This is a genomic window from Kouleothrix sp., assembly GCF_046328425.1.
GTDB lineage: Bacteria > Chloroflexota > Chloroflexia > Chloroflexales > Roseiflexaceae > Kouleothrix.
Genome location: NZ_JAXLWP010000034.1, coordinates 1 through 55,906, shown reverse-complemented (window position 1 = coordinate 55,906; position 55,906 = coordinate 1). Strand labels below are relative to the sequence as shown.

46 protein-coding genes and 1 pseudogene are annotated in these 55,906 nt (G+C 67.7%); 30 read left to right on the top strand and 17 right to left on the bottom strand.

The features are described from left to right. Window positions 1-184: 184 nt before the first annotated feature. Together odhB and U0177_RS25090 are read right to left on the bottom strand one after the other, a co-directional pair. The gene (odhB, locus tag U0177_RS25095; RefSeq protein WP_409573412.1) at window positions 185-1,420 is read right to left on the bottom strand and encodes a 2-oxoglutarate dehydrogenase complex dihydrolipoyllysine-residue succinyltransferase; all 1,236 of its coding nucleotides are present in this window, start codon (window positions 1,418-1,420) and stop codon (window positions 185-187) included. Window positions 1,421-1,485: 65 nt separating this feature from the next. Further along, on the bottom strand, window positions 1,486-4,320 hold the full coding sequence (locus U0177_RS25090; protein ID WP_409573411.1) for a 2-oxoglutarate dehydrogenase E1 component: 2,835 nt from the start codon (window positions 4,318-4,320) through the stop codon (window positions 1,486-1,488). 201 nt (window positions 4,321-4,521) lie between these two features. Between U0177_RS25090 and U0177_RS25085 the strand changes: the two genes are divergently transcribed. After that, the gene (locus U0177_RS25085; RefSeq protein WP_409573410.1) at window positions 4,522-5,199 is read left to right on the top strand and encodes an Hpt domain-containing protein; all 678 of its coding nucleotides are present in this window, start codon (window positions 4,522-4,524) and stop codon (window positions 5,197-5,199) included. Window position 5,200: 1 nt separating this feature from the next. Here U0177_RS25085 and U0177_RS25080 read toward each other — a convergent pair whose 3' ends face one another. Then, entirely contained in the window at window positions 5,201-6,133 is a 933-nt protein-coding gene (locus U0177_RS25080) for a LysR family transcriptional regulator (RefSeq protein WP_409573409.1), read from the bottom strand. A 179-nt stretch (window positions 6,134-6,312) separates the two neighbouring features. Further along, window positions 6,313-7,428: a calcium/proton exchanger gene (gene cax, locus U0177_RS25075; RefSeq protein WP_409573408.1), complete on the bottom strand. Its 1,116-nt coding sequence runs from the start codon at window positions 7,426-7,428 to the stop codon at window positions 6,313-6,315. A gap of 336 nt (window positions 7,429-7,764) precedes the next feature. Between cax and U0177_RS25070 the strand changes: the two genes are divergently transcribed. The 4 genes from U0177_RS25070 to U0177_RS25055 all read left to right on the top strand — a co-directional run bounded on the left by U0177_RS25070 (window position 7,765) and on the right by U0177_RS25055 (window position 10,977). Then, entirely contained in the window at window positions 7,765-8,193 is a 429-nt protein-coding gene (locus U0177_RS25070) for a CoA-binding protein (RefSeq protein WP_409573407.1), read from the top strand. Between the two features lie 279 nt (window positions 8,194-8,472). Continuing rightward, entirely contained in the window at window positions 8,473-8,730 is a 258-nt protein-coding gene (locus U0177_RS25065) for a hypothetical protein (RefSeq protein WP_409573406.1), read from the top strand. A gap of 125 nt (window positions 8,731-8,855) precedes the next feature. Continuing rightward, window positions 8,856-9,557 carry a response regulator transcription factor gene (locus tag U0177_RS25060; RefSeq protein WP_409573405.1) on the top strand — a complete coding sequence of 234 codons (702 nt, stop codon included), beginning with the start codon at window positions 8,856-8,858 and terminating at the stop codon, window positions 9,555-9,557. A 10-nt stretch (window positions 9,558-9,567) separates the two neighbouring features. Continuing rightward, entirely contained in the window at window positions 9,568-10,977 is a 1,410-nt protein-coding gene (locus U0177_RS25055; RefSeq protein WP_409573404.1) for an ATP-binding protein, read from the top strand. A 65-nt stretch (window positions 10,978-11,042) separates the two neighbouring features. On the opposite strand, the gene U0177_RS25050 is transcribed toward U0177_RS25055, so the two are convergent. Next, window positions 11,043-13,661, bottom strand: coding sequence for an SUMF1/EgtB/PvdO family nonheme iron enzyme (locus U0177_RS25050; protein WP_409573403.1), 2,619 nt, complete (start codon window positions 13,659-13,661; stop codon window positions 11,043-11,045). Further along, on the bottom strand, window positions 13,654-14,049 hold the full coding sequence (locus U0177_RS25045) for a response regulator (protein ID WP_409573402.1): 396 nt from the start codon (window positions 14,047-14,049) through the stop codon (window positions 13,654-13,656). Before U0177_RS25045 ends, U0177_RS25050 begins: the two co-directional genes overlap by 8 nt. A gap of 419 nt (window positions 14,050-14,468) precedes the next feature. Here U0177_RS25045 and U0177_RS25040 point away from each other — a divergent pair, with 419 nt between their 5' ends. The 4 genes from U0177_RS25040 to U0177_RS25025 all read left to right on the top strand — a co-directional run bounded on the left by U0177_RS25040 (window position 14,469) and on the right by U0177_RS25025 (window position 18,762). After that, on the top strand, window positions 14,469-14,951 hold the full coding sequence (locus U0177_RS25040; RefSeq protein ID WP_409573401.1) for a histidinol-phosphatase: 483 nt from the start codon (window positions 14,469-14,471) through the stop codon (window positions 14,949-14,951). A 96-nt stretch (window positions 14,952-15,047) separates the two neighbouring features. Next, window positions 15,048-16,385, top strand: coding sequence for a DEAD/DEAH box helicase (locus U0177_RS25035; RefSeq protein WP_409573400.1), 1,338 nt, complete (start codon window positions 15,048-15,050; stop codon window positions 16,383-16,385). 48 nt (window positions 16,386-16,433) lie between these two features. Next, window positions 16,434-18,077 carry a DUF790 family protein gene (locus tag U0177_RS25030; protein WP_409573399.1) on the top strand — a complete coding sequence of 548 codons (1,644 nt, stop codon included), beginning with the start codon at window positions 16,434-16,436 and terminating at the stop codon, window positions 18,075-18,077. A 97-nt stretch (window positions 18,078-18,174) separates the two neighbouring features. After that, entirely contained in the window at window positions 18,175-18,762 is a 588-nt protein-coding gene (locus tag U0177_RS25025) for a hypothetical protein (protein ID WP_409573398.1), read from the top strand. Between the two features lie 213 nt (window positions 18,763-18,975). Here U0177_RS25025 and U0177_RS25020 read toward each other — a convergent pair whose 3' ends face one another. Continuing rightward, on the bottom strand, window positions 18,976-19,401 hold the full coding sequence (locus U0177_RS25020; protein WP_409573397.1) for a universal stress protein: 426 nt from the start codon (window positions 19,399-19,401) through the stop codon (window positions 18,976-18,978). Between the two features lie 275 nt (window positions 19,402-19,676). Between U0177_RS25020 and U0177_RS25015 the strand changes: the two genes are divergently transcribed. Then, complete coding sequence (locus U0177_RS25015; protein ID WP_409573396.1) at window positions 19,677-20,093, top strand: universal stress protein; 417 nt, start codon at window positions 19,677-19,679, stop codon at window positions 20,091-20,093. A 229-nt stretch (window positions 20,094-20,322) separates the two neighbouring features. On the opposite strand, the gene U0177_RS25010 is transcribed toward U0177_RS25015, so the two are convergent. Then, window positions 20,323-21,462 (bottom strand): NAD(P)/FAD-dependent oxidoreductase, encoded by a 1,140-nt coding sequence (locus U0177_RS25010; protein WP_409573395.1) that lies wholly within the window; start codon window positions 21,460-21,462, stop codon window positions 20,323-20,325. A gap of 297 nt (window positions 21,463-21,759) precedes the next feature. Here U0177_RS25010 and U0177_RS25005 point away from each other — a divergent pair, with 297 nt between their 5' ends. Then, window positions 21,760-22,737 carry a universal stress protein gene (locus tag U0177_RS25005; protein WP_409573394.1) on the top strand — a complete coding sequence of 326 codons (978 nt, stop codon included), beginning with the start codon at window positions 21,760-21,762 and terminating at the stop codon, window positions 22,735-22,737. 112 nt (window positions 22,738-22,849) lie between these two features. Here U0177_RS25005 and U0177_RS25000 read toward each other — a convergent pair whose 3' ends face one another. The 3 genes from U0177_RS25000 to U0177_RS24990 all read right to left on the bottom strand — a co-directional run bounded on the left by U0177_RS25000 (window position 22,850) and on the right by U0177_RS24990 (window position 25,259). After that, on the bottom strand, window positions 22,850-24,091 hold the full coding sequence (locus tag U0177_RS25000) for a cytochrome P450 (protein ID WP_409573393.1): 1,242 nt from the start codon (window positions 24,089-24,091) through the stop codon (window positions 22,850-22,852). Between the two features lie 254 nt (window positions 24,092-24,345). Next, window positions 24,346-24,774: an SRPBCC family protein gene (locus U0177_RS24995; protein ID WP_409573392.1), complete on the bottom strand. Its 429-nt coding sequence runs from the start codon at window positions 24,772-24,774 to the stop codon at window positions 24,346-24,348. Continuing rightward, the gene (locus U0177_RS24990; protein WP_409573391.1) at window positions 24,774-25,259 is read right to left on the bottom strand and encodes a hypothetical protein; all 486 of its coding nucleotides are present in this window, start codon (window positions 25,257-25,259) and stop codon (window positions 24,774-24,776) included. Before U0177_RS24990 ends, U0177_RS24995 begins: the two co-directional genes overlap by 1 nt. A 405-nt stretch (window positions 25,260-25,664) precedes the next feature. On the opposite strand from U0177_RS24990, the gene U0177_RS24985 reads away from it, so the two are divergent. From U0177_RS24985 to U0177_RS24970, 4 genes are all read left to right on the top strand, one after another. Further along, window positions 25,665-26,393, top strand: a complete 729-nt coding sequence (locus U0177_RS24985) for an MBL fold metallo-hydrolase (RefSeq protein ID WP_409573390.1) — start codon at window positions 25,665-25,667, stop codon at window positions 26,391-26,393. Beyond that, complete coding sequence (locus U0177_RS24980) at window positions 26,383-26,979, top strand: TetR/AcrR family transcriptional regulator (protein ID WP_409573389.1); 597 nt, start codon at window positions 26,383-26,385, stop codon at window positions 26,977-26,979. Before U0177_RS24985 ends, U0177_RS24980 begins: the two co-directional genes overlap by 11 nt. A 336-nt stretch (window positions 26,980-27,315) precedes the next feature. Then, window positions 27,316-27,654, top strand: a complete 339-nt coding sequence (locus U0177_RS24975; RefSeq protein ID WP_409573388.1) for a YrdB family protein — start codon at window positions 27,316-27,318, stop codon at window positions 27,652-27,654. 134 nt (window positions 27,655-27,788) lie between these two features. After that, window positions 27,789-29,948 (top strand): SpoIIE family protein phosphatase, encoded by a 2,160-nt coding sequence (locus U0177_RS24970; RefSeq protein ID WP_409573387.1) that lies wholly within the window; start codon window positions 27,789-27,791, stop codon window positions 29,946-29,948. Between the two features lie 89 nt (window positions 29,949-30,037). Here U0177_RS24970 and U0177_RS24965 read toward each other — a convergent pair whose 3' ends face one another. Beyond that, a complete protein-coding gene (locus tag U0177_RS24965) occupies window positions 30,038-30,742 on the bottom strand; it encodes a rhomboid family intramembrane serine protease (protein ID WP_409573386.1) in 705 nt (234 codons plus the stop codon). A 232-nt stretch (window positions 30,743-30,974) separates the two neighbouring features. Here U0177_RS24965 and U0177_RS24960 point away from each other — a divergent pair, with 232 nt between their 5' ends. Continuing rightward, window positions 30,975-31,583 carry a hypothetical protein gene (locus tag U0177_RS24960; RefSeq protein ID WP_409573385.1) on the top strand — a complete coding sequence of 203 codons (609 nt, stop codon included), beginning with the start codon at window positions 30,975-30,977 and terminating at the stop codon, window positions 31,581-31,583. A gap of 90 nt (window positions 31,584-31,673) precedes the next feature. Here the strand turns inward: U0177_RS24960 and U0177_RS24955 are convergent, their stop codons facing one another. Then, window positions 31,674-34,667, bottom strand: coding sequence for a BTAD domain-containing putative transcriptional regulator (locus U0177_RS24955; protein WP_409573384.1), 2,994 nt, complete (start codon window positions 34,665-34,667; stop codon window positions 31,674-31,676). A gap of 432 nt (window positions 34,668-35,099) precedes the next feature. Here U0177_RS24955 and U0177_RS24950 point away from each other — a divergent pair, with 432 nt between their 5' ends. Then, window positions 35,100-35,264 carry a hypothetical protein gene (locus U0177_RS24950; protein ID WP_409573383.1) on the top strand — a complete coding sequence of 55 codons (165 nt, stop codon included), beginning with the start codon at window positions 35,100-35,102 and terminating at the stop codon, window positions 35,262-35,264. Between the two features lie 37 nt (window positions 35,265-35,301). Here the strand turns inward: U0177_RS24950 and U0177_RS24945 are convergent, their stop codons facing one another. From U0177_RS24945 to U0177_RS24935, 3 genes are all read right to left on the bottom strand, one after another. Continuing rightward, window positions 35,302-38,136, bottom strand: a complete 2,835-nt coding sequence (locus U0177_RS24945) for a CHAT domain-containing protein (RefSeq protein WP_409573382.1) — start codon at window positions 38,134-38,136, stop codon at window positions 35,302-35,304. 9 nt (window positions 38,137-38,145) lie between these two features. Next, on the bottom strand, window positions 38,146-38,898 hold the full coding sequence (locus tag U0177_RS24940) for a hypothetical protein (RefSeq protein WP_409573381.1): 753 nt from the start codon (window positions 38,896-38,898) through the stop codon (window positions 38,146-38,148). 360 nt (window positions 38,899-39,258) lie between these two features. Next, the gene (locus tag U0177_RS24935) at window positions 39,259-40,020 is read right to left on the bottom strand and encodes a sigma-70 family RNA polymerase sigma factor (RefSeq protein ID WP_409573380.1); all 762 of its coding nucleotides are present in this window, start codon (window positions 40,018-40,020) and stop codon (window positions 39,259-39,261) included. A gap of 222 nt (window positions 40,021-40,242) precedes the next feature. On the opposite strand from U0177_RS24935, the gene U0177_RS24930 reads away from it, so the two are divergent. The 6 genes from U0177_RS24930 (at window position 40,243) to U0177_RS24905 (ending at window position 48,456) form a co-directional block, all read left to right on the top strand. Next, window positions 40,243-41,172: a helix-turn-helix domain-containing protein gene (locus U0177_RS24930; protein ID WP_409573379.1), complete on the top strand. Its 930-nt coding sequence runs from the start codon at window positions 40,243-40,245 to the stop codon at window positions 41,170-41,172. After that, on the top strand, window positions 41,165-42,133 hold the full coding sequence (locus U0177_RS24925; RefSeq protein WP_409573378.1) for a helix-turn-helix domain-containing protein: 969 nt from the start codon (window positions 41,165-41,167) through the stop codon (window positions 42,131-42,133). The genes U0177_RS24930 and U0177_RS24925 overlap by 8 nt, the downstream gene beginning before the upstream one ends. A gap of 65 nt (window positions 42,134-42,198) precedes the next feature. Further along, window positions 42,199-42,369, top strand: coding sequence for a hypothetical protein (locus U0177_RS24920; RefSeq protein ID WP_409573377.1), 171 nt, complete (start codon window positions 42,199-42,201; stop codon window positions 42,367-42,369). Next, window positions 42,369-43,010, top strand: coding sequence for a DUF4255 domain-containing protein (locus U0177_RS24915; protein ID WP_409573376.1), 642 nt, complete (start codon window positions 42,369-42,371; stop codon window positions 43,008-43,010). Before U0177_RS24920 ends, U0177_RS24915 begins: the two co-directional genes overlap by 1 nt. Next, entirely contained in the window at window positions 43,007-44,980 is a 1,974-nt protein-coding gene (locus U0177_RS24910) for an AAA family ATPase (protein WP_409573375.1), read from the top strand. Before U0177_RS24915 ends, U0177_RS24910 begins: the two co-directional genes overlap by 4 nt. After that, entirely contained in the window at window positions 44,977-48,456 is a 3,480-nt protein-coding gene (locus U0177_RS24905; RefSeq protein ID WP_409573374.1) for a DUF4157 domain-containing protein, read from the top strand. Before U0177_RS24910 ends, U0177_RS24905 begins: the two co-directional genes overlap by 4 nt. A 436-nt stretch (window positions 48,457-48,892) precedes the next feature. Here the strand turns inward: U0177_RS24905 and U0177_RS24900 are convergent, their stop codons facing one another. Beyond that, complete coding sequence (locus tag U0177_RS24900; RefSeq protein ID WP_409573373.1) at window positions 48,893-49,420, bottom strand: REP-associated tyrosine transposase; 528 nt, start codon at window positions 49,418-49,420, stop codon at window positions 48,893-48,895. A gap of 86 nt (window positions 49,421-49,506) precedes the next feature. On the opposite strand from U0177_RS24900, the gene U0177_RS24895 reads away from it, so the two are divergent. The 7 genes and pseudogenes from U0177_RS24895 to U0177_RS24865 all read left to right on the top strand — a co-directional run bounded on the left by U0177_RS24895 (window position 49,507) and on the right by U0177_RS24865 (window position 54,863). Continuing rightward, window positions 49,507-50,451: a Pvc16 family protein gene (locus U0177_RS24895; RefSeq protein ID WP_409573372.1), complete on the top strand. Its 945-nt coding sequence runs from the start codon at window positions 49,507-49,509 to the stop codon at window positions 50,449-50,451. 1,352 nt (window positions 50,452-51,803) lie between these two features. After that, window positions 51,804-52,721: pseudogene (locus tag U0177_RS24890) on the top strand (phage tail sheath family protein); the annotation flags it as partial. Between the two features lie 238 nt (window positions 52,722-52,959). Further along, entirely contained in the window at window positions 52,960-53,400 is a 441-nt protein-coding gene (locus tag U0177_RS24885; protein WP_409573371.1) for a phage tail protein, read from the top strand. Window positions 53,401-53,469: 69 nt separating this feature from the next. After that, window positions 53,470-53,937 (top strand): phage tail protein, encoded by a 468-nt coding sequence (locus tag U0177_RS24880; protein ID WP_409573370.1) that lies wholly within the window; start codon window positions 53,470-53,472, stop codon window positions 53,935-53,937. Window positions 53,938-53,939: 2 nt separating this feature from the next. Further along, window positions 53,940-54,308 carry a phage tail assembly protein gene (locus tag U0177_RS24875; protein ID WP_409573369.1) on the top strand — a complete coding sequence of 123 codons (369 nt, stop codon included), beginning with the start codon at window positions 53,940-53,942 and terminating at the stop codon, window positions 54,306-54,308. Then, window positions 54,289-54,441: a hypothetical protein gene (locus tag U0177_RS24870; protein WP_409573368.1), complete on the top strand. Its 153-nt coding sequence runs from the start codon at window positions 54,289-54,291 to the stop codon at window positions 54,439-54,441. Before U0177_RS24875 ends, U0177_RS24870 begins: the two co-directional genes overlap by 20 nt. Window positions 54,442-54,443: 2 nt before the next feature. Next, window positions 54,444-54,863, top strand: coding sequence for a phage tail protein (locus tag U0177_RS24865; protein WP_409573367.1), 420 nt, complete (start codon window positions 54,444-54,446; stop codon window positions 54,861-54,863). Window positions 54,864-55,906 lie beyond the last annotated feature (1,043 nt).

Below are 55,906 nucleotides of genomic sequence, written 5' to 3'. Positions count from 1 at the left end.
GTGGTGGCGGTGCTGGCGCTGGTGGTGCCGCTCGCGCTGCTCAGCGCCGCCGCGCCGCTGTGGGGTGCGCTGGCGTTTCAGCTGCTGGCGCTGCCTGGCCTTGGCGCGGCAATCCTTAGCCGCGGCGGCACAGCCCTAGCCAGCATAGCGCCGGCCTGCCGGGCCGGCGCTATGCCGCATACGCCTACCCTTCGAGCAGCAGCGCCTCGGGATCTTCCACCAGCTCTTTCACGCGCACCAGGAAACGCACCGACGTGCTCCCGTCGATCAGCCGGTGGTCGTATGAGAGCGCCACGTACATCATAGGGCGAATCACCACCTGGCCGTTCAGGGCGATCGGCCGCTCTTCGATCTTGTGCATGCCCAGGATGCCGACCTGCGGCGCGTTGAGAATCGGCGTAGACATAAGCGAGCCGAACACGCCGCCATTGGTGATGGTGAACGTGCCGCCCTGCAGCTCGGCCAGCGTGAGCTTGCCGTCGCGCGCGCGCCCGGCCAGGTCGGCGATCTCACGCTCGATCTGCGCGAAGCTCTTGCGGTCGGCGTCGCGCAGCACCGGCACCACCAGCCCTTCCTCCACCCCCACCGCAATGCCGATGTCGTAGTAGCGCTTCAGCACAATTTCGCTGCCCTGCAGCTCGGCGTTGAGCATGGGAAAGGCTTTCAGGGCGCCGACGACCGCGCGGGTGAAGAACGACATAAACCCGAGCCCGATGCCGTGGCGCTCTTTGAATGTGTCTTTGCGGCGCTTGCGCAGCTCCATCACTGCGGTCATGTCGATCTCGTTGAATGTGGTGAGCATTGCCGCGTTATGCTGGGCTCGACCAGGCGGCTGCGCGATGGTCTGGCGGCGACGGGTCAGGCGCACCCGCTCCTCGCCACGGCTGTCGGCGGCTGGGGCCGGCGCGCCGGTGCGGCCGCTGGCTGTGCGGGTGGCGGCGCGGCTGGGTTGCGGCTGGAGCAGCCGGGGCGGCCTCTGGGCTTGCTGCGTCGCAATGTCCTCTTTTGTCACGCGGCCGCTCCTACCCGCTGCCGGCGATCGCCCGCAGATCAACGCCTCCTCGGCGAGGATCCGGCGCGCCACTGGCGTGGCGCGTGCGTCGCGCTCGTCGGCGGCGGCGCGGCAGGCGTTGGCTGAGCGGCAGGCGGCAGCGGCAGGCGCGCTCACGCCATTCTGCCTCGCCGCGCCCGCGCCAAGCGTGCCGATCACCCGCCGACGGCCACGTTCGCCTTCGCCCTTGATGATCTGCTCAAGCACGCCAGCCTTACCGGCGGTCACTTCCACACTAACTTTATCGGTCTCGAGATCGACCAGCGTCTCGCCGGCCGCCACCGCATCGCCGACGCGCTTGAGCCATTTGCCGACAGTGGCCTCGACAATCGACTCGCCCAGGGTCGGGACGCGCACTTCAACAGCCATACTACTCTCCAAATATACGCTCGACTGACGCACCAAGCGGGTCTTCCAACGAAATTGCTCTGCGATTATGGTAGGCTGCCAACCGCCGGCTGCAGCTGGCCCTGCAGCGCCAGCGCGATGATCCGCGCCTGCTCGAGCGTGTGCTCGACCAGCGAGCCCTCGGCAGGGGTGGCCGACTCGCCGCGCCCAACGTACAGCAGCGGCAGGTCGGGCGGCAGCAGCGCGCGCAGCCGTGGCGCGATGTAGCCCCATGCGCCCATATTGCGCGGCTCTTCTTGGAGCCACACCACTTCAAGCAGGTGCGGGTAGCCCTCCAGCAGCGAGCGCAGCTCGGCCTCGGGGAACGAGTACAGCTCCTCGACACGCGCGACGGCCACACTCGGCGAGGAGTTGGCCTCGGGCGCGCCCAGCAGGTCGATATACACCTTGCCGCTGCACAGCACCAGGCGCGTTACGTCGGCGGCGCGCTCGCGGCCGGTCGGGTCGTCGATCACGCGCTGGAAGTGGCCCTCGGCCAGGTCGTGCAGCGATGACCCGGCGCGCGGGTGGCGCAGCAGGCTTTTCGGCGACATCACGATCAGCGGCCGCGGGTCGCTGGTGAGCAGCGCGGCCTGGCGGCGCAGCAGGTGGAAATACTGGCCGGCGCTGGTGCAGTTGGCCACGCGCAGATTTTCGTCGGCGGCCAGCTGCAAGTAGCGTTCGAGGCGCGCGCTGGAGTGCTCGGGCCCCTGGCCTTCGTAGCCGTGCGGCAGCAGCAGCACCAGCGCGGGCAGCTGGCTCCACTTGGCGCGCCCGCTGACGATGAACTGGTCGATGATCACCTGCGCGCCGTTGGCGAAATCGCCAAACTGCGCCTCCCACAGCACCAGCGTGTTCGGCGCGTGCGACGAGTAGCCGTACTCAAAGCCCAGCACGGCCACCTCGGAGAGTGGGCTGTTGTGGATCGCGAACGAGGCTTTGGCCTGCGGCAGCGTCTGCAGCGGCGTGTAGGCCTGGCCGGTGCTTGTGTCGCGCAGCACGGCGTGGCGGTGGCTGAACGTGCCGCGCTCGCTGTCCTGGCCGGTGATGCGGATGGGGATGCCGTCGGCCAGGATCGAGGCGAACGCCAAGGCCTCGGCGTGGCCCCAGTCGATGCCATTCTCGAGCTCGAAGGCGCTGCGGCGGCGCTCGAGTGTGCGCTCGAGCCGGCTGTTGATCGTGAAGCCGGCGGGGCGGTTGAGCAGCGCGGCGTTCAGCATCTGCAAGCGCTCGGCGGGCACTGCGGTTTGGGTACGGCGGGCCAGGCCGGGCGGCGCGGGCTTGGGCCGGCGATCCTCGTGCGGCTTGGTCTCGGCCTCGCGGCGGGCCTGCTGCAGCTTCTCGGTCACCTCGGCGATCATGCGCTCGGCCTCGGCGGCGTCGATCAGCCCATCGGCGATCAGCCGGTCGGCCCAGATCTGGCGCACCGTCGCGTGGTTGGCGATCGTCGTGTACATCTTCGGCTGGGTGAAGGCCGGCTCGTCGCCCTCGTTGTGGCCCCAGCGGCGGTAGCCCACAAGGTCGATCACGAAATCCTTGCCGAACTGCTCGCGGTAGGCGTGGGCCATGCGCGCCACGGCGATGCATGCCTCCACGTCGTCGGCATTCACATGCACGATCGGGATCTCGAAGCCCTTGGCCAGGTCGCTGGCGTACAGTGTGCTGCGCGAGTCGCTTGGCTCGGTGGTGAAGCCGATCTGGTTGTTGGTAATGATATGGATCGTGCCGCCGGTGCGGTAGCCCTTCAGCCGCGACATATTCAGCGTCTCGGCCACCACGCCCTGGCCTGGGAACGCCGCGTCGCCGTGGATCAGAATCGCCAGCGAGGCGCGGTCGCTCTGCTCGGGCGCGCCCGGCCGGTCGCGCTGCTCCTGGGCGGCGCGCGCGCGGCCCTCGACCACCGGGTTGACGAATTCGAGGTGGCTGGGGTTGGGCGCCAGCGTGATCGGCATCGACTCGATCCCGCTTTCGCGGTAGGTGCGCTGCGCCCCCAGGTGGTATTTTACGTCGCCGGCCCAGCCGACGCTGCCCTTGCCCGAAGGCGAGGCACCATCGCTGCGGTTGGCGGCGTGGAATTCGGCCAGAATCGCGTCGTAGGGCTTGCCGAGCGTGTGCGCCAGCACATTCAGGCGCCCGCGGTGGGCCATGCCGATCACCACCTCGTGCGTGCCAAGCAGCGCGGCGTTGCGGATGATCGAGTCGAGCATGGGCACGAGCATGTCGCAGCCCTCAAGCGAGAAGCGCTTCTGGCCGACGAAGTTGGTATGCAGGAAGCGCTCGAACGTCTCCACCTCGGTGAGCCGCATCAGCAGCTCACGCCGGCGCCGGTCGCTCACAAAGCCGTAGAAGAACTGGCGGCTTTCGATCGCCTCGCGGATCCAGCTGCGCTCTTCGAAGTTCTGGATGTGGTCGGTCTCGTAGCCGATCGAGCCAGAGTAGGCCGCGCGCAGCTTCTCGACGCCCTCGAGCGCGTTGTGCGATTCGGCGGCCAGCGGGCCGCGCACAATGCTGGCCGGCAGCCCGGCCAGAAACTCCTCGTCGACGCCGTGGATGCTGAGCTGCAGCCCCAGGTCGCCGGGCGGGTCGCTGCCGAGCGGGTCGATCCGCGCGTCGAGGTGGCCTAGCTCGCGGATGTAGCGGATCAGCCGGGCAGCCGCGACGGTGCGTGTCACGTCGAGCTGGGCGGCCGCTGGCGCGGGTGCGGCGGGTGCGGCGGGTGCGGATGCGGCGGGTGCGGATGCGGGCGTGGCCTCGGGCGGCGCCCAGCGCTCGAACGCCGCGCGCGTGGCCGCGTCGACCGACAGCGGGTCGCGCTGGTAGCGCTCGTACAGCTCGAGCACATAGCCGGCATTCGGGCCGTGAAACATCGAAAGGTTGGTCATTGCACTTCCTTAGTGGCAATCTGAAGCCACACCGGCCAATTGACGGCTGTGCGGAAACGATATGGGCTGAACGCGAAGAAAAATGCTGCGCTCAAGTATAGAGGACGCACCAGTGAGCGTCAAGGGTGGCCGGCCTGCGATTCGCGCAACCGTTTGGCCGCGCCAGCGATATACCTATGAGTCCTATCGAGAGGCCTTGCTATGCCGATATCGCTGAAGCTGTTGCTGATCTCGGCTGACCCGGCGCTGCTGGATGGCCTGCGAGCGGCCGTAGCCCTGCTTGGGCCGCAGGCCGCCGCGCTGGCGTGCGGATCGGCTGAAGAGGCGGCGCTGGCCGATCCGCCGCCCGAGCCCGAGCTGATCGTGCTCGACGGGCGCGTGCCCGCCGTTGTGGCCCAGCAGGTCGCCGTGCTGCGCCGGATGCACACCTGCGCCGACGTGCCGCTAGCGCTGGCCGGCGCCAGCGAGCTGGCCCACGGAGCGATCGCCACGCTGCCGGCCGGCGCCGACGCGCCCGCGCTAGCGGCCGAGCTGACAGCGCTGTGGCGGCGCCACCAGAGCCGCCAGCTCGAGCAGTTCATTCGCCAGCTGGCGGCCGAGTATATTCTGGAGCTGCCGGAGCTATGGCAGCAGATCGCGCGCGGCTGGGCAGGCCTTCAGCGCGAGTGGCGCGCCGACGAGTGCGAGCAGATGCGCCGGCTGGTACACACCATGCGCGGGGCCAGCGCTTCGCTGAACCTCGCGCCGCTCAACGCTGCGGCGCGCACGCTCGACCAGGCGCTGGCGCTTACAACGGCCGTGCCGCCAGCCGCCGAGCAGGTCGCCGAGCTTGACCTGGCCTTCGAGCAGCTGCGCCGCGCGATAGCCGCGCTCGCCTGAGTCACTCGCTTGGCACCTTCAGGCCATCTTTGGCCAGCAGGCGCCGGCCGTCCTTGCTGCCGATAAACCCGAACAGCTCTTGCACGGCGCGCGGCGCGCCGCGCTCGCGCGAGCGCAGGGCGTACCAGTCGTGCTGAATATTCACTCCCGCCAGATCGACCACGCCCATCTCGCGGCCGCGCGGGATGCGCGTCTGCGGCACAAACGCCAGCCCGATGCCGTCGCGCACTGCCTGCAGCGTCAGGCCGATCGCGTCGGTTTCAAGCGCCACGTGGATATCGGCGGCGCCCACGCCGCGCCGCCGCAGCCCGTCCTCAATGATCCGCCGCAGCGGCGTGCCGGCGCGCGGCAGCACCAGTGGGTGCTCGCGCAGCAGGCCCGGCGGCGCTTGCTCTTGCTGCAGCAGCGCGTGGCCGCGCGGCGCCAGGAGCGCCACGCGCTCCGAACCCAGCAGCAGCGTCTCCCAGCCGCGCCGGCGCTGCTGCTCTTCGGCCAGCAGGATCTGGGCCTGGTGATCCTCAAGCCACTCCAGCAGCGTCTCGATCGGCGCCACCGTCACCGTCACGGCGATGGCGGGAAAGCGCGCGTGGAACTCGCGCAGCAGCGTGGGCAGCAGCACCTCGCCGCTCGACGGCGTGCAGCCTACCACCACGCGCCCGCTGACCTGCCCGCGCAGCGCGCGGATGCTCTCCTCGGCGCGCGCCGAGAGCGCCAGCATCTCGCGCGCCGAGATCACCAGGTCTTCGCCGGCGTGCGTCAGCATCATCTGCTGGCCGACGCGCCGGAATAGCCGCACGTGGTCGAGCTGATCTTCGAGCGCGCGGATGTGCTGGCTCACTGCGGGCTGCGACATATGCAGGCGCTCGGCGGCGGCGCTGTAGTTGCCGGCCTCGACTACGGCGAGAAAGGTTTGCAGGTGGATCGTGTTGAGCATGTCTTATGCACCCACGTTACGCGCTGGGGGCGCGGGGCCGGCAAGCCGCCCTCGCGGCCCGCTTTTTTTTGGCCAGTCGCGGCCACAATGTGGCTGCGACTGGCCAAAAAAAGAAAAGCAATTTGGCGGGCTGCGCCCCCTAACCTACCGCGTGGCGGCGCGGCGCCGGGTAAGCCATGTTACTGGGCAGGCACCACCGCGCCGGTGAAGTAAAAGCCGAGCGCCACCACCAGGTACACCGCCAGCAGCTGCGCGCCCTCAAGCCAGTTGCTTTTGCCGTCCACCGACACCAGCGTGGCGCTGAACACCGCCAGCGTCAGCGCCACCACCTCGAACAGGCTGAAGAACAGCGTCAGCTCGGGGCCGAACAGCAGGCTGATGAACACCAGCAGCGGCGCGACAAACAGCGCAACCTGCATGCTCGATCCGAGCGAGATCGACAGCGACAGGTCCATCTTGTTCTTCAGCGCCACCTGCACGCCAACGATATGCTCGGCTACGTTGCCGACGATCGGGATGATGATCACGCCCAGGAAGAGCTTGCTGATGCCCAGGCTCTCGACCACCGGCTCGACTGCGCCCACCAGAAATTCGCTCAGGAATACGATCGCCACCGTGCTGATCGCCAGCACTCCCACCGACATCGGCACGCTCCACCGGGCAGTGTGGGCCTGCTCTTCCTCGGAGTGGTCGTCGGTGCCGGAATGCTCCTCGCGCTCCGGCGTTCGGAACGTAAACAGCAGGCTCAGCAGGTACAGCACGATCAGAATGCCGGCGACCCACAGGCTCAGCTGGTTGAGCGCCGGGTCGTTCACATTGGTGTTGAACACGTCGAGCCGCCCGCTTTGTAGCTCGTGCAGCAGCTCGAACAGCGTCGGGATGATCAGGCCGATGACTGCCAGCGTCATCATCGTGGCCGACACGCCGGTGAGCGTGCGGTCGAACTTCTGCGTGCCGTGCCGCCAGCCGCCCAGCAGCAGGCTGGCGCCGAGGATCAGCAGCAGGTTGCCCAGGATCGAGCCGGTGATCGACGCCTTCACCAAGTCGAACTGGCCCTGGCTCAGCGCCACAATCGTGATGATCAGCTCGGCCGCGTTGCCCAGCGTCGCGTTCAGCAGGCCGCCGATCTGCGGGCCGGTGTGGATCGCCAGCTCTTCGGTGGCTTCGCCAAGCAGGCCGGCCAGCGGCACCAGCGCCACGCACGAGAACACAAACACGAGGATGGGACTCCAGTGTAGAAATTCGGCCGCCGCCGCGAGCGGCACGAACGCCAGCAGATAGCGCAAGTACTTCAAGCGCGCTCCTTCCTTTCTTCCTCCTTCAGCGGTTTCCGGTTCTGCCCCTGAGCTGTACTAATTGGCTGCGGTGGGCGCTATGATACCACGGAATACCCCGCGCATTCCTGCGATGCCGCGCCTATGATAAATCTTTTGACACAAAGGCTTGCGTTTCGGTGAGGATAGGAGTAGGATATCCGCAGGCACAATGGCGGTGCGGCGGTTCGACTTCTGCTTCTGGCAGCAATACGGCGGCGTGGCCGAAATAGGGCCGCGCCGTGTTTGTGCTTATACGGGCTTCGTATATCGCGCGCCGACCGTGAATGTCGTGCGGCGGCCAGAGAGGAACCTGCCATGTTGTCGGACCACGAGATCAGAGATCTGCTGCACCACACCCGCACGATCGCAGTCGTTGGCCTGAGCCAGCACCCCGAGCGCGATTCGTATGCTGTGGCGCGCTTTCTGCAGCGCAATGGCTATCGCGTGCTGCCGGTGAACCCGAACCTGAGCGAGCGCGTGCTGGGCGAGCGGCCCTACGCCAGCCTGCGCGATATCACCGAGCATGTCGATATTGTCGATATTTTCCGGCGCCCCGAGTATGTGCCGGCGATCGTCGAAGACGCGATCGCGATCGGCGCCGATGTCGTCTGGACGCAGCTTGGGATCGTGAACCAGGCGGCCGCACTGCGCGCGAAGCAGGCCGGCCTGGGCATGGTGATGAACCGCTGCATCGCGATCGAGCACCGCCGCCTGATGCGCGTGGTCGAGAGCGTGCTGTACTAGCGCGCCGCAGCCCGCACGCGAATAGACGCGAATTGACGCCAAGCAACTGTCGCCGTTCGCGTCTATTTGAGTCGCTTCCGCCGGCTCCAGCCGCCGCGTTCCGGCGCGGCTTCCCGCCTGCCCCGCCTCAGCCGCTCGCCACCCGCCGCGCCAAACCACATACTTCCCACATCGCTTCTTAACAAAGTCTGAAAATCTTCTTGCTATCATCATGGCTGTGAGCAAGGCCAGGGCGCGGCGCCGCGAGATGCCGCGCTTCACGATAGCAGGGAGACATATATGCGCATCATTGGGCGAACGCTGATTATTCTGGCGGCGGCGCTGGCTGTGGCCGGGGTTGTGTGGGCGCTGGCCGGCAGCGGCAGCGCGGCGGCCTCGGGCATGCCGGGTGGCGGCATGGAGCACGGCGGCGATCAGGGCGCCAGCCTGTTTGGCGCGATCGAGGTGCTGAAGAACCTGGTGGTGGTAGGGGTGATCGTTGGCCTTACCAGCCTGGCCTCGCGCCTGAAGTCGCGGCGCCGCCCGGCTGCGGCCTGAGCGGCTTGGTTTGCGCTTGGGCTGCGTTGGTTCGATAATAGCGCGTGTTGCACGTCGTGCTGTGTTGCCGGTGGCCGCCCGCGCCGCGCGCCGCTACCGGCAGCCCACAAGGAACGGTACCGCTTATGGCCCAAACAATTCTGGTTGTCGACGACGAGTCCAAGCTGCGCGATCTCATTCGCGTCTACCTCGAGCAAGAGGGCTACCGCGTGGTCGAGGCCGGGCACGGCCGCGAGGCGCTGTATGTCGCGCGCGTCGAAAAGCCCGACCTTGTGATACTCGACGTGATGATGCCCGAGATGGGCGGCTTCGAGTTCATGCGCGCCTTTGGCAAAGAGGCCAGCACCCCGGTGATCATGCTGACGGCGAAAGTCGACGACTCGGATAAGATTGTGGGCCTCGAGCTGGGCGCCGACGACTACGTCACCAAGCCGTTCAATGTGCGCGAGCTGATCGCGCGCGTGCGCGCGGTGCTGCGGCGCACCCAGCGCGGCACTGCCGAGCCCGATCTGCTGCGCGCATTCGATATTGTGCTCGACCGGGCCGGCTGCACGGTGAAAGTCGCCGACCAGTTTATCGATCTGACGCCTTCGGAGTTCGAGATTCTGGCGACGCTGATGGCCGCGCAGGGCCAGGTATTCTCGCGGCTCGACCTGCTCGACCGCATGTCGGGGAACGCCTACGATGGCTACGAGCGCACGATCGACGTGCACATCCGCAACCTGCGCACCAAGATCGAGCCCGACCCCAGGCACCCGAAATATATTGAGACAGTCTATGGCATGGGCTATCGCTTTGCGCCCGCCAAGGCGCCAACTGATCGATGAGGATCGGCATATGCGCTCGCTTACCGCAAAATTAATCCTCGCGTTCGCGCTTGTGGGCGTGATCGGCGCGGCGCTCGTGGCCGTGCTGGTGGGCGTGCGCACGCGCTCCGAGTTCGACCGCTTTCTGTCGGGGCGCGACCAGGGCGTGCTGCGCGACGCGCTGACGACCTACTACGCCGGCCACGGCAGCTGGGATGGCGTGCACGATATGCTCGCGGCCGACCAGACGCTGACATTCTACAGCCGTAGCGTCGCGCTGGCCGACGCGCGCGGCCAGGTGGTGCTGCCCGACGCGGGCCACCCGAGCGGCTCGGCGGTGCCGCGCGCCGCGCTCGAAAACGCCGTGGCAATCAACGTCAATGGCGCGACCGTCGGCTATATGGTTGTGAGCGCGCCCGCAGCGCGGGCGCAGCCCGGCGCGCAGCCGCCCGAGCAAGATTTCCTCTCGCGCGTCACGATCGCGGCCGGGCTGAGCGCGATTATCGCGGCGCTGATCGCCATGCTGATCGGCGGCGTGCTGGCGCGCACGCTCACACGGCCGCTGCGCGAGCTGATCGCGGCGACGCACGTGATGGCCGGCGGTACCTTCGACCAGCGCGTGCAGGTGCGCTCGCGCGACGAGATCGGCGAGCTGGCCGGCTCGTTCAACAAGATGAGCAGCGACCTGGCGCGCGCCAGCCAGCTGCGCAAGCAGATGACCGCCGACCTTGCGCACGATCTGCGCACGCCGCTGAGTATTCTGCGCGGTTATACCGAGGGCTTGAAAGATCAGCGGCTGGCTGGCTCGCCGGCGCTGTTTGCGGTGATGCACGGCGAGGTCGAGCATCTGCAGCGCCTGGTCGACGACCTGCGGGTGCTCTCGCTGGCCGACGCCGGGGAGCTTTCGCTCAACCGCCGCGCAGTGGATCCGCGCGCGCTGATCGAGCGCACCGGGCTGGCCTATTTCGTGCAGGCCGAGCAGCAGGGCATCGAGATGCGCGTCGAGGCCGAAGACGACCTGCCGTCGATCGCGGTGGACACCGACCGGATGACGCAGGTGCTGAATAACCTGGTGTCGAACGCGCTGCGCTACACCAGCAGCGGCACGATCGCGCTGGCGGCCGAGGGCGCCGGGGGGCGCGTGCGCCTGCGCGTACGCGACACGGGCAGTGGCATCGCGCCCGAGGATCTGCCGTTTGTGTTCGACCGCTTCTACCGCGCCGATAAGGCGCGCCAGCGCACCGATACGAACGCATCGGGCCTGGGCCTGGCGATCGCCAAAGCGATTGTCGAGGCGCACGGCGGCAGCGTGAGCGTGGAGTCAGCGCTGGGCGTGGGCACGACATTCACGATCGAACTGCCGGCGGTTGAGCAGGCCAGCCCGCCGCTGCTGCGTGCCGGCGAGCCCGCGCGCCTGCCGGCCGGGAGTCGCGTGGGCTAGCAAATGGGGCGCGAGGGGCATAGCCGATCGCACTTCCCCTTTTCAGCCAGCTTCTCTTCTGGGTATCACGGCTGCTGCGCCACGACCACCCGAAAGCCCAGGTGATTGCGCCAGTAGCTCGGCGGCAGGCGGCTGCGGTACGTGCAGCGCGCGTGTGTCGGGTTGGTTGCGCACGACGAGCCGCGCAGCGTGTACACTTCGGCCTCGCAAAACGGCCGCGCCGCGCCGGGGTAGCTGGCGTAGGGGCTGCCGGTCCACTCCCACACATTGCCTACGCAGTCGTGAAGACCATACGGGCTGGTGCCGCCAGGGTAGCAGCCTACCGGCGAGGTCATCCAGAAGCCGCGCGCCTCGGCGGTGTTAGCCTGCTCGCTCGACCATCCATCGCCCCACGGGAACCGGCGCTTCGCCTGCCGCCCGGCGTCCCAGCTGGCGGCCTTCTCCCACTCCAGCTCGGTTGGCAGCCGCACCAGCTGGCTTTCGCCGATCAGGTTGGCGGCGCGCAGGCGCGCGGTGAGCCACTCGCAGTAGGCGTTGGCATCGTGCCAGGTGACGCCGACGACCGGGCAGGATGGGTTGTTGACGCGCGGGTCGTGCCAGTAGTGTGGCTGCGGGTGGCGCGGGCGCTCGGCCAGAAAGCGCGCGTACTCCTGGTTGGTCACCAGGAATATGCCGATCGCGAACTCGGCCAGATCCGCGTACTGCGCCGGCCCCTCGTCGTCGTACCCCTCGGATGTGCCAAGCGCGAATGCGCCAGCCGGAACACGCGCCAGCGGCGGCAGCAACCCGGCGAAGCGCGGGTCGCCCAGGCTGCCGAGCAGCAGCCCGGCGCGAATCCGGTCGGGCAGCGCCAGCGCGGGCTGGCCGACGCAGGCCATCAGCTGCTCGCGCACCTCGTCGCGCAGCGCGCGATCCGACCACGAGCGCTCGCCTAGCTCGATCAGGCACTCGGCCGCGAGCTGCGTATCGGTGGTGCACGGCGCTGGCGCGGCGGCGCGGTGGTGCAGCAGCAGCCGCACGAACAGCCGCGCGATATGCGGCGCGCCGCGCTTCCCTAGCTCGCCGACGGCGTGCACAATTGGCTCGTGCCAGTGCGCATCGCAGCGCAGCTCGTAGGCGCGAGTGGGGAAATCGGCCATGCCGGCGAGCGCGCGGCCGGCCAGGTATTCGCGAACCGGCGCCTCGGGCATGCAGTAGCCGCCGCGCGGTGTGCGCTGCAGCAGGTGGTGCGCGCAGCACCACGCCAGCAGCTCCTCGGCGATCTGGTGGCGTGCCGTGGCGTTGCCGATCAGCTCGGCGGCCTCGGCGGCGCTGAGCTCCGGTGTGGCGCTGCCGGCCGAGCCGAGGCGCGTCTGCAGGGCGAGCGCCAGCGATTCGGCGAGCTCGCGCCGCTGCTCGGCGCTATAGAGCTGCCCCAAGCCCAGCCGCTGCCCAAGCTGGCGCGCATGGTCGTGCCCACCGAACTCGCGGCCGTTGATCAGCATGTCGGCGTGGCGCAGCAGCACCGTGCTGCGGGCAGCCGGCAGCGCGTGCCCCTGCGCGTGCGCCAGCACGCACAGCGCCAGCGTCAGCGGCGTGCGCGCGAGCGAATGCAGCCGTGCATCGCCCTGGAGCACCTGGTGCAGCTGGCTGGCGCGGCGCTCGACCGCCTCGGAGGCCAGCAGCCCGGCGCGGTCGGCGACGCAGCCATACCAGCTGCGGATCAGCGCCAGCGCCTGATCGGCGTCGGGGGTGGCCAGCGTGTAGCGCGCGAAGCTGGCCAGGGGGGCCATCACGCTCGGCTGGAAGCCCCGGCAGGTTACAACATACCGGTTGTCGGGGTAGCGCGCTACAAAGCGCCCGAGCGCGATCATGAACGCCGACATGCTCGCGGTCGATGGCAGGTCGTCCATGTCGTCGATCAGCACCAGGCACTCGCCGCGATCGAGGCGCTGCTGGATGGCCGGAACCAGATCTTTGAGATTGCTGAACTGCAGCCACGACTCGATCGCTTCCCAGAAGGCGCTCAGCGAGGGCATCGAGCGATCGTTCGGCGCGGCGTTGCCGCGCGTGAGCGCCTGCGCGATGTCGTGCCCCGCGAGCAAGATCGGCAGCGGTGCTGCGCCCGGCCAGGCGGCCGCGCCGGCGCTGGCCTGCGCCAGGCAGCTCAGGGTGAGCGCATGGAGGCAGGTGGTCTTGCCGCTGCCGAACTCGCCCTCTACCAGCATGCGCGCGCCGGGGGCACGCGCCAGCTCGGCGAGCGCCACGGCGGTGCCGGCGGTGTAGCTGGCGGGCGAGCGGCTGTCGAGCGGCGTGAGCGCGCGCTCGACATAAAGCGCGGCGAGCTGCGGGTGCAGGTCGCCCCAGTCGCTCATGCCCGCCAGCGGCACGTAGTGCACCTGGTCGCTGAGCATGCGCTGGTAGGTGTGCAGCAGCGCGCCGTCGTCGTGGCTCGCCTGGGCAGCGGGCGGTGCTGCGGCGGGCGGCTCGGCGTCGGCGGGCTGGTCGTCGACCTCGACGCCCTGCGCGCGCAGCTCGCGCTTGACACGGGCTATCTCGCTGCGTGTTTCGTCGAACTGGTGCCAGATGTATGGCGGCGTGAACGCGCCAAACTGGGCACGCTGGATTTCGAGAAATTCGAGCGTTCGCCGGTAGACTGCCAGGCAGCGTTGGAGTGCAGTGATTGATTCGACATCGTCATGCATAATGGGGTCGTGGCAGTTCAGCGGGCGAAACCAACCGGGCAACCGTATGCGCCATCTCTACAAGGTCGAATGGTTTGGCTACCACCTTCTGGCAGCCGGCGGTTTGCGCGGCGCGGATGGCCGAGCTTACGTCGTAGGCGGTCATGGCGACGATCGGGATGTCTTCCAGCGCCGGATCTGAGCGCAGGCGCGAGGCGACTTCCCAGCCGTCGATGCCGGGGATGCACAGGTCGAGCAGGATCAGCGCGGGCCGGTGCTGGCGGGCGAGCTGAATGGCCTGGGGGCCGTCCGAGGCTTCGATGACCTGAAAGCCCCGATCGGTTAAGGAGTACCTGACAACCGTACGTATATCGGACGAGTCGTCGACGACTAGAATGGTAGTATTCATAGCACCTCCTCGGTTAGGCGACGTCGTGGTAGAAGGAGTGGTGCGGCTTGGCAATGCTGTTTGGTGGCAGCGAGCCTGCGCTGCGCCCGAGCGCGGAGCGCGCCCGTCGCGGTAGCGCTAGCGTGGCTGCTGCGCTTCGGCCAGGGCGTGGATCTATTTCATATGTACAATGTACTATTGATAATAGTAATCTATCGAGTAGCTCCTGTAAAGCCCTTTAGGTAACACTAATGTCACAACAAGATTGCATAAGCGTAACAATTTGTATACAGCATTGCAAGGGTGGTTTGGCGGCTGTCTGAAGCGGCCGGGGCCGCATTCCGGCGTTGACAGCGCCGGCGCGCAATGGTATAATTAGCACATAAGTTCTACACCAGTGCACTGTACGATGAACACGAGTAGTATGATGAGGTGGAGCTATGACCAACCGCGAGATCGCCGCGATTCTGTTCAACATTTCCACGATCCTCTCCACACAGAACGGCAACCCCTACCGCATTCGCGCCTACCGCCAAGCCGCGCGTAACCTCTTGCGCGCGCGCCACTCGGTGGCCGAGCGCGTCGCCGCCGGCCGGCCGCTCGGGCTGCCGCGCCTGGGCAAGAGCCTGACGGCCAAGATCAGCACGCTGGCCCAGAAAGACGCGCTGCCGTTCTACGAGGCGCTGTGCGACGACCTGCCCGAGGGCGAGCGTCTGCTGCTGCGGCTGAATGTGCGCGGCCTGGGGCCGACGATCGCCGCGCGGATTCACCGCGACCTGGGCACGATCGACACGACCAGCCTGCGCCGCGCCGCTGCCACCGGCACGCTCCAGAAAGTATGGGGCATCGGCCCGAAGCGCACCGCCGCCATCCTGGATGCACTCGGCGATACAGGCGTGCATCAAGAGCAGATGCAGTTCTAGCGCCAGGGCAGGGCGGCACCGAGGCACAGCGTCCGGGGCAGCGCTGCGCCGATCGCCCTGTCTCACAATCCCCTGCCCCCTGCCGAGGAGAGAAGGATGGATTTCCGTCAACGCGACCTGGACGAGCTATTTGATGAGCTAGAAGAGGCCGAGGATGGACTACTTGATGCGACGCTGGACGACCAACCGCAAGCTGAGCCGCTGCCCGGCCGCGCCGACGAAGCCGAGCTGGCCGGCGGATATCGCACGAAGCTGGCGCTCACCCCACGCCCATACCAGGACGACGCGCTGGCGGCCTGGGTCGCGGCTGGCGGGCGCGGCGTTGTCGTGCTGCCCACCGGGGCCGGCAAAACCGTGCTCGCGCTGATGGCCACGGCCAGGCTGGGGCTGCGTACGCTGGTGCTGGTGCCCACAATCGAGCTGCTGTATCAGTGGCGCGACGCCATGACCGAGCGGCTGGGCGTGGCCAAAGGCCATGTTGGCATCTTGGGCGATGGCCAGCGCGACCTGAAGTCGATCACCATCAGCACCTATGCCTCGGCGGCCATGCCCAATGCGCCGATCGCCGGCACCGGGCTGCTGATCTGCGACGAGGCGCACCACCTGCCTTCGCCATCGTACAGCGGCATCCCGGCGCGCTGCGGCGCGCCCTACCGCCTGGGCATCACCGCGACGCCCGAGCGCAGCGATGGTGCCGAGAGCGCGCTCTACACGCTGCTCGGGCCGGTGGCGTACCAGCGCACGCCGGCCGAGCTTTCGGCCGAGGGCCACCTGGCGAAGTTCCGCGAGAAACGCATCTATGTCGATCTTCAGCCCGAGGAAGCATTGCGCTACGCCGCGCTCACCACCGAGTGGAAGTGGTTTATCGCGCGCAACCGCGGCCTGCTGGCGCGCGGCGGCGACTTTTTCGGCGAGCTGATTCGCCGTAGCGGCAGCGACCCGGCCGCGCGCCAGGCGCTGCGCGCGCATCACCAGGCGCGCATGATCGCGCTGAACGCCGAGGCCAAGCTGGGCGAGGTGGCGCGGCTGCTGGCCCACCACCGCAGCGACAAAGTGCTGGTGTTCTCGGAGTACACCACGCTTGTCGACACCATAAGCCGCACCCTGGCGCTGCCGTCGATCACATACCGTACCGCGCCCGACGAGCGCAAGCGCACGCTGCAGTCGTTTCGCGGCGGCGCCTACTCCAAGCTCGTGGCCGGGCGGGTGCTGAACGAGGGCGTGGACGTGCCCGACGCCAACGTGGCGATCGTCGTGAGCGGCAACAGCACCGCGCGCGAGCATATTCAGCGCCTTGGCCGCGTGATTCGCCCGAAGCAGACCGAGGCGGTGCTCTACGAGCTGGTGACGCGCTATACCAGCGAGGTAAGCGCCGCGCGTAAGCGCAGAAAAACGAAGGGCCAAGGGCCAAAGAGCATAGAGGAAACGATGTAGTTGTGCATTGGTCTTTCGTCCTTCGTCTTTGGTCATACGGAGTTCAAAATGGCTTTCAAAACCGCCGATTTCAAAAAAACCACCCGCAGCTCCGGCGACGAGCGGCTGCTGTACCCGTATCAGATCCGCGACGAGCGCTACACCGCGTCGATCGGCTACGCGATCGCGTACTACGACCGGATGGTCGGGCGGCGGCGCGCCGAGTTCGAGGCCGAGACGCTGCTCGAGTTCTTCGGCGACGCGCGGCTGGCGCGCGGGCTGGTGGCCTGCCTGGCGCGTACCTACGCCTGGCGCGAGCAGACATTCGCCGAGGCGCTGGGCGACGATGTGGCGCTGGTGTTGCGCCGCGCCGGCGTCAGCTCGCCGGCCGATCTGCGCGCGCGGCTGTATGGCCTGGCGAATGGGCGCTATGGCGGCGTGATCCTGCCGCACGAGCGTGGCGAGGCGATCGCATTTCTGTGCGAGAAAATTTCCGCCGAGGCGCTTGCCAAGGCCGGTGAAGAACAGCCAAAAGCCAAGAGGGTTGCGGGCGCAAGCGGCCCGCCGCCCGACGCTTCGTCCTCGGCTGCCGCACTGGCGCCAGCGCAGTTCGAGCGCGCGCTGACATTGGATGCTGAAGATCAGCATATTCTGATCAAGCAGGGCGCCACGCCGCAGCCTAACGATATCGTAGCGCTGTATAACTACCACTCGATCGAGACGGCGCTGTGCCACAGCGAGAAGCTGAGCCTGGAGCTGCGCGGGCCGGTATGGAACATGCTGCGCAGCACGCACAGCCTGGCGCGGCGCTACCGGGTGCGCTACGAGGTGAGCGCGGCGCCGCGCACGCTGTTCGACGAGCGCATTGGGCTGACGTTACACGGCGGGCGCGACGCGCTGGGCAGCTGGAGCCGCAATGGCCGGCGGCTGGCACGCGTGCTGCTGCGCCTGCTGGCGGCGCACCCCGACGCGCTGGCCGGCGGGGCGGCCACCGTGCACCTGCGCAGCCAGAAGCTCCAGTTTAAGCTCGACGACCGCGCCCTGAAGATCCTCGGCGTGGCCGCCGGCCAGGCCGCCGACGTTACCGAGCCATGGGACGAAGACCTTGCCGACGCGTTCCAGCGCACCTGGGGCCGGCTGCTGGTGGGCGGGCGCACGGCCGGATGGCGGCTGCGGCGCGACCCCGAGCCGCTGATTGGGCGCGGCGCGCTGGTGGTGCCCGATTTCGCCTTGCAGCGCGGGCGCGAGCGGCTGGCGCTGTGTATTGCCAGTGGAAAGACCACCGCCGACGCCCTGCTGCGCGATCTGGCCGCGCTAGGCGCTCGCTCGCGGGCGCTGCTGATCGCGCCTGCGCACGTGGCCGAAGGCCTGCGCGCCTGCCCGGTGCCGATCGCCACCTACGAACAGGAGCCCGCCGAGGCGATTAGCGCGCTGGTGGCGCTGCTCGAGCGCAAATACCCGCGCCGCAGCTCGGCGGAGGCGCTGACGCCCTGGCAGCAGCTCGAGCAGCGTGTCGCCGACGAGGGCTTTGTCGAAGAGCAGGCTGTGGCCGCGCTCATGGGCTGCTCGGCCGACGAAGCCGCGCGGCTGGTGCAGCGCTGGGGCGGGCCGGCGCTGCACGTGCTGCCGGGCCTTGGCGTATGCGCGCCCGAGGCGCTGGGCGAGATCCGCGCGCTGATCGAAGAAAGCGAGCTTGCTCAGCGTGCGGCGTAGCGGCCAATCGGGCGCGGCTTGCCGAACCACGGCAGATCGAGTACACTCAGGGCCACTCAGGCGCTTCCGACAAACCGCTCCCAGAGAAAGAACAGACATGGGCCGTAAATCACGCGTCAAGCGCGACCGCCGCGAGCAGGCTGATTTCACCGTGGCGCTGACCGCCTGCGAAGGCACTTGGCTCGAGCGTATGCCTTCCGACGAAGAGCATGCGCGCATCAGGGCCGCACAGAAGCTGCTGGAAGGCCACCGCGCCGCCGCCGCCGAGCTGAGCGCGAATGAAGAGCGCATGCAGCGCTTCAGCCTCGAAGTATTCCGCGACGAGCGCTTCACGCCGCTGCACTTCGACGACTGGGTTGTCGCGGCGGTGCTCGAAAAGTTCGGCGAGCCGCCGGTGAGCGAAGACCCCGGCGACACCGCGTTTACCGATTACCTGCGCGCCGCCGTGCAAAGCGTCGCCAGCGCGCGGGTGCGTCGGGCGCTAGCAAGCCAGGTGCTGCGCTTTCTGCCGGATTACGCCGAGGCCGGGCTGGTGAACGAGGCACTGGCGATCAGCTACAACGCCTATACCACCGTGATGAGCGACGCGAATACGCCGCTGCTGGTGCAGATGCTGGTGGGTGGGCTTTCGCGCTGGTACGACGAAGTGGCCGAAGACGAGCCGGCCGGCGCGAACGCCGAGTAGCCTTTTTCTGGCCGCCGCGCACGCGGCACACGATCAAAGCCGGGGCTCCCGACATGGAGGCCCCGGCTTCCGTTTTTTGTGCTCTGGCAGAGCGCGAAAAAAACATCTGCGGGGGCGGCTTCGCCGCCCCAAATTTCTTATTGTGTTGCACTACATGCGAAGCCACGTCGTGCAACACAGCCTATACGTGATCAAGCGAACAGCGTATCAAGCCTAGTTTTGCGAGTGCACGATCAGCACCGCGCAGCGCGCGCGCTGGGCCACGGTATTGCTGACGCTGCCGAGCAGGATGCCAGCCAGCTGGCCGTGGCCACGCGACCCGAGCACGATCAGGTCGCAGCCGTCCTCTTCGGCGACGCGCAGGATGGCCGGGGCGGGCGGCCCTTCGAGCAGCTGCACCTCGGCGAGCATCTCGGCCGGCACCTGCTGGCGCATAGTATCGAGGATCTGGCCGCCAATTGCGCTGCGCGCTTCGAGCAGGTGCTCGTACTGGGGCGTGCCGAGCAGATCGGATACGTGCGGAAATGCGTGAACAAGCTCGATCTTTGCGCGGTATTGCTTCGCCAGGTCGGTGGCCATATTCAGCGCCTCGCGCGAGTTGTGCGAGCCATCGACGGCGACGAGGATTTTTTTAAACATCGCGGCCTCCTTGCTGCGATTGGCGCCGGCGGCTGCAGAGCCCGGCGGCTGGTGCGCCGGCGACCGATGTTCCTATGATCAGCATAGCATCGGCCTGCGCGTGGCACAGGGAAGAGTTAGCAGCGGCTGGAAAAGAAACCGCAACCCTGCCACTACGTCATCGAACGTCAATCGCGCGTTGTCGAATCTTTCGGCCGCCGCCGAGCTGTGCTGCTAGAATCAGCATACGGGCGAGCGCCTGCCGCGCCACTGTGCGGCAGGCGAAGGAGTGGGCTATGTTCAAACGAGTGTTGCTAGCGACCGACGGATCGCCGGTGATCGAGCGCGAGATACTGTATGCCGAGCACCTGGCGCGCGTCGAGCAGGCCGAGCTGTTTGTGCTGCACGCCTACGAGCCACCGGTGCTGTATGCCGAGGTGCCTGGCTACGACGAGCTGCAAGCGCGCTTTCGTGCGGTGGCCCAGGCGCTGGTCGATGACGCGGTGCAGACGCTGCGCGACGATGGTTTCGCGGCAGCCGGCGAGGTGCGCGCGCAGCCGGCCGGCGCGGCGATCATCGACGCCGCGCGCGAGCACGATATCGACCTGATTGTTATGGGGACGCGCGGTGGTGGGAACCTGGCGGCCATGCTCGGCAGCGTGAGCGCGTATGTGCTGCGCCACGCCCACTGCCCGGTGCTGCAGATACCGTAGAGCTTGTTTGTCATAGGGAAAGCACGAATTCTGTGCTGAGCAAGCTATGCTGCACATTGGTTATGGTGCGGCGCGGCGAAGCCGCGCCGCACCATAACCAAGATTTCTGCGGGGGCGGCGAAGGCCCGCACCCCCACCGTGCAGGGTGTATTTGCCTAATACAGGAAAACACGAATTCCCCCTCCCCGCCGAGCGAGGAGGGGGAATTCGCTTACAGCACAGGCGACCGCTAGACCATGCCGCGCGGCACGAGGTACCAGTACAGCTTGTTGAACAGTGTCTTCTCGTAATGGAACAGCTGGTTGGGCTGCGGCGGCTGCGGCGGGTGGGTGTAGTCGAACACGAGCTGGCTGGCCTGGCCGCGCCCGGTTTCGATGAAGCACATCACCTCGCCGGAGTAGCGCGTATCGTCGGGCTGGCCAAGCGCGGCGGCTACAATGCGCTGGGCCAGCACCTTGGCCTCGAAGTGCGCGGCCGAGCCGCTCTTCGACACCGGCAGGTCGCTGGCATCGCCGATCACATAGATGTTCGGGTCGGCCTTGCTCTGGAGCGTCTCGGGATCAGTGGGGATCCAGCCGAACTCATTGCCGAGGCCGGCCTCGACCACGATTGGCGCGCCACGGTGTGGCGGAACCATCACCAGCAGATCGTAAGGCAGGCTTGCGCCGTCGTGCGAGGTGAGCGTGCGCGCCTGCGGGTCGATGGCGGCGGCCTGGAACTGCAGCTCGGTGTGGATGCCGCGCTCGGCCAGCAGCGGCGCCACCACGCTATCGACGCTATCGATCGCGCAGACACGATCGATCGGCGAGAAATACACGATCTCGGTGTGCTCGCGCACGCCGCGCTCGCGCAGGTGGTCGTCGAGCAAGAACGCGAACTCCAATGGCGCCGGCGGGCACTTGTAGGGCAGATCGGCCACGCCGACCACGATCCGGCCGCCGCTGAAATCGCGCAGGGCGGCGTGCAGCCGCAGCGCGGCGGCGGCCTTGTAGAAGTGGTGCGCGCCTTCGGCAAAGCCAGGCAGCCGCTCGGGCGCGAGGTGCGAGCCGGTGGCGATCACCAGCGTGTCGTAGGGGAAGCGCACGCCGTCGGCCATGGCGATCACGCGCGCCTCGCGATCGATCTGCGCCACATCGCCAACCACCAGCGTCACCCGGCGGCTGAGCAGGCGGCGCTCGTCGCGCTCGAGCTGCTCGGGCGGCTCGCCGCCAAACGGGATGTACAGAAAGCCAGGCTGGTAGGCGTGGCGGCCGGTGCGGTCGATCAGCGTGATGCGGGCCTGCGCGCGCGTCAGCTTGCGGGCGAGCAGGTTGGCTATCAGCGTACCGCCGACGCCGCCGCCCAACACAACAATCTCTTGAAATGGCATGGTTCGATCTCCTAATGCAAACAGTACCTGGGAGGCGCGCCACGCGCGGCGCCAGGCGTGTGCGGCTGCATTCTGGAAGGTACCCCACTGGGGTATTACGACTGTTGTTACTATAGGCGCTTTCGCAATCGCTGCGCGGGAAGATTTCAACCCAGCCAGTGAAGAAAAAGCAACGGCGCAGAGGGCTTGTTGGCGAGTTGAGATACTATTACACCTGGTCGCTGAAGTTTCCCCGTGCGCCCTTTAGCGCAATGGTATGCTCGACTCAGAGATCACACTGTCGACAAGGAGGTTGACATGAAAACTATTGTCGTACCGCTCGACGGCTCGGCGCTGGCCGAGCAGATTCTGCCGAGCGTTCGGGTTTTGGCGCCGCTGCTGTCGGCCGATGTGCACCTGCTGCACGTCATCACCGAGACGGATCGCTACCACCTGCTGTTCGATGACCCGCGCAGCGAAGGCGAGCTAGAGGCAGCGCTTACCACGCGCTCCGAGATCGACAGCGGCGGCCTGGCGGTGGCAACCGCGCCGGCCGCGACGCAGACTTCGTGGGAGGTGCTGCGCTTCAACGCCAAGATGTACCTGGCCGAGCAGGCCAAGCGGCTTGAGGCGGCCGGGCTGAGGGTGGATTTCGAGGTCGAGTTTGGCTTTCCGGCCGAGGTGATCGCCGCAACCGCCGCGCGGGTTGGCGCCAGCCTGATCGCCATGGCGACGCACGGCTACAGCGGGCTGCGGCGCTGGGCGCTGGGCAGCGTGGCCGACAAAGTGCTGCATATCTCGAAGACGCCCATGCTGCTGGTGCGCGGCAGCGAGCGGATGCTCTCGCCCGAGCGCGCGCTCAAGCGCATTCTGCTGCCGCTCGACGGCTCGGAGTGCGCGCGCCAAGCCATCCCGTTCGCCACCGAGCTGGCGGCCAAGACCAAGGCCGAGCTGATGCTGCTGACGGTAGTGGCGCCGCCGTACCTGCAGACGCCCGAGGTGATGGGCTCGTACCTGCAGTACGACGAGGCGGTCGAGAGCGCACGGCAGCGCCTGGCCTACGAGCTGGGCAGCTATGCCGACGAGCTGCACGAGCAGGGCGTGGCGGTGTTTCCGGTGGCGGTGAGCGGCCTGCCGGCCGAGGCGATCGTCGACGAGGCGATCGACCGTGGCGCCGACCTGGTGGTGATGGCGACGCACGGGGCAAGCGGGCTGCGGCGCTGGGCGCTGGGCAGCGTGGCCGACAAAGTGCTGCACGCGATCAATGCGCCGCTGCTGCTGGTGCACGCGCAGTAATTCCGTTTGATAGCTTTCTTGCTATGATGCCCTGCCCGGCGAAGCCGGGCAGGGCATCACAAAAAGAAAATTTGCGGGCGGCATAGCGGCCTGGCGCGAGAGCGCCGGGCCGCTATGCAACTGCTACCACAAAGTTGCGCAGCTCGTAGCCGGTTACCAGCTCGCTCCAGCCGAGCGAGGGCATGCGCTCGATGCGCAGCTGCCCCAGGGCTAGCAGGCGGCGCAGAAAGATGTCGCTTTCCTGAATAGCCACGTAGGCGCCCGGGCAGCGATGGTGCCCATCGCCAAAGCTCATCAGCGCGGGCGATGTGCGCTCGGCCAGCAGCTCGCGGCCGGGCTGAATCGCCTGCGGGTGCGCGCCAACCACTGCTGGGTCGGCGTTGAGGCCGTAGACGTGCAGATTGATCAGCGCGCCGCTGGGAATAGTGACGGCTGCCTCGCCGGCGGCGACCGGTATGTCGGCGGTAGCGCGGCGCAGCAGGTTGCCCACCACGGGCTCGACCCGCAAGATTTCCTGCAGCAGCTCGTGGCGCGTGGCTTCGTCGGCGCGCAGAAACGTGCGCCGCAGCTCGGGCTGCTCGAGCAAATGCCAGGCGGCCACGCAGATAAACTCGCGCGTCGTAGCCATGCCCGCCGCCGCGTAGGTGATGCACTCGGTGAGGATCTCGGCGTCGGTACGGCCCTGGCCAAGCAGGTGCGAGATGACGTCTTCGCCTGGCTGGCGGCGGCGCGCCGCAATCGCCGGCTTGACGTCGAGCCAGAAGAATGCCAGCACGCGCAGCTGGCTGCGGGCGAAATTCAGCAGGGCGCGCGGGCTCAGGGCCGGCCGCTCGATCTCGTTTTCGAAAAATGCGTTGAGCCGCCGGGCCATGCCCGGCAGACGGCTGCTGGTGAGGCCGACGATCTGGCCGGCCACGCGCACCGCCAGCGCCATGCTCAGCTGGCTGAGGTCGGCGCGGCCGTGCCTGAGCAGCCAGATGATCAGCTGATCCGACAGCGACTCCATCATGGCGCGGTAGCTTTCGCCGACCGCGCGCGGCGTGAAGAAGCGCGCCGTCTGCCTGCGCTGGGTGTGGTGCTCCTGGCCTTCAAGGTAGAGGATCGGCAGCTTCATGCGGCTGGGGATCTCTTCCAGCAGCTCGGCCCGGAACCCGGCCTGGCGCGTGTTCTCGCCGCGCAAGATCTCGCGCGCGAGCGCGTAGCTGCGCACATGCCACACGCCCCTGGCGTCGCGCTCGATCGGCGGCGCGGCCGGCTCGGGGGCCTGCGCGGTTTTCTGATGCGAGATCGCGGCGTGCTCGGCCGGGCAGCCGCTGGCGGCTGTGGCCTGGCCCTGATGTATATCGGTTTGCATCCTTTGCCTCTTCCCAATAGCGTTGCGCAGGCCGAAACGCGAAATATTCCTGCGCGGGCAAGCGCGAGTGGCAGCGGCAAACGCCTACGGCCGCCGCTACCACTCGCGCTGCTCTGTTGAAACTATAGCACACTCTTTGTGTGTGCGTCTTTTCGCACCGAGCGCGGCAAAGCTGCACACGCCCAAAAGGAAAGTACCTGTGAGCGATGCCCTGCCCAGCAAAGCCGGGCAGGGCATTGCTAATCGAGGTGGTATTATTCGGCCAGCTCCGCCGCAACGCCGCGCTCGATCGCGTCGAGCACGCCTGCGAAGTGCGCGCGGCGCTGCTCGCGCTCGGCGGGGCCGGGCAGCCACTCCTGGTGAAACGCGACTGTGGCGCCGGTGCGGCTAGCGAGCACGCGCAGCTGGATGGTCGAGGGGTGCTGCCACTCTGGCGGCTGCCACGTGAGCCGCAGGTGCTGGCCTGGGCGGAACACGCGCACCTCGCCGCGCGCGCCGTCGTCGCGTTGGTAGGCCGCCCCCGGCGCGAAGCGCAGCTCGGGGCCAGCGCCGAGCCACAGGCGCACGCCCGCCGCCGACGTCAGAAAGCGCCAGGCGTCGGCTGGGTCGATTGGCAGCGTGCGCCGAACGCCGATCTGAAAGCCGGCGTCGCGTGTCTGGCCGGTTGGTTTCGTGCCCGCCATCACGCGCCACTCTGCGGCCTGAGCACGCACAGCGCCTGGCGGATCTCGCCGAGGTGGTAGGCGGTGTGCACCACAATCGCCAGCGCGCCGCCAATTTCATCTTCGCCTTCCCAGCTTTCGATACCGCGCAGCAGCGCCACCACGCGCTCGTATTCGGCGCGCAGCCGGGCCGTGAGCGCGGCCCACTCTGCGGGCGAAACCGCGCCGACCTGCCAGCTGGCTTGCCAATCGACCTTGCCGACCGGGTGAGCCTGGATGTACTCGCTGAGCACCTCGAGGTAGAAACGTACGTGGTTCACCTGGGCGGCGAGATTTGCGCAGCTGGCCGACACCGGGCGCGATGCTTCGTCGGCGCTGATGGTTGCGAGCGTCTCGAAAAGCGCGGTGCCGCGGTCGAGGTAGATCCCCTGCACCTGCTCGAAGGTCTCGCTGAGCAGCGCAAACAGTGTTTGCGTGAAGTGCTCGCGCATTGATTGATTTGACATAAAATCCCCCCGTTTGATCGTGCCCGGCCTTGAACCAGGCAACTGCAGTATACCCGCAATTGCGGGCAGAGCCGATCCGCTATTAGATAGAAGTTACGCACTTGCGTGATGCGGCTTCCTCACGGTACGCGATTGAGCCTGCGGCAGCAGGGTACTGGTTCAGCTTCTGTGTGCGGTTTTTCCGCGCTCCGCGCGGAAAAACCGCACACGATACGGAGATAGAGTACCGCTCTGCCGAAAGCTGAGGGCGCCAACTGCGTAAGTCATATCTTTTTGGTATGCCCCGCCCGGAGAAGCTGGGCACGGTATACTAAACTGTTTGAACTTGACAAACTAACATTATTAGTCTATAATCTAATAATGTTAGTTTACGGGCGCACGACGCCAGAGCACAGGAGTTGCACTATGCGAGCGAGACAGCACGGCGAGTACCTGACACAGCTAACGCGCTTTCCGCGTGTTTTTCCGGTAAACTGCTACCTGGTGCGCGACGGCGACGGGCTGACGCTGATCGACGCGGCCATTCCCGGCAGCGCGCCGGCCATCCTGGCGGCGGCGCGACGGCTGGGCCTGGCGATCCGGCGGATCGTGCTGACGCACGCCCATGCCGACCACATCGGCTCGGCCGACGCGCTGCGCCGGCTGCTGCCCGCCGCCGAGCTGCTGATCTCGGCGCGCGACGCGCGCTTTCTGGAAGGCGACATGACCCTCGACCCAGGCGAGCCGCAGGCCAAGCTGCGCGGCGCGTACCAGCGGATTGCCACGCGCCCGACCGGCCTGCTGCACGATGGCGACCGGGTGGGCGCGCTCGAGGTGGTGGCTTCGCCTGGCCACACCCCTGGCCATATCGCGCTATTCGACCCGCGCGACGGCTCGCTGATCGCCGGCGATGCCTTTCAGACGCGCGCGGGGCTGGCGGTTTCGGGCACGCTGCGGCCGCTGTTCCCTTTCCCGGCGATGGCGACCTGGCACCGCCCCAGCGCGCTGGCCAGCGCACGGAAGCTGCGCGCGCTCGGCCCGACGCGCCTGGCGGTGGGCCATGGCGAGGTGCTGGAGCAGCCACTTGCGGCGATCGACGGAGCAATCGGCGAGGCCGAGCGCGCGCTTGGGGAGGGCCTGCACCATGGCGCGTAGTGTCGGGATCGACCGGGCACAGGTGGTGGCGGCGGCGGCCGAGCTCGCCGACGCGCACGGCCTCGACCAGCTGACGCTGGCGCAGGTGGCGGCGCGGCTGGGGGTGCGGCTGCCCTCGCTCTACAATCACGTCGACGGCCTGCCGGGGCTGCGGCGCGAGCTGGCGCTGCTGGGCATGCGCCAGCTGACCGACCGGATGGGCCAGGCGGCGATCGGCAAATCCGGCGATGCCGCAGTGCTCGCGCTGGCGCTGGCCTACCGCAGCTTTGTGCACGAGCGCCCGGGGCTGTACGCGCTGACGCTGCGCGCGCCCGACGCATCCGACCACGCGCTGATCGAGCTGAGCGAGGCGCTGATCCGGATCGTGCTGGTAGTGCTCGAACCCTACCAGCTTGGCCAGGCGGCGGCCATCCATAGTGTGCGCGCGCTGCGCAGCATCGTACACGGCTTTGCCACGCTGGAGCAAGCCGGCGGCTTCGGCATTCCGCTCGACCGCGACGAGAGCTTTGTGTGGCTGCTGCGCGCGTATATCGCCGGGCTGCACGAGGCAAGCCCTCGCAGAGCGAGTGAGCGAGTGAGCGAGTGAGCGGGGGAGCGGAGAGCGCATTCCCTGTGTTGGGCGCACATCGTGCGCGCCTCCACAGCGAAGAAGGCCGTGCTCGCGTTCGCGCCGTGCGCGCATGCCTCAGGGCCAACCATCACCCGTATCCGCGCCACGAGGCATCCACCACAGGCGTCGCAAGAGCGATAGCATTCTTTACGGAGTCCTAGCGCAGAACCCGAGAGGGAGAAGGCGCGCACGATGCGCGCCCTACGGGAAAGCAGGTGGTACTAGCTGTAGGGCGTTTTCTGCGCAGGTGGAGCATCTGCCGGCCGAGGTACGTCATTCAAACACTGAAGTCGAGCCGAGAGGAAGAGGTACATGGAAGCGATCAAGTTTGCCAACCTGGGGCTGCGTTTTCTGCTGGAGCTGTGGGCGCTAGCGGCGCTGGGCTACTGGGGGTTTGCCACGCAGCCGGGCTGGCCGCTCAAGCTGCTGCTGGGGATCGGCGCGCCGCTGCTGGCGGCGGTGGTATGGGGCATCTTTGGCTCGCCGAGGGCAAGCGTACCGCTACGCGGCGCGGCGCAGCTCGCGCTTGAGGCGCTGGTGTTCGGCAGCGGCGCGGTAGCGCTGGTCGCGGCCGGGCGGCCCTGGCTGGGCGCGCTGTTTGCGCTGCTGCTGATCGCGAATCGCGCGCTGATATACGCCTGGGGCCAGTGATACCACATCCGGCTGATCACCTGCTGTATGGTGCGGGTTCGGAGGCCGCGCTGTGAAGGAGCGCGCCCCGAGGCCAAAAACGTGGTAAGCTACCAGCTGCGCTCACAATGGTAGGGGAAGGCGCAGCCGAGCATATGCTGAAATTCGACGATTTCTTTCATCTTCCGGAGCTTGACGAGGCGATTGCGCAGGTGGCGGACGGCTCTGGCGGGCTGGTGCTGATCGCCGGGCTCGACCCGCGCGTGCTGGCCGGCGTGGCCGAGGGCCAGCTGCTGCCCAGCGGGCGCGCTATGGTGTTTCGCGCGCTGGTGGGCCTGCTGCTGGCGCGGGCGCCGAATGCGCTGGCGGTGGCCGAGAGCCGCGCTGCGGCGCGCGTGCCACGGCGCGTGCAGGTGCTGCCGGTGCGCCCGCCGCACAGCTACGCCGATACGATCGCCAAAGCGGCCGAGCGCCGCCCCGACCTGCTGATCCTCGACCGGCTGGACGCGGCCGGAGCGCCAGCGGCGTTTGATGCGGCCGGGCGCGGCGTGCGCGTGATCGCTCAGCTCGACACAGTTTGCCGCGGCGCTGAAGTCGCGCGGCACCTGCGCGACCTGGGCGTGGCGCCCGAGCAGCTTGGCCAGCTCGGCTGGGTGGTGGCGGTGGAGCGCGTGGCGACGCTATGCCCGATCTGCGCCCGGCCAGGCCGCGCCAGCGCCGGCCAGGCCGCCCGGCTGAGCGCGCTGCTGCGCCGGCATGGCCTGCCCGAGCCGGGCGATGGCCAGCAGTACTATACGGCGCGCGGCTGCGACCAGTGCGGCTACAGCGGGCGGCAAGGCGACGTGGCGGTGTTCGACGTGTACGATGCGCGCGGGGCGGGGGTGCGGCTGCTGCCGCGCGAAGCATACGTGTGGCGGCTGGTCGAGCGCAGCCAGCTGGCGCTCGACGACCTGCTCGATCACGACGCCGAGCGCCTGTACCGCACCTACACCATGCTCTCGCGCAGCGCCCAGGCGCTTGGCGAGGCCAACGCCAGCCTGCAGAGCAAGCTGATCGAGATCGAGGCGGCCAACGAGGTGCTGCGCCAGCGTACCGCCGCGCTGCGCTCACTGCACACGATCGGGCAGGCGCTGACGCGCTCGACCGACCTGGCCGAGCTGGCGCTCCAGGTGTGCCGCCAGGCCGGCGAGCTGTGCGGAGTCGACCGGGTGCTGCTGTACCTGGCGCGGCCGAACCGGCCTGCCGCAGTGCTGGCCGCGCACGGCTGGGACGAGCGCGTGCTGAACCAGCCAGTCGACCTTGCGCCGCTGGAGCTGAGCGCCGACTCGCTGCCGCGCCCGTTCGCCGGCTGGCCGCCCGGTACCGCCTACCAGCACCCCGACGTAGCCGGCTTCGAGCTGCGGGCGGGCATCAGCGTGCCGCTGATCGCCGAGGCGCAGCCGGTGGGGCTGATGATCATCCAGAGCACCCAGAAGGCGCGCCTAGCCCCCGCCGACGTCGCGCTCGTCGAGGCATTTGCCGCCCAGGCCGCGCTGGCGATCCAGCGCGCCGAGCTGATCGACGCGCGCCTGCGCCAGGAGCGGCTCGAGCGCGAGCTCGACCTGGCGCGCGAGGTGCAGCAGAGCGTGCTGCCGCGCGTGTTCCCGCGCGCGAGAGGCTATAGCTTCGCGGCCTGCAACCAGCCGGCCCGCTCGGTCGGCGGCGACCTGTACGACGTGTTTTGGGTTGGCGACGACCAGATCGGCGTAGTGATCGCCGATGTGTCGGGCAAGAGCATGCCGGCGGCGCTGTACATGGCGCTGACACGCAGCCTGCTGCTTGCCGAGGCGCGCCGCGAGCGCTCGCCGCGCGCGGTGCTGCTGAGCGTCAACCAGCTGCTGCGCGAGATGGGCGACCCGCAGATGTTTGTGACGGTGTTCTACGGGGTGATTGCCTGCTCGACGGGCCGCCTGACCTACGCGCGCGCCGGGCACGATTACCCGCTGCTGCTGCGCGATGGCGAGGCCACGCCACTGGGCGGGCGCGGGATCGTGCTTGGGGCTTTCGACAGCGAGACGATTGTGCTGAGCGAAGAGCAGCTCGATCTGCGGGCGGGCGACCGGCTGGTGCTGTACACCGACGGCCTGACCGACGTGTTTGCGCCGGACGGCGAGCGCTTTGGTGCCGATCGCCTGGGCGATCTGTTTCAGGCGCACGCCGGGCGCGACCCGATGGCCTTCTGCGACGCGGTGTTCGCCGACCTGGCCGTGTACCAGGGCGCCGCCGAGCAGTTCGACGATATGACGCTGCTGGTGGTGAGCGTCGGCGCGGCGTGATAGCGGGGCGCCGAGCGATTGAGCGCGAAACGCTCGGCCACGCTGACGCGCTCGAGCGCACCACACGGTTACCATCGCTGCCCTCGGCCCTAGCGCCTGGCCGCGGCAGCCCGGCGCCATAGCAGTAGCGCGGCGATGCCGGCGCCGATCAGCACCGGCGGGCCGTGGTTGTTGCGCAAGGCTGTAAGCAGCAGCGCCGCGAGTATGCCGGCGCCGGCCAGGTAGCGCCCGCGCGCCGGCGAGCTGCCGCGCAGCAGCGCGCTGGCTGCCACACCAGCCAGCACCGCGCCGGCCGCGCTGCCGGTCGTGCTGGCCAGCGCGGCGCCGGCCAGCGCCGCCAGGAGGCACAGCCCGAACAGCGGCGCCCACAGCGGCACGCCCTCAGCCTGCTCGGCCAGCCACACCAGCAGGCCGCCGATCAGCCCGCACAGCGCGATCGACGCGCCGGCGCCGTATGGCTCCCAGGCGTAACCGATCAGCTCGGTGGGCAGACCGGCCCCGAAGTACAGCAGCAGCCAGCCGGCGTGGCCATAGCGCCGCTCGACGGGCGGGCCAACCAGGGCGATGCCAAGCAGGTTCGTAACGATCTGCGGCAAGCCGTCGGCGTGTACCAGCAGCGGTGTGAACAGGCGCCACCACTCGCCCGCCGCCAGCGCGGCGGGGTCGCGCCGCAGCGCGCCCAGCACCGCCGGAAACAGCAGCTGCGCGGCGGTGAACAGCGCGGTGATCGCCAGGATCGCGACAGTGGCGATTGCGTTGTCGCTGCTTGTGGGCCTCGTTGTGGCGCGTTCCATGAACAGCTCGACTGCAAGGGCTGTGCCGTGGCGTATCGGCGCGCCGCCGCCAGGCGGTAACTCAGTAATACCAGCTCCGTTTGATTACTTGTGTTTTCTTGTGCGGCGCCCGGCTTTGCCGGGCGCCGCACAAAAAGAATTGGGGGCGGCGAAGCCGCCCCCGAACCCCCACCATAATCCAAGCGATCAGCCGGATTTGGTATAACTACGCCGAACGGGATCGCGAGCCGGCATGCTGTTTTCTTCCGCGCTTCTTCCGCAAGAGCTTGCGCTGCTTGGCTGCATTGTCGCTGCGGCCGGCGCGAGCGTGGCATTCCTGCGGCGGCGCGGGCGGCTAGGCATGCTGCGCCGCCTGTGGCTGCCGCTGGCTAGCTTCACGCTCTTTGGGCTAGCCGACGCGCTGGTGACGCTGCACGGCACCTGGCAGGCGCCCTGGCGTGAGGCCAACCCGGCGATGCGTGCGCTGCTGCTGCGGGCCGGCTGGCTAGGGCAGTGCCTGGGCAGCGCGCTGTGGGTGCTGGCCTGGGCGCTGGTGCTTAGCTGGCTCGAAGCCTGGCGCGAACGGCGGCCTGCGCGCGCGGCGCAGCTGGGCTGGCTTCAGCTGTGGCTGGCCTACGCGCTGGCGCTGGGCCACCTGAACGGCTTTGTGTCATGGGCCGCGCCGCGCGGCGCGATTGGCGGCGCGTTCAGCGCATTCTACCGCGCCTGGTCGGGCGCGGCCGGCTGGCTCGAGCCGATCTCGCCCTTCGGCTACCCGCTCTACTCCGGGCTGTGCTTCGGCGGCGTCGCCGCGCTGGCGCATGTGCTGGCGGCGCGCCTGGCTGCGGCGGCCCGGCGCTAGCGTATACCAGCCTGGTTTGCTCGCTTTCGTTTTTTTTGGCGAAGCCGCCCCGAACCCTCTACAAGCAGCACGTGCTCAGCCGGATGGGCATTACACCGTGCGCTCGATCAGAGGCGGATCGGGTGGATCGGCGGCGGGCGCTGCCTGCGCCGCGAAATGCTGCTGGATCAGCTCGTGCGCAAACCCGTAGCCGCCGCCGGCGCGCAGCAGCAGATTGCAGGCCACGGCCTCGTCGAGCATATGAATAGCGCGCAGCGGCAGCGCGCCGGCGGCGCGCAAGATCAGCCGCAGCAGCGCGTGCTGCACGCAGGCGAAACCGCCGTTCAGCAGCGCCGCGCCTACCCCGAACGATAGCGCCCAGATCGACCAGGAGATGCTGTTCCATAGCACGATCCATGGCACCAGAGCGGGCCTGCCCTGCGCGAAGAAGTACATTTCGGCAATGCTGGCGGCCATCACGGCCGTCAGGCCAACCGCCAGCCAGGTGAGCAGGCCCGAGCGCGTGGCGGCTGCGGCCGAAAGCCGGATGCCCTGGTTTGGCTCCATGCGATCAGCCAGCTGGCCGCGCTTGACCCCGATCAGGAAGCCGCACAGCAGCCCGGCCACCAGGCCGTTCGCCAGGCCCAGCGCCATGCCATACATCAACCCAGCCAACACCCCTTCCGAGGCGCCAACCGTCAGTCCGTAGATTGCGCCCAGCAGCACGCACACGACGACGCCGCGCTTGACCCAGCGGCCCGGCCAGGCCCAGCTAAACGTTTCGACAAGAAGCACCTGGTTGGGCCGAACCGCGCGCCAGAAAACAAAGCCAGCGCCAAGCCCAGCGGCAAGCGCCACCAGCAGGCCCAGCCCGACATTTGCCAGCAGCCGCAGCGATCCATCGCCCGGCACGGCCTGCCCATTCCATAGGCCAGCGACCACGCCGTCGATCGCGCCAACCGTGCAGCCGATCGACACAGCACTGCAGAAGTGCTGGGAATCGGCCGCAACGCGCCGCCGCTCAACTGCCAGCCAGCTGGCGAGCCACACCGCCAGCGCCATGGCTACGCCGAGCAGCGCCGTCGCGCCCAGCGCCGTGGCCAGAAACGCGCGCAGGCCAGCGAGCGTGCCCGGTGGTGCGACCCCCACCGCCAGCCGCGCCAGCGGCGTCGCCAGCGTGGCGTGGTTCAGGCCGCCGGTGAGGCTCCAGATCACGCCCGACGTCGCGCCGACGATCAGGCCGAACGCGAGCTTTTCGGCGGCGGCGTAGGCCGCTTGCTGGCGCGCGGTCGCCAGCCACGGCGGGGCAAGGTGGTCGAGCAAGAACAGCGCTTCGTGCTGCTGTTGCATGCGCGCGGCCAGCCAGCCAAGCCAGCGCGCGAGATCGCCGCTGCGGTAGTGCGTAGGCCGGCGCTGGCGCGCGTGGGCTTCGAGCTGGCACTGCACGTAGGCGGCGCTCAGGTAGCGCTGGCGCTCGAGCGGGCCGAGCGCACGCAGCTCGGCCAGGCTGATGCGCTCGTATGCTTCTTCGAGAAAGCTGAGCATGAGCGGCGTCGCGGCGAGCTGCTGAAGCGCCGGGTCGGCGGCAATCGCCGCGCGCACATCTGCCAGCCTGGATGGGCCGGCCGCAAGCGCGCCGTCGATCTGCGCGGGCGTAAGCGGCTGAACCTCGACGGCCTCGGCCAGCGTGAGCCGCGCGCCGAGCTGCTGGTACTGCGCCGCGCGGCAGCAGACGGCCAGGCGGATCAGGCCGTACTGCTGGCGGAACTGGTCGATCGCCGCCACGCAGGCGGCGCGCTCGTCGGCGCGTACCTCGTCGAGGCCATCGAGCAGCGGCAGCACCAGGCGCGCCGCAATCCACGCTCGCCCGGTCGCCAGCGGCACGCCATACACATCCGCGAGCTGCTCGGCGCACCACTCGGCCAGCGGCAGCGGCCGCGCCCACGACGACAGCCTGAACAGCACCGGGATGGGCTGGCGCGCATCGGCCTGGGCGCGCGCCAGCAGCGCGCGCGCCAGCAGCAGCAGCAGGGTGGTTTTGCCCGCGCCCGGCGCGCCGAGGATCAGCAGCTCGCCGCTGGCCTGGTCGAAGATTTCGGCGATCTGCGCGCTACGGGCGGGCGCTCGCTCGTGCGCAGGCGCGCTCGAGGGCGCCGCCACGGCGCCTGGCCGGTAGGCCAGCGCGAGGTCGATCAGCCGGCCGGCGTTCTCGCGCCCGCTGAGCTGGCCGATCTTCCAGGTGGCGGCTACCCGCTCGAGCATCAGTGCGCGGTCGGTGTTGCGCGGGGCCGCGCCGGCTGTGGCCGCTCTGGCAGCAGGCGCTGGCCGGGGTGGCGGCGCGGCACGCTTGCGCTGCCGGGCGATCTGCGCGAACAGCTCGGCCGCCTCGTCGCCGGGGGTAGCGTCAAGATCGGCCAGCGCGCTGCGGCACAGCTCGTACTGCAGCGCTGCATCGCGCAGCCGCGCCTGCCGCAGGAAAAGCCGCATCAGGCAGCAGTGCGCGGCCTCGTCGGCCGGATCGAGCGCCAGCACGTGGCGGGCGAAACGCTCGGCCTCGGCGTCGGCGCCGCGCGCTTCGGCGGCGGTCGCGGCGCGCAGAAACACCTGGCATGCCCGGATCTGCAGCCTGTTGCGCCGGGGCAGCACGGCTTCGCGCAAACCCTCAAGCTCGGGCAGGTGGTCGATCTCGGGCAGCAGCGCGCCGCCGTACAGGTCGGCGGCGCTGGCGAGCTTGCGGGCGCACTCGGCGCACAGCCGATCGTCGGGGTCGGCGTGCGCTTGCACCGCGTCGAGCAGCGCATCGAACTCGGCCACGTCGAGCCAGATATCGCCGTTCGCCTCGATCGCCAGCCAATCGTCGGGCAGCGAGCGGATCGGCTGGGAGCCCAGCGCTTTCTGAATACGCGTAAGCTCGACGCGCAAGCTCTTGCGCGGGTCTTTGGCGCCGGGCCACAGCAGGTCGGCAATTGCGGCGCGGTGCTGCGGCTGGCCGGCGTTGAGCGCCAGGTACGCCAGCAGCGCGCGGCCTTTCGCGCCCAGCGCCACGGCGCGGCCGTCTACGGTTATGCGAGTCGTGCCGAGCAGCGCAATCGCCAGGCGGGCCATAATCGCTCTGCTTTCGCCTTGGGGAGCGGGTGGTGCCGCATTATACCGCATCTCGAGCCGGCAATAGCACGGCTGATACCAACTCCGTTTGATTACTTGTGTTTTCTTGTGCGGCGCCCCGCAAAGCCGGGCGCCGCACAAGAAGAAATTCGGGGCGGCGAAGCCCCGAACCCCCACCATAATCCAAGCGATCAGCCGGATTTGGTATGACGCGGCAGGCGTTTCTGCCCTTGTCGGCGCGGCGCTTGTTCACCTCCAAAAGGAAAGCACCGCTTGCGATCTCTGCCCGCTTCGCCGCGCATCGCAAAAAGGACGTGATCAAACGAAATTGGTATGCATTAGCGCCGTGTTAGCGCCAACCTGAAGCGCCGCATTAGCGCCCGCCGCCTATGTTCGACCCAGGCACAAGCTGGGCGAAAGGAGGTGAGCGATATGCAGCAGATTGGAAGGCGCATGGCGGTGCTGGTGCTGGCGCTGGTGTTCGCGTGGGGCCTGCTGGCCGGCGCGACGCAGCCGCCGGCCGTGTACGGCGCCGGCCCAACACCAACGCCCGCGCAAGCGAATGGCGAGCCGGGCGGCCATGGCGGCGGGACGTAGGCATTCGCGCGGGTGGTGGCGCTGCTTCGGCGCGCCGCTACCCGCACAGCCCGGTGACGACGAAGTTGCCCCAGGCGAGCGGGCTTTCGCTGCAGAGCGTGCGCTGGGCCTGCGCCAATGCCAGCGCCGCGTCGTCGTGCTGGCGCAGGGCTGTGTAGAAGCGCTCGACCAGCGCCACCACCGCCTGGTCGCCGACCGGCCACAGGCTGGCGAGCACCGCGCGCGCCCCGGCGGCCAGAAATGCCCAGCTCAGGCTGAACACTTCTTCGCCGGGCAGCACCTCGGCGGCGGCGCCGTCGCAGGCCGAGAGCAGCACCAGGCACTGATCCAGGTCGAGCGCCGCGAGGTCGGCCAGGGCCATGTCGCCGTCGGCGAGCTTGATGTGGGCGGCCACGCCGTGCGACGGCACGAGCCGGGCGTGGCTGGCGATATGCACGACGCGATACTCGCGCAGCTCGCCGCGCCGCGAGCGCTCGGCCAGGTCGCCCGCACGAGCGCCGGAGTCGCGCAGCGCCGCGACGCCGGGCCAGAGCCGCGCCACCACCGCGTGCTCGCGCTCGACGCCTGGCAGCGGCGGGGCGCGGTCGCCGAACGACTGGCAGCCGACAAACAGAGCGGCCGATCCGGGCGGCGGCGCAGCCGGGCAGGGCGTGGCGAGCAGCGAGGGCACAACCTGCACGACAGCGCGCTCGGCCAGCCAGCCATCGGCCAGGCGCAGCGCGGGCCACGGCAGCGCGTGCAGCGGGCCGGCCGGCACGATCAGCAGGCGGTGGCCGGGGTGCAGCCGCGCGCGCAGCGCCGCCGGCAGCAGCCGCTCGGTCAGCGCGACGAGGCGCTGCCAGGGGTATTGGGCGGCGCCTTGCAGCAGCGGGAAGTCGAGGTACGTATAGCTGCGGTAGCTCGGCTGGCTGGCCTGCTCGATCAGCGTGCGCAGCTCGGCGTCAAAGGCTGCATGGCTGAACGCCAGCGTGTCGGCTGTCAGCTCGCCGATCGCCAGCGTCTCGGCGCTCGCGACATAGATCAGCACGCTCCAATCGCGGCCGTAGCTGGCAGCCAGGTGGGCGCGCAGGCGCGCGAGGTCGGGCGGATCGGCGGGGAGCAGCGCCGGGCGCGCGGGATCGTGCTCGGGGCGGGCGGCCAGCCGCGCGGCGTTGTAGGCCGCCAGCGTCGCGTCGATCAGCCCGGCACCGGCTGGTTCGAGCAGAGCCTGCGCCAGGCGCGCGCGCTGCTGTTCGAGCAGAGCCTGCGCCGGGGTAGGCATCGTGGCCGCGCGCAGGTGCAGCGCGCGCTGGAGCATCAGCGCGCGCTGGCGCTCGCTGAGCTCGAGCAGCGCGAAGCTATCGGCCTGGCGGGCGGCAAGCGCCACGGCATCGGCGTGCATCTGGGCGGCCTGCGCGAACAGGTGGCTCGAGATCGCCTCGCCCGCCAGGCGGGCGCGCAGCGCCGCCACGGTCGTTCCGGCGGCGCGGTAGTGCGCCAGCGCCGCGCTTGGCTCGCCGCGCAGCTCGGCGCAGCGCGCCAGCCCATACTCAACGCGCCAGTGGTCGTGGGGGTGCTGGCGGGTAGCCGGCGCTGCGGCCACGAACGCGGCCTGCGCGGCGTCGCCCTGAGCCTGGGCCAGCGCGATCCAGCCAAGCTCGAGCTGGCACTCGGCGACGCCGTGCGGGTTGTGGTGGAGCATGAACAGCGCGCGGGCCTGCCGGAAGCATTCGGCCGCAGCCGCCCAATCGGCGGTCTCGGCCAGCAGCGCGCCGCGGATCGCGTGGGCCTCAGCGAGCTCGAGCGGAAGGTCGAGCTCGCGCGCGCGAGACTCGACGGTGGCGAGCAGCGCGGTGGTCTCGGCGCGGCGGCCCTGAATGCGGTAGACCATCGCGCGGTTGCGCTGGGCGACCAGGCTGTAGCCGTCCATGGCGAGCGCGGCGTAGGTGCTTTCGGCGCGGCTGTAGCAGGCCAGCGCGGCGTCCCAGCCGCCAATGTAGAAGTAGATATTGCCAAGGTGCAGGTGGCACGCGCCGATGTCGGCGGCGCGCCGCAGGGCGGTGAAGTCGGCCAGCGCGGCGAGCGAGTACCCAAGCGCTGTGTCGTAGTCGCCGCGTTTGGCGTACAGCAGGCCCAGGTTCTTCGCGCAGGCCGCGCGCTGCAGCGGCAGGTCGTGCATGGCGAACGCCCGCTCGGCGCGCGTGTAGCCTGCCTGGGCCGCGTCGAGCTGCTCCTGGCGCAGCGCCAGCCAGGCCATATCGAGCCAGCACTTGGCGGCGTCGACGGGGTAGGCGCGCGCGCGAAACACCTGCTCGGCGCGGGCCAGCAGCTCGGCGGCGCGCGTGAAATCGCCGCGCGCGTTGGCGGCGCCGCCGCGAATCCGGTCGTGGCGGGCGCGGTCGATCGGCGTGGCGGCGGCCAGCTCTGGCGCGGCGCTGTCGAGCAGCTCCTCGGCGTCGCGCGCGCGGCCCAGCACATTCAGGTGGCGGGCGTGGTCGATCGTGGCGCGCAGCGCGTCGAGCGGCGCGCCAAGCGCGGCAAACTCAGCCGCGCGCGCGGCGAACTCGGCGTCGAGCCCCGGCCTGGCGAGCTGGAGCTGGTCGGCCAGCAGCAGGGCGTAGCGGCAGCGCAGCGCGCCGTAGCGCGCGCCAAGCTGCTCGAATGCGGCGAGCGCAGTGGCGAGTGGCGCGCGCGCCGCGTCGATACGCTCCCAGGCAAGCAGCGCCCAGCCGTACACGAAGCGCCGCCAGGCCAGGCCGGCGGGCTCGGCCGGCGCAAGAACCAGCGCGCGCTCGGCCAGCGCCACCGCCGCTCGTGGGCGGCGCTCGGCCAGCGCCAGCAGGCGGGCGCATTCCGGCGGTAGCGGCGGGGTGTGCGACGGGGCAGCCAGCATGGGCGCGCCTCACGTGTGCGCTGTGGGCGTCAGCTCGATCTCGATAAGCAGCTCCGGGCCGTTGGGCGCGTCGAGCAGGGCGGCCGGCAGGCCGGCCACGCGCGCGCGGCCGGCGGCGTCGAAGGGCGCCGACACGGCGTGGCCGCCCAGGCGCAGGCGCAAAACGCCTGGCGCGCCGGGGAGCAGGCTGACGACGAGTGTGCCGTCGTCGTCGGGCTGGCGCGCGACGCTGACCACCACCTGGCGCCGGTCGAGGGTTTCGGCGTACAGCACGCGCTCGTTCGCGTCGGCGCCGCGCAGCACCGGGCGCAGCGCCAGTGGCGGCGGCAGCGCCAGGTTCAGAAACGCGCGCGCCAGGCGGATGGCGGGCAGCCGCAGTGGCGCGGCGGGCAGCGGCAGCGGCGCGAGCGCGCCGCGCGCCTCGGCGTCAAGCAGCGCGCGCGTCAGCCGGTAGGTCTCGGCGCAGTCGGCGCAGTGCCACAGGTGCCAGCCGACGGCCGGAAAGCGCGCGAAGGCCGCGAAGAAGCCGTGCGCGTGTTCGCAGTCGATGAACGCGGCCATATCGGCCTGGCACGCGTCGCAGTCGATCGGCGCGGGCGCGGCGGCCAGCGCGGCCGCGATCAGGCCGAGCGCGCCGCGGCAGCTTTCGCAGGCGGCGGCGTGGGCCACAAACTCGGCCGGCGGCGTCAGGCTCTCGTCGCCCGCGCCGTGCTGCAAGAACGCGCGAACCTGGGCGCAGAGCGAGCGGTCATTCGGTTGCATGCGAGCCTCGAAGAAGCGCGGCAGGCAGGCCCAGGCTGTTGTAGCCGGGCGCCATGTGCCGCGAGCCAGGCTGGTATCACAGCATATCGTGTGCGTATGGTACCACATCGCTTGCCTCATGTGTGTGTACGGCCGGGCCGCCGCACGAGAGCTAACATCTTTCACCTAGCCACGAAGACGCGAAGACGCAAAGAGACGAGAGTATTACCGAGTACTTCGCGCCTTTGTGACTTTGTGGCAAATGCCAGTCGAGCCACGAAGACGCGAAGACGCAAAGAGACGAGAGTATTACCGAGTACTTCGCGCCTTTGTGACTTTGTGGCAAATGCCAGTCGAGCCACGCAGGCGCGAAGACGCAATTCAGCAGCTGAGCCACGTGCTGATGCGCGGGTCGTGGCGCAGCATCTCGCGGCAGCGCTGCAGCAAGCTGCGCACCTGCGGCTGGCTCAGCCGAATGCGCCGGCCGATCTCCTCGACGCGCAGGTCGTCGATCGCCCACAGCCGGAAGATCAGCGCCAGCCGCGCGTCGGGCTGCTCGCGCAGCACCGCCTCGATCAGGTCGGCCAGCAGCCGCGCGTGCGCGAGCGTCTCGGGGTGCGCGGCGGCGTCGAGCGGAGCATCGAAGCGCGCGTCGTCGTCGAGCGAGAGCGGGCGCGCGGCGCGCTTGAGGGCGCGCATATCGCGCAGGTAGCGCTGGATCGACTGCACCACCACCTGGCGCGACCAAGTGCTGAAGCGGCTGGCGTAGCGAAAGTTCGGCAGCGCGCGGGCCAGCGCCGCCCGCGCCACCTGGGCCAGGTCGTCGGCGTCGATCGCCGCGTCGTCGGTTTGGGCCAGGCCCGCGTGATGCAAGATCGGCAGCACCTGGGCCACCCAGGCGCGCCACGCCTCGTGGTGGTGTGCGTCGGCTGTGTGCGCGAGGGCCTGCACCTGGCGGTGATCGAGGTGGTAGTACAGCGCAACCTGGCGCAGCTGGTCGGCGGTGGCGCTGCCGGGAACCAGGCGCGCGAGCGCGGAGGTATAGGCATGCCGCTCGGCCGCGCCGAGCTGCCATGCTTGCTCGTCGTCGAGCATCGCGACCACCAGCGCGCAGCGCGCCGCCAGATCGCTCTGTCGCTCCATGCCGACTCCTTCTGCTCGGGAGGGTACGGCGCGATGCCGGGTTGGTTGCTTGCAAGCTCGCGGAGACCCTATTGTACATCGGATCGGCAATCGTACCAACCGCCAGCGAAATGCGAGCGTTTCGGTACTAATGATGTATGGAGGCACGTGACATGGCCGCCGAATCCCGATGTCGTTCGCGAAACGTCGTGGCGCGGCGCGCCAAAAGGCGAAAGGTGTGCTATGCAGCCGGGAATGGGCGCGGGCGCGCGGCGGCAATCGCCGCTCGAGTACGACTTCAAGGGCGGCGCGGTGCTGCTTTCAAGCGAGCAGGCTGGCTGGAATGGTTTGGCGGCGCGGTATTATCGCGCCCCGGCCAACTACCACGACAGCATGCCGCCGCTCGCGCTCGACGCGCTGGCGATCCAGATCGCCGACGCGACGCCGCTCACCAGCACGATCATGGGCGTGAGGCGGCAGGTATACTCGGTTCCGGGCGACATCTACCTGCTGCCCAAGGGCGAGGCCAGCGCCTGGTATGCGCGCGAGGCATGCGAGCTGCTGCACATCTACGCCACGCCTGGGCTGCTCGGCTCGGTCGCGCTGCAATCCGCCGACCTCGACCCGGCGCGCGTGGAGCTGCTCCCGCGCGTGCAGGCGCGCGACCCGCTGATCCACCAGATCGGCCTGGCCCTGCTGGGCGAGCTGCGGTCGCCTGGGCCAGCCAGCCGGCTGTACGTCGACACGCTGACGCAGACCCTCGCGCTGCACCTGCTGCGCCAGCACGCCGCCCTCGGCAGGCTGGCCGCCGATCCCGCTGGTGGCCTGCCCGCCGCCGTGCTGCGCCGCGCGCTCGACTACATCGGCGACAATTTGGCAAATGACGTATCGCTTGACATAATTGCTGAGGTCGCGGGCATCAGCCCGTACCACTTCACGCGGCTGTTCAAGCGCAGCACCGGGCGCACACTGCACCAGTATGTGCTCGACCAGCGGCTGGCGGCAGCGAAAAGGCTGCTGCTGAGCGGCCGCCACACAATCGCCGAGGTTGCCGCGCTGGCCGGGTTTGCCGACCAGAGCCACCTGCACAGGCTGTTCAAGCAGCGCTATGGAGTCACGCCGGGCGCGCTGCTGCGGCGCCCAGAAAACCGCCAGGAGGCAAGCGATGACTGAGCGGCAGGCGGATATCGCCGCGCGCTCGGCGGCCGAGTACGCGCACATCCGAGACACGCGCCGGCTCGCGCTGTCCAGCGAGGGCGCGGGCTGGAATGGACTGATCGCGCAGCTGTTCCACTACGGCCGGCAGCGCGGCGACCCGATGCGCGTCCCGCCGCCGCTGGAGGACGTAATCACCATCCACACGGCCGGCGTCACCGAGCTTGAGGGCAGGGTCGGCCGGCGTTTCCCGCGCCACCCTACCACGTCCGGCGACGTATTCATCATCCCGCGCGGCGAGCCGACGATCTGGAACTGGAGCACCGCGTGCAGCATCTTCTGCCTGTACGTCGACCCGGCGCTGCTCGCGCGCGTGGCCGCCGAGGACGCCGACCTCGACCCGGCGCGGGTCGAGCTGGTCCCGCGCACGCCCGAGCGCGACCCGCTGATCCACCAGATCGGCCTGGCGCTGCTGGGCGAGCTGGAGTCGCCCGGCCCGGCCAGCCGGCTGTACGTCGACACGCTGACGCAGACCCTCGTGCTGCACCTGCTGCGCCAGCACGCCGCCTTCGCCGCGCGTGGCCGCGAAACGCCGCGCGCCGCTGCGCCAGACAGCCTGCGCCGCGCGCGCGAGTACATCCACGCCAACCTGGCGCAGGAGCTGCGGCTGAACGAGATCGCCGCAGCCGCCGGGATCAGCCCGTACTACCTGGCGCATAGCTTCAAGCGCGCGACCGGCGGCACCATCCACCAGTACATCGTCGCTCAGCGACTGGAGGCGGCCTGGCAGCTGCTCGGCGGCCAGCTGTCGCTCGCCGAGGTCGCCGTGCTGACCGGGTTCGCCGACCAGAGCCACCTGAGCCGGCTGTTTACGCGGCGCTACGGCGTGACGCCGGGCGCGCTGCAGGGACAGCGCAAGAATATTCATGACGACCGCAAGATTATCCAAGACAGTGCGGGCGCCGATAGGGTAGGCTAGGTTATCGCTCATGCACTCGAACTAAATACCGCCTGTGTCCGCGCCCTGTGGGAAGGGATCGCCCCGTGCCGACCGCCCCAGATTTCCTGATCGCCAGCTATGACGGCCAGGCGCCGAGCGCCCAGCTTGGCGCGCTGCGCGGCTGGCTGCACCGGCTGTTGGTTGGCATGCGTGGCGCGGGCGTGTTGCGCCATTCTTGGTCTTGGTCGACTGGCTGGATTGTGCAGGGATCGTGATGGCCGTGCCGACGTTTCTGACAATCGCCTACGTGACGGCGCTGCTGAAGAGTCTGATCGAGCACGGCCTGATGCGCGACCAGATCGCCGATCTTGTCGGCGGGGTGGCGGTGTCGGCGCTGTCGCCCGAGCAGCTGAGCGCCGGGGCCGACGAGCAGGCGCGGCTGAACCTGTTCCTGTCGCACGTCGCGCCGAATACGCGCGTGCGCTCGCTCGACCCGCGCGCGAAGCCCGCCGAGCCGCCTGCCGCCGCGCCGCTCGCGCTCGATCTGCACTATGTCATCACGGCCTATAGCGCGAAGGAGCTGCACGGCGAGATGCTGCTCGGCTACGCGAGCGAGTTCTTCCGCGCCCGGCCGGGCCTGAGCTACGCCGAGCGGAGCTGGCGCGTGCAGGGCGGGGCGGCGGCGGGCGAGACAATCGTCGCCCCAAGCGTGCCGGGCGCGCCGGCCGAGCTGCCGGAGCAGATCGGCTCGATCGGCATCCGGCCGCTGTTCCCCAGCGCCGACGAGCTATCAAAGATGTGGTCGGCGCTGCAGGTCAAGTACCGGCCTTCGCTGAGCTACCGGGTCGAGATCCAGCCCGAGAGCGGAGCAAGACTTGTCATGAAGCCGGCACCAGCGCTTGAGCACGCCCAATGAGCGGCGCGTGGGAGCAGGCCAGCCGCGAGCGCCTGACCGCCGAGCTGGCGCGCGTGCGCTCGATCTTGCAGGCTGCGCTGGCCCGCGCGCTCGGCGAGGAGGGCGCTGGCGCTGAGGAGCCGGCGCCGCAGGGTGGCGCGCCCGGTGCGCCGGCGGCGATCGACATGCTGTGCGAGCTGTTCCGCCTGTCGCCGTTCGAGCGCGACCTGCTGCTGCTGTGCGCTGGCGTCGAGCTGGACAGCGCGATCGCCGGTCTCGTCGCCGCCGCGAATGGCGAGTCGCGGATCGCCGCGCCGACCTTCAGCCTGGCGCTTGCGGCGCTGCCGGGCGCGCACTGGAGCGCGCTCGCTCCCACCGGGCCGCTGCGGCGCTGGCGGCTGATCGCCGTCGGGAATGGCCCGGCGGCGCTGCACAGCCCGCTGCGGATCGAGGAGCGCGTGCTGCACTACCTGGCCGGCGCCGAGCACCTGGACGCACGGCTGGCCGGGATCGTCCGGCCGGTCGCACCCGACGCCGCGCTCGCGCCGGGGCACCAGGCGCTGGCCGATCGCCTGGCCGCCGCATGGCGCGCGCCGCGCAGCGGCGGGCTGCCACTGGCGCAGCTATGCGGCGGCGACCGCGCCCTGCGGCGGGCGGTCGTTGCGGCGGCTTGCCGGGCGCTGGGGCTGGGTCTGTACGCCGCCTCTGCCGAGGCGCTGCCCGCCGCGCCGGGCGAGCTTGAGGCGCTGGCCCGCCTGTGGGAGCGCGAGGCCGCGCTGGCCGGCCTGGCCCTGCTTGTAGAGTGCCCGGATCGCGACGCCGACCAGGCCAAGCTTGGCGTGGTGCGCGGCCTGGCCGAGCAGGTCAGCGGCGCGCTGATCGTCGCCGGAACCGAGCGGCTCGACGGCGTCGATCGGCCGAGCGTGGTGCTGGAGGTGGCGCGGCTTACCGCCGCCGAGCAGCGGGCGATCTGGCGCGCCGCGCTTGGCGCAACGGCGGCACAGCTGAACGGCCAGCTTGATCAGATCGCGGCGCAGTTCAGCCTTGGGCCAAGCGCGATCGGCGCAGCCGTGCGACAGGTCGGCGATGATCCTGGCAGCGATCTCGGTGCGGCGCTGTGGGACGCCTGCCGCAGCCAAGCGCGTCCGCGCCTCGACGACCTGGCGCAGCGGATCGAGTCGGCGGCGGCGTGGGACGACCTGGTGCTGCCGGAGGCGCAGCTTGAGATGCTGCGCGGGGTGCTGGCGCATGTCCGCCAGCGCGCCACCGTGTACGAGCGCTGGGGCTTCGCGCGCAGGGGCGGGCGTGGGCTGGGCATCACCGCGCTGTTCGCCGGGCCGAGCGGCACCGGCAAGACGCTGGCGGCCGAGGTGCTGGCGAACGAGCTGCGGCTGGACCTGTACCGGGTGGATTTGAGCCAGGTGGTCAGCAAATACATCGGCGAGACCGAGAAGAACCTGCGGCGGGTGTTCGACGCGGCCGAGGGCGGCGGGGCGGTGCTGCTGTTCGACGAGGCCGACGCGCTGTTCGGCAAGCGCTCCGAGGTCAAAGACAGCCACGACCGCTATGCCAACGTCGAGGTCAGCTACCTCTTGCAGCGCATGGAGGCTTATCGCGGGCTGGCGCTGCTGACCACCAACATGAAGCAGGCGATCGACCCGGCCTTTCTGCGGCGCATCCGCTTCGTCGTGACATTCCCGTTCCCCGACACCGCGCAGCGCGCCGAGATCTGGCGGCGGGTCTTCCCGCCCGGCGTGCCGACTGCCGGGCTGAGCGCCGAGAAGCTGGCCTGCTTGAGCCTGGCCGGCGGCAATATCGCCAACATCGCCCTCGGCGCGGCGGTGCTCGCCGCCGACGCGGGCGCGCCAGTAGGCATGGCGCACGTGCTCGCCGCCGCGCGCGCCGAGTACGCCAAGCTCGACCGTACCCTGACCGAAGCGGAGACGGCGGGCTGGCTTGCTGAACAGCAAATAGTGGAGAAAACGCCATGAGCGAGCGAACTCGCGTCCAGCGCAAAAAAGACGCTGATCTCGACGCTGTACCGCAGCTCGGCCAAGATACGCGTGCGCTTACGGAACCACGATTTGGCTTTGATTTGGGTCAGGTTCAAATCCAGCACTCAGCTCCGGCGCCGCTGTTGCAGCCTAAGCTGACGATCTCGCAGCCAGGCGACCCGTATGAGCAAGAGGCTGATCGTGTGGCCGATGCGGTAGTCAACGGCGGCTATGCATTCGTTGATTCGCCCTCGACAACTCCAAGCGTGCAGCGCGACGCAGCAGATTCTCCGCCGCCGCAGAGTTCAGGCCAGCTACCGCCGGACGCCGAGTTTCCGCCATCAGACTCTGGCCCTTCAGCAAGCGAAGAAATGGCAGAAGGGCTTGAGGCGATTGGTAAGGCCATTCAAAAAACACCGGCTGGTAAAGAGCTTAAGCGCAAGGCCGAAGAGCTTGGCGCGGAGCTGTGGTCGCACCTGGAAGGCAAAGTGGTTGTGATCGTTAGTGGTGCCGCTGCGCTAGGAACATTGTTCGCCGCCAACCGCGAACTGCCGGCTGCAATCCCCGACATTCCTCTTGATTGGGCTGTTCCAGGTTTGAAGGCCAACCTCACATACGAAGGGCCGCTTCGCAAACCGACAAAGGTCATGCTGACCCTGACTCTATCGTTTGGTGGGGGAGGGTCTGATACCGGAGCAACATCGCGTCAAACGAGCGATCCTCAAGCTGAGGAAATTCGCCGCTTCCAGCAGAGTATTCACTACACTCCTGGCACGCCTGAGGCTCGCGAGGAAGCGGCACGCCAGGCGGCTGATGAGCAACGGGCCGTGTCGCGAGCGCTAAATCCTGCTCTCGGTGATTTTACTCGCTTAGGTTCGCCCTCAGCTTTTGGGTGGCATAGTGAGAATGCAGAGGCAAGCCAGCCTAATCCATTCCAGCTCACCCCACCAACCTTCGGCGAAGACCTCGGAAGACCCAGGCTTCCGCGCCTCGTGCCTGAGCTACGCTTGGACGAGCCTTTCATCATGCGCAAGGCATCAGGCTCGACCGAAGCGATGGCTGCACCGTCAGTGGTGCAAGAGGTTTTGCAATCCGGCGGACAGCCTCTTGACGATACGACGCGCGCGTTCATGGAGCCGCGCTTCGGCCGCGACTTCGGCCATGTTCGCATACACACTGATTCCACTGCCGCCCGGTCGGCGGAGGCTGTAAGTGCGCATGCATATACAGTCGGGAGCGATGTGGTGTTCGGCGCGGGGCAGTACCGGCCAGGGACGGATAATGGGAAGCGGCTGATTGCACACGAGCTGACACATGTGGTGCAGCAAGCGGTTACACCGTTGAATATTCAGCGAATGCCAGCAGTTGCACAACTTGCGGGACATGCACCGAGTAAGCCGCCGATGTTGCCACCTCTTGTGAATACTTTAACTCCTCGGCATCATACGCTCAATTCTCCTGTAGCATCGCTCGATCACCTTGTCAGCACACTTTCTAGAGAGACTAACCCTAAGATCGGTAGCGTTCAAGCGGACGCACGCGCACAGCTGCAACAGCGCTCTACCTTATTCGCTGAGCATTGGCGGCAACTTGATATAGGGGAACCAATTGAGCCAGAAGTTCGAGCCGCTTATCAGCACAGCTACGGAAAAGATCTATCCCATGTTCGGGTTCATACTGATTCGTCTGCGGCTGCACTGACAAGGGAGCTCCAAACACCAGCCTTTACAGTTGCAAATCATATAGTATTTCGACCAGGTGTATATAGTCGAAGCACTGGTGGTGATCGCCATATACTCGGTCACGAACTTGCCCATGTCTTGCAACAAAGCCGGTCGCGCCCGAGCGGGGCGACGCTGCGATTGAGTACGCCAACATCACCTGCCGAATGGGAGGCAGAGCAAGCTGCCACCACTGCGCTCGCTGGTCAACAGACAGGCATAAGCGTCTCGAGTACTACGGATCTAATGGGGATACCGCCTGTCGCTTTGATCGCTCTCCTTGGCTTAGCAGTTGGTGCCCTACTTGCGATAGGCGCTGAGGTAGCAGGGCCTTCCTATGAAGAAAACAGTAGGAGTGCCCAGGAGCCAGATGCGCTGATTAACCAAACAGGATGGATGCTTGTCCCTGTATTTGGGACAGCTGTCAAGATTTTGGATGCACGAAACCCGCTTGAGCGCTATTTCAATGTACTACTTATGCCGCTCGACTTTGTTACACTCAACACAGCTGGATCTGCGCTTTTGAAGCTCAGCGCGTTTGGTCGGGCTGCATTTCAAGATGTTGCTTCGAGTGAAGCAGAACAGATTGCACAAAGCGGTATTCGCTCCGTAACGCGCGCAGAGATAAATGCACATGCAGCACGGGCTCTTGATCAGGGATATGCCGTCGCTGCAAGTCTTAGCTGGCGAAACCACGCGGTAATTTGGGTAAAAGTTGGCAACCAATATTATCGGCTCACTGGCGGTGCATTACGTTCAATGGCCGTGAGAGAGGGAATTACGGAGTTCGTTCCAAAGGGAAGTCTCAATGCTATTTCCATCATACGTCAGCCAGGCATTAATCAGTTGCTACTCGATGAAGCTAGGCGAATGGAAGCAACGGCATTGTTCTCCCGCTCTTTTGGTGGGGTTGGTTATACGGCGCGAAGCTGTTCGATCTCGCAGTCAGTTTTATTGGAGCGCGCAGGCTTAGGACATTTAGTCCCTGCAACAAGGGCCGGTCAATTCTTGCCAGTTGCAGTGATGGGTCGATTAAGCGAGACCACCGGTGTTATGGCGACCAACTTAGGAGCGTGGAAAATTATCGGTGGGACTGTAGGTGTACAAATGCCTCTCGCTGGAACCGTCTATTATGGATTGCCTCACTCTGTCGTCGACGTGGCAAGTGGTCATCCAGAAAGTTCGCCGGTCTGGCCACTGTCGAATTTATTGAATGGACCGCATCCTCTTCAAGCTATCAATGAATCGTTCGACAACCCTGAGTCTCTAGAGTCTGTACCAATCGATATGCTGCCTCAAATCGGGGCACAACTCGATGTGCAAGGTGCCCAGAATGCAATTGCTGGCAATATGCGTCAAGATCAGACTGATGCACAAAAACCTTCCCTCATAACCCCTGTCTTCATTTATCTAGGCACTAATGACGAATCAGTTGCAAACACAGATCAGGTACTGGACATTGCTAATTTACATCTGTTGAATGGTCCAATCAATCATCAAACAGAGGAAGCCGTCACTCAGGATATGTCTCAACAAACACATGAGGGCGCACTCCAGATTGCGTACGCACTTGCATCCGCGAGAAGTGAGCGTGATCACATACAAGTTATCCGTAACGTCTCACAACACTTTCCGTTCGCCATAGCAACGCCGGCACGATGGCAGCAAGTACGCGATGCACTGCATGACGAAGGAATTGACAATGACACGATAGAGCTTATTCTCCAACAACTCTACGCTGCACAGCATTAGCGTGAGGTTTTATTTGTCGAAGGCATCAGAATAGTTTTAGTTCCTTACTTTGGCAAGTCGTAAACATTGTAGTGCTCCACCACTTCCACAACCCTATCTTCCCTGCTCCATGCTCGCGGGCAGATCCCGCAGGCCGAGGTGGACGTGCTGTTCGATATCCCAAGCCGTGCGTGGGTCGAGTCGCTGGAGCGGCCGGCGGTGTGCTGCTCTTCGACATGGCCGAGGTCGCCGAGGGTGTGGAGCTGCGCTGTCGTGCGGCAGGCGCGGCGAGCGGGCGCGCGGCTACGAGGCCGCCAACCACAGGGGCAGGCGAGCGGGCGCGGCGGCAGGTGAGAGGCGCGGCGGCGGAGGCCGGCTGTCAGATCCGGCTTGGGAGGCAGTGGCTGGGGCGCCAGCGGCCAACAGGATCGCAGCCTTCAGGCTGCCCCAGCCACCTTCACCCCTCCTCCGCGTCCATCTCCGCCGCTTGCACCGGGTACCGCGCCAGCATCTCGCGCAGCCAGGTCTCGCCGCGCGTGCGCAGGTAGTAGTGGTAGCTCGAGTGCGGCCAGGCGGACGGATGGGCGACGTAGCCATGCTTGACGGGGTTGTAGTGAATATAGTTGAAGCGCGTCCACAGCCCGCGCTCGTCGCGGATGCAGGTGTCCCAGTAGCTGTACCAGACCGTCCGGCCCACCGCTCCATCAAGCAGGTTGATCTGGCGCGACGTACCGCCGTGCAGCCGGTTGAGGAAGATGGGCAGCCGCGCTCCGTCGCTCGTCTTCAGCAGCAGATGGTAATGGTCGTCGAGAATAGCCCAGGCTCTGAGCCCCATCCCATATGTCGGCAGCAGCGTCTGAAGCGCGTCGCGTACCAGAATGCGCGCAGTCGGCGCGGCCAGCAGCGGCGCCCGGCCGTAGATCGACGCGGTGAGCATGTACCAGGTGTTGTCGCTGTAGATGTGCGGCGGTCGATGTCGTTGCATAGTAGCGTTTCTGCCTATGCTCTGCTGATATACCGCCGTCCGGCTCCGTTCGCTACGATGTGAGTGCGTATATTCAGAGGTTCTTCGTGCTCCACCACCTCCACACAACCATCGTCGCCCTGCTCTACGACGAGCGCCGTGGGAACATCCCGCCGGCCGAGGTGGACGTGCTGTTCGACATCCCGAGCCACCAGTGGGTCGAGGCGTTGGCGCGGCCAGCGGTGTGCTGCTACCTGTTCGATATGGCCGAGGTGGCCGAGTTTCGCAACGCCACCTCCCAGGTGACCCGCGCCAACGGCCGCGCGGTCACCAAGCTGCCGCCGCGCCGGGTCGATCTACGCTACCTCGTGTGCGCGTTCAGCTCCTCGCGCGCCGACGAGCAGGCGCTGGTCTGGCGCGCGATGGCGGTGTTCATGAAGCACACGACGCTGCCGGCCGACCTGATGCCGGACGAGCTGCGCAAGCTCGACGTGACTGTCACGACCAAGATCGGGCCGTACCCGGATGCGCCGAAGCTGCTGGAGCTGTGGGGCGCGCTGGATCTACCGCCGCGCCCTGCGCTGCTGCTGAGCGTCACCGCGCCGCTCGACTTGGAGCTGGAGTTCGATGCGCCGCTGGTGCTCACGCGCGTCACCCGCTTCACGCGCCCGAGCGACGAGGACTTGCGCCGTGGTCGCGGCGTCGACCCGGAGCACGTGAGCCAGCGCGGCGCAGCTGAGCAGTTCTACGAGCCCTACAACGGCGTGGCGATCGACCCGCGCGCGCCCGAGCCGCGCTTTGCGATCGCCGGCGTGGTGCGTGACCGGCAGAATAACCCGCTCAAGAGTGTGGTCGTCGGCGTCGAAGGCCGCGCCGCCGAGAGCACCATCGACGCCGACGGGCGCGAGCAGACTTGCTCCACTGGCGCGGATGGACGGTTCGCGCTGGCGAACCTGCGGCGCGGCGATCGCCTGTGGGTGCGGCGTGGCGATAAGAAGACGCTGCTCAATATCTACGTGCCGTCTCCAATATACGATATCGTGCTCGACTGAACGCTAGCTGAAGGAGTGCCCGCATGCCTAACTATTACTCTCCCGGCGTGTACATCGAGGAAGTCAACACCGGCCCGCGCCCGATCGAGGCGGTGGCCACTGCGGTGGCGGCGTTTGTCGGCTTCGCGCCATACTCGAACCACGACGACGCCAACCAGCCGGTGCTGATCACCAGCTGGGCGCAGTATGTCGAAAAGTTCGGCCTGCGCAAAGACGACGGCCGCAAAGAGCCGTTCGCCAAGGACGCCTACATGCCGCACGCGGTGTACGGCTACTTTCTCAATGGCGGCACGCGCTGCTATGTCGTGCGCGTTGTTTCGCCGGCCTGGCAAAAGGCGCTGAAGGACAAACAGCTCACCGCCGAGCCGCAGCAGGTGCTGACGCGGCAGGCCAGGGCTGCTAGGCGCCCTGGCGAGGAGATCAAGCCCGAGGATGTGGTGCTGACGATCACGCCCAAAGCGGCCTCGCTGCGCGATATCGAGGTGTCGATCGACCGCGCCGCCGGCAGCCAGCCCGCCGACTGCGCGATCGCCGTGCGCGTCAAAATGGGCGACACGGTCGAGGAGTATAAGCGTATCCAGCTAAAAAAGCTATCGGCAGAGGCAGTCGCTGCCAAGCAGAAAGCGGAAGAAGCCGCCGCCGCCAAGCAGAAAGCGGAAGAAGCCGCCGCCGCCAAGCAGAAAGCGGAAAATACTAAAACCGCTGCGACAACGGCGAAAACGGCTGCCGACGAAGCAGCGAAAAACGCGGCCAACGCTGCTGCGTCGGCGAAAAAAGACGCTGAAGAAGCGGCAAACAATGCAAAGGATGCACAGACGAAGGCGAACCAGGCTACTGGGGCGAACAAAGCAGCAGAAACTGCCATCGCCAAGCAGAAAGCGGAAGAAGCAGCTGCTGCGCAGGCTGCTGCCACGCAGAAAGCAGAAGAGGCTGCCACCGCAACGAAGAAAGTCGAAGACGCTAAGACCGCCGTAGCGGAGGCGGACAAAGCCCTCGCTGCAGCCACGGTAGCACAACAAGCAGCTGAACAAACAGCGACACAGGCCGAGGCTGCTTCTACGGCAGCGCAACAGGCTGCTGAGAAGAAAAAAGAGGAGGAAGATACCGCCGATGCACAAGAAGATACAAGAGAAAGAAGCTTGCCGACACCCAGCCAAAAATATAAGGAAAAACTGGCATTTCTCAACGCCGACAGCAAGCTGGTTGAGATAAAGCAGGAAAACAGACCGGCCGAGGCCGACCTTGCGTTTGGCGTGTACTACCTGAGCGTGCCCCAGCCTGGCGCGAATGCCAAGCAGCTCGCGGGTGCGGGGCAAAACGGGCTTGCGAGCCTGGCCCAGATTCAGCAGCGCGACATCGTCGGCGATGCGACCGAGCGCACCGGGGTGTTTGGCCTCGAGATCGCCCCCGACGTAACCATGGTGTGTTGCCCCGACCTGTTTTCGCCGCAGGCCTACCCAGACGGCAAGGTCGATATCGCGCAGGTAAAGACTGTGCAAACCGCAATGATCAACCATTGCGAGCTGGCGGCCGATCGCGTTGCCATTCTCGACGCGCCCGATGACTTCAATCCGCAAAAGATCACGAGCTGGCGGATCAATAGCGATGGCTCCGGGGCCGGCTACGACTCGATGTTCGCCGCGCTGTACTACCCGTGGATCACCGTGGCCAACCCGCTGGCAGGCGAGGCCGGCGAGCCGAAGCAGATCAACATCCCGCCGTGTGGCCATATTGCCGGCATCTACGCGCGCAACGACAGCGAGCGCGGTGTGCACAAGGCCCCAGCCAACGAGATCGTGCGCGGCGCGCTTGCTGTCACCCGCGAGATCACCAGGGGCGAGCAGGATGGCCTGAACCCCAATGGCATCAACTGCATTCGCACGTTCCCTGGCCGCGGCATCCGCGTGTGGGGCGCGCGCACGCTCACCAGCGACCCGCTGTGGCGCTATGTTAGCGTGCGCCGGCTGTTCAATATGGTCGAGAAGTCGATCGAGCGCGACACCCAGTGGGTTGTGTTTGAGCCCAACACCCCCGACCTGTGGTCGCGCGTGCGGCGCGATGTTAACGCCTTTCTGATGACGCTCTGGCGCGACGGCATGCTGTTTGGCACCACGCCCGACCAGGCGTTTTACGTGAAGTGCGACGTCGAGCTCAACCCGCCCGAGTCGCGCGACCTCGGCCGTCTGATCATCGAGGTTGGCCTGGCGCCGGTGAAGCCGGCCGAGTTTGTGATCTTCCGCTTCAGCCAGTTTACCGCCGAGGCGTCGTAGCCGCAGTACATGCCGAATCGGCTTGTTCTGCCTGCGGCAGCAGTGTGGCCGCCACCCGCCAGAAGGGAAGTGCGAGGGGCATAGCCCCTCGCGCACCCCCTTTTCAAACAGGCTCTGAGATGTTGGCGCTTTGCGCCAATATCTCAGCACCATCCATGAAAAAGTACCGCTCTGCCGAAGGCAAAACGCGCACCGCGTTTCTCTTGGCAATTAAGGCAGGCAAAAGGAGCAAAAAGCAATGGCCGATAACCAGGATCCGTTCCGCGCGCAAACCTTTTACCTCGAGCTGGGCAACCACTTCAAAGGCCCGGTGATGAAGGTGACTGGCCTGGCGTACGAGCGCGATGTCAAGACGCACCAGCAGAACAAGGGCGGCGGCAAAGTGATCATCAGCTCGGCGCCGGGGCCGTACAAGCCCGCCACGCTCACGATCACCAAGGCTGTGTCGAAAGAAAAGGGCCTGTGGGAGTGGCGCAAGCGCGTGCTCGCCGAGGGCAACATTGCCAAGCTGCGCGTCAACGGCACCGTGACGGTGTATGGCGATAACAATGCCACGATCCGCTGGCACGTGAACGGCGCCTGGCCTTCGCGGATCAAAGGCCCCAAGCTCGACATCAACAGCGACAAGGCTACCGAGGAGATCGAGATCTGCTACCAGGAGCTGGTGCCCGATAAGTAGCGTGCGCTATAGATTGCACCGATCGTTCTGAGATGGTCTGCGAAAGTCGTGTCATTCATAGGAGCAACTATGCCAAGCACCACCGCGGCCAGCCGCGACGACGATCCGCTCTTGACGCATCGCTTCGCCCTAACGTTCGACAAAACCGTCGTGGGCATGATCGTTTCGTGCGATGGCCTTGAAAGTAAATCCGAGATCACCGAGGCCAAGTCGGGCGGCAGCGGCGGCAAGGAGCGCGCGATCAGCCGCACCCCCGGCAAGCTGTCGTTTACGCCGCTGCAGATCAAGCTGTTCGTGCTGAAGGACGATACCTACTTCGAAAGCTGGTACAAGCAGATCCACGAGGGCAAGGTTGCCAAAGCTACCCACACCGGCTCGATCAAGCTCTACGACTCCGAGGATAAGCCGGTGGCCGAGTGGAAGATCATCAATGCCTGGCCGAGCAAGCTGGCCTACAGCGACCTCGACTCCGACTCGAATGACGCGATGTCGCTGACGGTGACGCTGGCATACGAGGATTTTGAGCGAGTGCAGTAGCCATGCTCCAGACCGAGTTCGAGTTTATGCTGCCTTGCGGCTACGCCGATGCGCACGGCACGCTGCACCGCCAGGGCACCATGCGCCGCGCCACCGCGCTCGACGAGGTCGAGGCGCTGAGCCACCCGCGCGTGCGCGCCAGCGAGGCGTATGTCGGCGTTGCGCTGCTCAGCCGCGTGGTGACGCGCCTCGGCTCGGCTGGTAGCGTGACGCCCGCGCTGATCGAGGGGCTGTTCGCTACCGACTTTAGCTTTCTGCAAGATTTGTATCTGCGCGTCAACAGCCATGCGCCAAACCTGGTCGAAACGCGCTGCCCGACGTGCGGGACGCACTTTGTGCTGGATGTGAGCGATGGCGCCGAAGAGCACTGAGCCGCCGCGTGAGCCGCCCGCGCCGCGCGCGATCGATGTACGCCAGCTGGCCGAGCGCGTGTACCAGCTGATGCTGGCCGACCTGCGGCTCGAGCTGGCGCGCGGCGCCGCGCCGCGCCGCAAGGAGCGCTGAGTATGGATGGTGATACCTTTGTCGGCTGCCGCTTTTACCTGCAGATCGAAGGCGTGAGCAAGGCCGTGTTCGCCGAGATCAGCGGCCTGCAAGTCGAAACTGAGATCTTCGAGTACGCCGAGGGCGGCAACAACGGCTTTGTGCATCGTCTACCCGGCCCGATTCGCGTCGGCAATATCACGCTCAAGCGCGGGCTGGCCGGCTCCGACGAGCTGTTCAAGTGGTATATGAAGATCGTGCAGGGCAAGCTCGACGACCGGCGCAACCTGTCGGTGCTGATCTACAACACCGAGGGCGAAGAGCTGCAGCGCTGGAATTTCATCAAGGCCTACCCGGTGCGCTGGGTCGGGCCGTCGCTCGACGCGAACAATAGCTCTGTGGCGATCGAGACATTCGAGCTGGCGCACGCCGGCCTGGGGTAGTACGATGCTGCTCAGTCCTCTGCTTCGGCATATGTTGCGCCACGCGCGGCTCGCGCGCTCGCTTGTGGCCCACCAGCCGCTGCTGGCGCGCTTTGGTGCCTACGCGCCGCGCATGCGCACCGCCGCGCCGCGCTTTGTCGCGCCATATCGGGTGATCGAGTCGCCTGGTGCGTGGCCCGCCGATGCCGAAGAGGTGCTATTCGCCGAGCCCGCTCAGGCGGCGGAGCCTGAGATCTCACCCGCACCCCAGCACGAGCCCTTTATAGCGCCGGATTTGCCACTCTCAGCCGAGCTTGCGCCGCACATACCTGCCCATCCACCCTCACGGCCAACCATGGCATCGCCCAGCATTCCCGCGCGATTGGCCGAGGCCGCTCAGCCAAAGGGTGCCGCGCCCGCGCCGGGCACGCGCTCCGGCACACCTCCCGCAGCGCGGCCGGCTTCGCCCTCGCCGGCACGCGCGCCATACACGCCCCCGACAGCGGCCGAGCTGCGCGAGACGCTGTTGGCGCTGCGCGCCCAGCCGCCGCTTGAGGCCGAGCCTTCACCTGCGCCACCGCCTGCCGCGCCGCCGCGCCGACGGCCGCACGAGCCATTGGGGCGCAGAGTGGTGCACCTGCCAAACGCTGCCGCCATGGCCCCTGACGCAGCTGTTGAGACTCACGCCGCTGCGCCCGGCGCGGAAGCGCCTGCTATCGCCGAGCCAGCGCCTGAAGTTTCCGCCGCGCCCGGCGCAAGTGCCGTACCGGCTGCGGAAATGCCCGCGACTGCGGCGGCGCCGGATGTTGTAACCCCGTTTTCCGAAGCAACAGCCGCCGCAACAGCCGCCGATGGCTCTTTCCCAGGCGAAACACCCGGCGTGGAGCCTGCCACCTTGGCTGTTTCGAATGATCTGGCAGTGCGGCCCACGGTTGCCGAAGAAACATCTGCTCTGGCAGTGCGACATACAGAGGCGCAAGAAACACCCGGCGCGGCAAGCGCCGAGCCGGAAGCGCTCCACGCGAGCGCGACGACGGTGAAGGCGGCGCTCACGCCCGAACTTG

What these genes read in the sequence shown, in the direction of transcription:
- odhB (WP_409573412.1), bottom strand. Translation starts at nt 1,420, where the DNA reads ATGGCTGTTGAAGTGCGCGTCCCGACCCTGGGCGAGTCGATTGTCGAG.
- U0177_RS25090 (WP_409573411.1), bottom strand. Translation starts at nt 4,320, where the DNA reads ATGACCAACCTTTCGATGTTTCACGGCCCGAATGCCGGCTATGTGCTC.
- U0177_RS25085 (WP_409573410.1), top strand. Translation starts at nt 4,522, where the DNA reads ATGCCGATATCGCTGAAGCTGTTGCTGATCTCGGCTGACCCGGCGCTG.
- U0177_RS25080 (WP_409573409.1), bottom strand. Translation starts at nt 6,133, where the DNA reads ATGCTCAACACGATCCACCTGCAAACCTTTCTCGCCGTAGTCGAGGCC.
- U0177_RS25070 (WP_409573407.1), top strand. Translation starts at nt 7,765, where the DNA reads ATGTTGTCGGACCACGAGATCAGAGATCTGCTGCACCACACCCGCACG.
- U0177_RS25065 (WP_409573406.1), top strand. Translation starts at nt 8,473, where the DNA reads ATGCGCATCATTGGGCGAACGCTGATTATTCTGGCGGCGGCGCTGGCT.
- U0177_RS25060 (WP_409573405.1), top strand. Translation starts at nt 8,856, where the DNA reads ATGGCCCAAACAATTCTGGTTGTCGACGACGAGTCCAAGCTGCGCGAT.
- U0177_RS25055 (WP_409573404.1), top strand. Translation starts at nt 9,568, where the DNA reads ATGCGCTCGCTTACCGCAAAATTAATCCTCGCGTTCGCGCTTGTGGGC.
- U0177_RS25050 (WP_409573403.1), bottom strand. Translation starts at nt 13,661, where the DNA reads ATGCATGACGATGTCGAATCAATCACTGCACTCCAACGCTGCCTGGCA.
- U0177_RS25045 (WP_409573402.1), bottom strand. Translation starts at nt 14,049, where the DNA reads ATGAATACTACCATTCTAGTCGTCGACGACTCGTCCGATATACGTACG.
- U0177_RS25040 (WP_409573401.1), top strand. Translation starts at nt 14,469, where the DNA reads ATGACCAACCGCGAGATCGCCGCGATTCTGTTCAACATTTCCACGATC.
- U0177_RS25035 (WP_409573400.1), top strand. Translation starts at nt 15,048, where the DNA reads ATGGATTTCCGTCAACGCGACCTGGACGAGCTATTTGATGAGCTAGAA.
- U0177_RS25030 (WP_409573399.1), top strand. Translation starts at nt 16,434, where the DNA reads ATGGCTTTCAAAACCGCCGATTTCAAAAAAACCACCCGCAGCTCCGGC.
- U0177_RS25025 (WP_409573398.1), top strand. Translation starts at nt 18,175, where the DNA reads ATGGGCCGTAAATCACGCGTCAAGCGCGACCGCCGCGAGCAGGCTGAT.
- U0177_RS25020 (WP_409573397.1), bottom strand. Translation starts at nt 19,401, where the DNA reads ATGTTTAAAAAAATCCTCGTCGCCGTCGATGGCTCGCACAACTCGCGC.
- U0177_RS25015 (WP_409573396.1), top strand. Translation starts at nt 19,677, where the DNA reads ATGTTCAAACGAGTGTTGCTAGCGACCGACGGATCGCCGGTGATCGAG.
- U0177_RS25010 (WP_409573395.1), bottom strand. Translation starts at nt 21,462, where the DNA reads ATGCCATTTCAAGAGATTGTTGTGTTGGGCGGCGGCGTCGGCGGTACG.
- U0177_RS25005 (WP_409573394.1), top strand. Translation starts at nt 21,760, where the DNA reads ATGAAAACTATTGTCGTACCGCTCGACGGCTCGGCGCTGGCCGAGCAG.
- U0177_RS25000 (WP_409573393.1), bottom strand. Translation starts at nt 24,091, where the DNA reads ATGCAAACCGATATACATCAGGGCCAGGCCACAGCCGCCAGCGGCTGC.
- U0177_RS24995 (WP_409573392.1), bottom strand. Translation starts at nt 24,774, where the DNA reads ATGGCGGGCACGAAACCAACCGGCCAGACACGCGACGCCGGCTTTCAG.
- U0177_RS24990 (WP_409573391.1), bottom strand. Translation starts at nt 25,259, where the DNA reads ATGTCAAATCAATCAATGCGCGAGCACTTCACGCAAACACTGTTTGCG.
- U0177_RS24985 (WP_409573390.1), top strand. Translation starts at nt 25,665, where the DNA reads ATGCGAGCGAGACAGCACGGCGAGTACCTGACACAGCTAACGCGCTTT.
- U0177_RS24980 (WP_409573389.1), top strand. Translation starts at nt 26,383, where the DNA reads ATGGCGCGTAGTGTCGGGATCGACCGGGCACAGGTGGTGGCGGCGGCG.
- U0177_RS24975 (WP_409573388.1), top strand. Translation starts at nt 27,316, where the DNA reads ATGGAAGCGATCAAGTTTGCCAACCTGGGGCTGCGTTTTCTGCTGGAG.
- U0177_RS24970 (WP_409573387.1), top strand. Translation starts at nt 27,789, where the DNA reads ATGCTGAAATTCGACGATTTCTTTCATCTTCCGGAGCTTGACGAGGCG.
- U0177_RS24965 (WP_409573386.1), bottom strand. Translation starts at nt 30,742, where the DNA reads ATGGAACGCGCCACAACGAGGCCCACAAGCAGCGACAACGCAATCGCC.
- U0177_RS24960 (WP_409573385.1), top strand. Translation starts at nt 30,975, where the DNA reads ATGCTGTTTTCTTCCGCGCTTCTTCCGCAAGAGCTTGCGCTGCTTGGC.
- U0177_RS24955 (WP_409573384.1), bottom strand. Translation starts at nt 34,667, where the DNA reads ATGGCCCGCCTGGCGATTGCGCTGCTCGGCACGACTCGCATAACCGTA.
- U0177_RS24950 (WP_409573383.1), top strand. Translation starts at nt 35,100, where the DNA reads ATGCAGCAGATTGGAAGGCGCATGGCGGTGCTGGTGCTGGCGCTGGTG.
- U0177_RS24945 (WP_409573382.1), bottom strand. Translation starts at nt 38,136, where the DNA reads ATGCTGGCTGCCCCGTCGCACACCCCGCCGCTACCGCCGGAATGCGCC.
- U0177_RS24940 (WP_409573381.1), bottom strand. Translation starts at nt 38,898, where the DNA reads ATGCAACCGAATGACCGCTCGCTCTGCGCCCAGGTTCGCGCGTTCTTG.
- U0177_RS24935 (WP_409573380.1), bottom strand. Translation starts at nt 40,020, where the DNA reads ATGGAGCGACAGAGCGATCTGGCGGCGCGCTGCGCGCTGGTGGTCGCG.
- U0177_RS24930 (WP_409573379.1), top strand. Translation starts at nt 40,243, where the DNA reads ATGCAGCCGGGAATGGGCGCGGGCGCGCGGCGGCAATCGCCGCTCGAG.
- U0177_RS24925 (WP_409573378.1), top strand. Translation starts at nt 41,165, where the DNA reads ATGACTGAGCGGCAGGCGGATATCGCCGCGCGCTCGGCGGCCGAGTAC.
- U0177_RS24915 (WP_409573376.1), top strand. Translation starts at nt 42,369, where the DNA reads ATGGCCGTGCCGACGTTTCTGACAATCGCCTACGTGACGGCGCTGCTG.
- U0177_RS24910 (WP_409573375.1), top strand. Translation starts at nt 43,007, where the DNA reads ATGAGCGGCGCGTGGGAGCAGGCCAGCCGCGAGCGCCTGACCGCCGAG.
- U0177_RS24905 (WP_409573374.1), top strand. Translation starts at nt 44,977, where the DNA reads ATGAGCGAGCGAACTCGCGTCCAGCGCAAAAAAGACGCTGATCTCGAC.
- U0177_RS24900 (WP_409573373.1), bottom strand. Translation starts at nt 49,420, where the DNA reads ATGCAACGACATCGACCGCCGCACATCTACAGCGACAACACCTGGTAC.
- U0177_RS24885 (WP_409573371.1), top strand. Translation starts at nt 52,960, where the DNA reads ATGGCCGATAACCAGGATCCGTTCCGCGCGCAAACCTTTTACCTCGAG.
- U0177_RS24880 (WP_409573370.1), top strand. Translation starts at nt 53,470, where the DNA reads ATGCCAAGCACCACCGCGGCCAGCCGCGACGACGATCCGCTCTTGACG.
- U0177_RS24875 (WP_409573369.1), top strand. Translation starts at nt 53,940, where the DNA reads ATGCTCCAGACCGAGTTCGAGTTTATGCTGCCTTGCGGCTACGCCGAT.
- U0177_RS24870 (WP_409573368.1), top strand. Translation starts at nt 54,289, where the DNA reads ATGGCGCCGAAGAGCACTGAGCCGCCGCGTGAGCCGCCCGCGCCGCGC.
- U0177_RS24865 (WP_409573367.1), top strand. Translation starts at nt 54,444, where the DNA reads ATGGATGGTGATACCTTTGTCGGCTGCCGCTTTTACCTGCAGATCGAA.